This is a genomic window from Mesorhizobium sp. B2-3-2, from assembly GCF_006442295.1.
GTDB lineage: Bacteria > Pseudomonadota > Alphaproteobacteria > Rhizobiales > Rhizobiaceae > Mesorhizobium.
Map to the genome: position 1 here is coordinate 1 of NZ_VFWA01000019.1, position 56157 is coordinate 56157.

The 56157-nt window shown below is 64.3% G+C and carries 55 protein-coding genes, 1 tRNA gene and 2 pseudogenes (1 of these 58 only partly in view); 33 read left to right on the top strand and 25 right to left on the bottom strand.

Annotation, left to right across the window (positions count from 1 at the left end):
* Positions 1-56: 56 nt before the first annotated feature.
* A complete protein-coding gene (gene cobF / locus FJ964_RS27400) occupies positions 57-821 on the bottom strand; it encodes a precorrin-6A synthase (deacetylating) (RefSeq protein WP_140553534.1) in 765 nt (254 codons plus the stop codon).
* 124 nt (positions 822-945) lie between these two features.
* Here cobF and FJ964_RS27405 point away from each other — a divergent pair, with 124 nt between their 5' ends.
* The 6 genes from FJ964_RS27405 (at position 946) to FJ964_RS27430 (ending at position 6578) form a co-directional block, all read left to right on the top strand.
* Positions 946-1956 carry a DUF4424 domain-containing protein gene (locus FJ964_RS27405; RefSeq protein WP_140553535.1) on the top strand — a complete coding sequence of 337 codons (1011 nt, stop codon included), beginning with the start codon at positions 946-948 and terminating at the stop codon, positions 1954-1956.
* Entirely contained in the window at positions 1956-2474 is a 519-nt protein-coding gene (locus FJ964_RS27410) for a dihydrofolate reductase (protein ID WP_140553537.1), read from the top strand. Before FJ964_RS27405 ends, FJ964_RS27410 begins: the two co-directional genes overlap by 1 nt.
* A 166-nt stretch (positions 2475-2640) precedes the next feature.
* Positions 2641-3762 carry an FtsH protease activity modulator HflK gene (hflK, locus tag FJ964_RS27415; RefSeq protein WP_140495337.1) on the top strand — a complete coding sequence of 374 codons (1122 nt, stop codon included), beginning with the start codon at positions 2641-2643 and terminating at the stop codon, positions 3760-3762.
* Complete coding sequence (locus FJ964_RS27420; RefSeq protein WP_140553538.1) at positions 3762-4727, top strand: protease modulator HflC; 966 nt, start codon at positions 3762-3764, stop codon at positions 4725-4727. Before hflK ends, FJ964_RS27420 begins: the two co-directional genes overlap by 1 nt.
* A gap of 6 nt (positions 4728-4733) precedes the next feature.
* On the top strand, positions 4734-4919 hold the full coding sequence (locus FJ964_RS27425; protein WP_140553540.1) for a DUF2065 domain-containing protein: 186 nt from the start codon (positions 4734-4736) through the stop codon (positions 4917-4919).
* A gap of 144 nt (positions 4920-5063) precedes the next feature.
* Positions 5064-6578, top strand: coding sequence for a DegQ family serine endoprotease (locus FJ964_RS27430; RefSeq protein ID WP_140553542.1), 1515 nt, complete (start codon positions 5064-5066; stop codon positions 6576-6578).
* A 39-nt stretch (positions 6579-6617) separates the two neighbouring features.
* On the opposite strand, the gene FJ964_RS27435 is transcribed toward FJ964_RS27430, so the two are convergent.
* Both FJ964_RS27435 and serB read right to left on the bottom strand, forming a co-directional pair.
* The gene (locus tag FJ964_RS27435; RefSeq protein WP_140553543.1) at positions 6618-7190 is read right to left on the bottom strand and encodes a GNAT family N-acetyltransferase; all 573 of its coding nucleotides are present in this window, start codon (positions 7188-7190) and stop codon (positions 6618-6620) included.
* Complete coding sequence (serB, locus tag FJ964_RS27440; RefSeq protein WP_140553545.1) at positions 7187-8074, bottom strand: phosphoserine phosphatase SerB; 888 nt, start codon at positions 8072-8074, stop codon at positions 7187-7189. Before serB ends, FJ964_RS27435 begins: the two co-directional genes overlap by 4 nt.
* On the opposite strand from serB, the gene miaA reads away from it, so the two are divergent.
* Together miaA and FJ964_RS27450 are read left to right on the top strand one after the other, a co-directional pair.
* Positions 8058-9029, top strand: coding sequence for a tRNA (adenosine(37)-N6)-dimethylallyltransferase MiaA (miaA, locus tag FJ964_RS27445; RefSeq protein WP_224713396.1), 972 nt, complete (start codon positions 8058-8060; stop codon positions 9027-9029). The genes serB and miaA overlap by 17 nt on opposite strands.
* A gap of 106 nt (positions 9030-9135) precedes the next feature.
* Complete coding sequence (locus FJ964_RS27450) at positions 9136-9927, top strand: GGDEF domain-containing protein (protein ID WP_140553549.1); 792 nt, start codon at positions 9136-9138, stop codon at positions 9925-9927.
* Positions 9928-10149: 222 nt separating this feature from the next.
* On the opposite strand, the gene FJ964_RS27455 is transcribed toward FJ964_RS27450, so the two are convergent.
* Complete coding sequence (locus FJ964_RS27455; protein ID WP_140553686.1) at positions 10150-11982, bottom strand: ATP-binding protein; 1833 nt, start codon at positions 11980-11982, stop codon at positions 10150-10152.
* A 154-nt stretch (positions 11983-12136) separates the two neighbouring features.
* Here FJ964_RS27455 and FJ964_RS27460 point away from each other — a divergent pair, with 154 nt between their 5' ends.
* The 3 genes from FJ964_RS27460 to FJ964_RS27470 are packed head-to-tail and all read left to right on the top strand — an operon-like array spanning position 12137 to position 13587.
* The gene (locus FJ964_RS27460; RefSeq protein WP_140553550.1) at positions 12137-12700 is read left to right on the top strand and encodes an XRE family transcriptional regulator; all 564 of its coding nucleotides are present in this window, start codon (positions 12137-12139) and stop codon (positions 12698-12700) included.
* 4 nt (positions 12701-12704) lie between these two features.
* Positions 12705-13016 carry a hypothetical protein gene (locus FJ964_RS27465; RefSeq protein WP_140553552.1) on the top strand — a complete coding sequence of 104 codons (312 nt, stop codon included), beginning with the start codon at positions 12705-12707 and terminating at the stop codon, positions 13014-13016.
* A gap of 49 nt (positions 13017-13065) precedes the next feature.
* Positions 13066-13587: a GNAT family N-acetyltransferase gene (locus tag FJ964_RS27470; RefSeq protein ID WP_140553553.1), complete on the top strand. Its 522-nt coding sequence runs from the start codon at positions 13066-13068 to the stop codon at positions 13585-13587.
* A 175-nt stretch (positions 13588-13762) separates the two neighbouring features.
* Here the strand turns inward: FJ964_RS27470 and FJ964_RS27480 are convergent, their stop codons facing one another.
* Positions 13763-15565, bottom strand: coding sequence for an NAD(P)/FAD-dependent oxidoreductase (locus FJ964_RS27480; protein ID WP_140553555.1), 1803 nt, complete (start codon positions 15563-15565; stop codon positions 13763-13765).
* A gap of 444 nt (positions 15566-16009) precedes the next feature.
* Here FJ964_RS27480 and FJ964_RS27485 point away from each other — a divergent pair, with 444 nt between their 5' ends.
* The 9 genes from FJ964_RS27485 (at position 16010) to FJ964_RS27525 (ending at position 26781) form a co-directional block, all read left to right on the top strand.
* Positions 16010-17791: an acetolactate synthase 3 large subunit gene (locus FJ964_RS27485; RefSeq protein ID WP_140553557.1), complete on the top strand. Its 1782-nt coding sequence runs from the start codon at positions 16010-16012 to the stop codon at positions 17789-17791.
* Positions 17792-17873: 82 nt separating this feature from the next.
* On the top strand, positions 17874-18446 hold the full coding sequence (gene ilvN / locus FJ964_RS27490) for an acetolactate synthase small subunit (RefSeq protein WP_023676680.1): 573 nt from the start codon (positions 17874-17876) through the stop codon (positions 18444-18446).
* Positions 18447-18555: 109 nt separating this feature from the next.
* Positions 18556-19152, top strand: a complete 597-nt coding sequence (locus tag FJ964_RS27495) for a LysE family translocator (protein WP_140553558.1) — start codon at positions 18556-18558, stop codon at positions 19150-19152.
* A gap of 215 nt (positions 19153-19367) precedes the next feature.
* The gene (locus tag FJ964_RS27500) at positions 19368-20654 is read left to right on the top strand and encodes an efflux RND transporter periplasmic adaptor subunit (RefSeq protein WP_140553559.1); all 1287 of its coding nucleotides are present in this window, start codon (positions 19368-19370) and stop codon (positions 20652-20654) included.
* Positions 20651-23812 carry an efflux RND transporter permease subunit gene (locus tag FJ964_RS27505; RefSeq protein WP_140553560.1) on the top strand — a complete coding sequence of 1054 codons (3162 nt, stop codon included), beginning with the start codon at positions 20651-20653 and terminating at the stop codon, positions 23810-23812. Before FJ964_RS27500 ends, FJ964_RS27505 begins: the two co-directional genes overlap by 4 nt.
* Positions 23813-23885: 73 nt before the next feature.
* Entirely contained in the window at positions 23886-24491 is a 606-nt protein-coding gene (gene nthA, locus FJ964_RS27510) for a nitrile hydratase subunit alpha (protein ID WP_140553561.1), read from the top strand.
* 13 nt (positions 24492-24504) lie between these two features.
* Positions 24505-25164 (top strand): nitrile hydratase subunit beta, encoded by a 660-nt coding sequence (gene nthB, locus FJ964_RS27515; protein ID WP_140553562.1) that lies wholly within the window; start codon positions 24505-24507, stop codon positions 25162-25164.
* On the top strand, positions 25151-25513 hold the full coding sequence (locus FJ964_RS27520) for a nitrile hydratase accessory protein (RefSeq protein ID WP_181172637.1): 363 nt from the start codon (positions 25151-25153) through the stop codon (positions 25511-25513). Before nthB ends, FJ964_RS27520 begins: the two co-directional genes overlap by 14 nt.
* A gap of 140 nt (positions 25514-25653) precedes the next feature.
* The gene (locus tag FJ964_RS27525; RefSeq protein WP_140553563.1) at positions 25654-26781 is read left to right on the top strand and encodes an ATP-dependent RecD-like DNA helicase; all 1128 of its coding nucleotides are present in this window, start codon (positions 25654-25656) and stop codon (positions 26779-26781) included.
* Here the strand turns inward: FJ964_RS27525 and FJ964_RS27530 are convergent.
* On the bottom strand, positions 26774-27181 hold the full coding sequence (locus FJ964_RS27530; protein ID WP_140553565.1) for an STAS/SEC14 domain-containing protein: 408 nt from the start codon (positions 27179-27181) through the stop codon (positions 26774-26776). The two genes, FJ964_RS27525 and FJ964_RS27530, sit on opposite strands and share 8 nt — an antisense overlap.
* A gap of 112 nt (positions 27182-27293) precedes the next feature.
* On the opposite strand from FJ964_RS27530, the gene FJ964_RS27535 reads away from it, so the two are divergent.
* The 3 genes from FJ964_RS27535 to FJ964_RS27545 all read left to right on the top strand — a co-directional run bounded on the left by FJ964_RS27535 (position 27294) and on the right by FJ964_RS27545 (position 31138).
* Positions 27294-28034 carry a pyridoxine 5'-phosphate synthase gene (locus FJ964_RS27535; RefSeq protein ID WP_140553567.1) on the top strand — a complete coding sequence of 247 codons (741 nt, stop codon included), beginning with the start codon at positions 27294-27296 and terminating at the stop codon, positions 28032-28034.
* 103 nt (positions 28035-28137) lie between these two features.
* Positions 28138-30057: a potassium transporter Kup gene (locus tag FJ964_RS27540; protein ID WP_140495382.1), complete on the top strand. Its 1920-nt coding sequence runs from the start codon at positions 28138-28140 to the stop codon at positions 30055-30057.
* Between the two features lie 40 nt (positions 30058-30097).
* The gene (locus tag FJ964_RS27545) at positions 30098-31138 is read left to right on the top strand and encodes an aldehyde reductase (protein ID WP_140553569.1); all 1041 of its coding nucleotides are present in this window, start codon (positions 30098-30100) and stop codon (positions 31136-31138) included.
* Positions 31139-31182: 44 nt separating this feature from the next.
* On the opposite strand, the gene FJ964_RS27550 is transcribed toward FJ964_RS27545, so the two are convergent.
* Positions 31183-32076: an SDR family oxidoreductase gene (locus FJ964_RS27550; RefSeq protein ID WP_140553571.1), complete on the bottom strand. Its 894-nt coding sequence runs from the start codon at positions 32074-32076 to the stop codon at positions 31183-31185.
* Between the two features lie 135 nt (positions 32077-32211).
* Here FJ964_RS27550 and FJ964_RS27555 point away from each other — a divergent pair, with 135 nt between their 5' ends.
* Positions 32212-32622 carry a helix-turn-helix domain-containing protein gene (locus tag FJ964_RS27555; RefSeq protein WP_140553573.1) on the top strand — a complete coding sequence of 137 codons (411 nt, stop codon included), beginning with the start codon at positions 32212-32214 and terminating at the stop codon, positions 32620-32622.
* Positions 32623-32754: 132 nt separating this feature from the next.
* On the opposite strand, the gene FJ964_RS27560 is transcribed toward FJ964_RS27555, so the two are convergent.
* Positions 32755-33492, bottom strand: coding sequence for a glutathione S-transferase family protein (locus FJ964_RS27560; RefSeq protein ID WP_140553575.1), 738 nt, complete (start codon positions 33490-33492; stop codon positions 32755-32757).
* Between the two features lie 100 nt (positions 33493-33592).
* Between FJ964_RS27560 and FJ964_RS27565 the strand changes: the two genes are divergently transcribed.
* The 3 genes from FJ964_RS27565 to ilvC all read left to right on the top strand — a co-directional run bounded on the left by FJ964_RS27565 (position 33593) and on the right by ilvC (position 35896).
* Positions 33593-34051, top strand: a complete 459-nt coding sequence (locus FJ964_RS27565; RefSeq protein WP_140553577.1) for a MarR family winged helix-turn-helix transcriptional regulator — start codon at positions 33593-33595, stop codon at positions 34049-34051.
* 146 nt (positions 34052-34197) lie between these two features.
* Entirely contained in the window at positions 34198-34851 is a 654-nt protein-coding gene (locus FJ964_RS27570; RefSeq protein WP_140553579.1) for a TetR/AcrR family transcriptional regulator, read from the top strand.
* Positions 34852-34876: 25 nt separating this feature from the next.
* Entirely contained in the window at positions 34877-35896 is a 1020-nt protein-coding gene (gene ilvC / locus FJ964_RS27575; RefSeq protein ID WP_010910140.1) for a ketol-acid reductoisomerase, read from the top strand.
* Between the two features lie 101 nt (positions 35897-35997).
* On the opposite strand, the gene FJ964_RS27580 is transcribed toward ilvC, so the two are convergent.
* Positions 35998-36570, bottom strand: a complete 573-nt coding sequence (locus tag FJ964_RS27580) for a BA14K family protein (RefSeq protein ID WP_140553581.1) — start codon at positions 36568-36570, stop codon at positions 35998-36000.
* A gap of 187 nt (positions 36571-36757) precedes the next feature.
* Here FJ964_RS27580 and FJ964_RS27585 point away from each other — a divergent pair, with 187 nt between their 5' ends.
* The 3 genes and pseudogenes from FJ964_RS27585 to FJ964_RS27595 all read left to right on the top strand — a co-directional run.
* A complete protein-coding gene (locus FJ964_RS27585; RefSeq protein WP_140553582.1) occupies positions 36758-37870 on the top strand; it encodes an endonuclease/exonuclease/phosphatase family protein in 1113 nt (370 codons plus the stop codon).
* A 3-nt stretch (positions 37871-37873) separates the two neighbouring features.
* Positions 37874-38590, top strand: coding sequence for a hypothetical protein (locus FJ964_RS27590; RefSeq protein WP_140553584.1), 717 nt, complete (start codon positions 37874-37876; stop codon positions 38588-38590).
* A 175-nt stretch (positions 38591-38765) separates the two neighbouring features.
* Positions 38766-39005 (top strand): annotated as a pseudogene (locus tag FJ964_RS27595) (PIN domain-containing protein); the annotation flags it as partial.
* 80 nt (positions 39006-39085) lie between these two features.
* On the opposite strand, the gene FJ964_RS27600 reads toward FJ964_RS27595, so the two are convergent.
* Genes FJ964_RS27600 through FJ964_RS27610 form a run of 3 tightly spaced genes read right to left on the bottom strand, consistent with a single transcriptional unit; the run spans position 39086 to position 42310 of the window.
* Positions 39086-40303, bottom strand: a complete 1218-nt coding sequence (locus FJ964_RS27600) for an ABC transporter permease (RefSeq protein WP_140553587.1) — start codon at positions 40301-40303, stop codon at positions 39086-39088.
* 2 nt (positions 40304-40305) lie between these two features.
* Positions 40306-41013: an ABC transporter ATP-binding protein gene (locus tag FJ964_RS27605; RefSeq protein ID WP_140553589.1), complete on the bottom strand. Its 708-nt coding sequence runs from the start codon at positions 41011-41013 to the stop codon at positions 40306-40308.
* A 4-nt stretch (positions 41014-41017) separates the two neighbouring features.
* A complete protein-coding gene (locus tag FJ964_RS27610; RefSeq protein WP_140553591.1) occupies positions 41018-42310 on the bottom strand; it encodes an efflux RND transporter periplasmic adaptor subunit in 1293 nt (430 codons plus the stop codon).
* A gap of 130 nt (positions 42311-42440) precedes the next feature.
* Here FJ964_RS27610 and FJ964_RS27615 point away from each other — a divergent pair, with 130 nt between their 5' ends.
* Both FJ964_RS27615 and FJ964_RS27620 read left to right on the top strand, forming a co-directional pair.
* Positions 42441-43373 carry a PhzF family phenazine biosynthesis protein gene (locus FJ964_RS27615; RefSeq protein ID WP_140553592.1) on the top strand — a complete coding sequence of 311 codons (933 nt, stop codon included), beginning with the start codon at positions 42441-42443 and terminating at the stop codon, positions 43371-43373.
* Positions 43374-43480: 107 nt separating this feature from the next.
* Positions 43481-43556: transfer RNA gene (locus FJ964_RS27620), tRNA-Lys, on the top strand.
* Between the two features lie 137 nt (positions 43557-43693).
* On the opposite strand, the gene FJ964_RS27625 is transcribed toward FJ964_RS27620, so the two are convergent.
* The 8 genes from FJ964_RS27625 to cbiE are packed head-to-tail and all read right to left on the bottom strand — an operon-like array spanning position 43694 to position 50322.
* Positions 43694-43957 (bottom strand): hypothetical protein, encoded by a 264-nt coding sequence (locus FJ964_RS27625; RefSeq protein WP_140553594.1) that lies wholly within the window; start codon positions 43955-43957, stop codon positions 43694-43696.
* 39 nt (positions 43958-43996) lie between these two features.
* On the bottom strand, positions 43997-45007 hold the full coding sequence (gene cobT, locus FJ964_RS27630) for a nicotinate-nucleotide--dimethylbenzimidazole phosphoribosyltransferase (RefSeq protein WP_140553595.1): 1011 nt from the start codon (positions 45005-45007) through the stop codon (positions 43997-43999).
* 24 nt (positions 45008-45031) lie between these two features.
* Positions 45032-45808: an adenosylcobinamide-GDP ribazoletransferase gene (cobS, locus tag FJ964_RS27635; protein ID WP_140553597.1), complete on the bottom strand. Its 777-nt coding sequence runs from the start codon at positions 45806-45808 to the stop codon at positions 45032-45034.
* A gap of 3 nt (positions 45809-45811) precedes the next feature.
* Complete coding sequence (locus FJ964_RS27640; protein WP_140553599.1) at positions 45812-47125, bottom strand: cobyrinate a,c-diamide synthase; 1314 nt, start codon at positions 47123-47125, stop codon at positions 45812-45814.
* Positions 47122-47940: a uroporphyrinogen-III C-methyltransferase gene (gene cobA / locus FJ964_RS27645; RefSeq protein WP_140553601.1), complete on the bottom strand. Its 819-nt coding sequence runs from the start codon at positions 47938-47940 to the stop codon at positions 47122-47124. The genes FJ964_RS27640 and cobA overlap by 4 nt, the downstream gene beginning before the upstream one ends.
* The gene (cobM, locus tag FJ964_RS27650; RefSeq protein ID WP_140553603.1) at positions 47937-48701 is read right to left on the bottom strand and encodes a precorrin-4 C(11)-methyltransferase; all 765 of its coding nucleotides are present in this window, start codon (positions 48699-48701) and stop codon (positions 47937-47939) included. The genes cobA and cobM overlap by 4 nt, the downstream gene beginning before the upstream one ends.
* Entirely contained in the window at positions 48698-49084 is a 387-nt protein-coding gene (locus FJ964_RS27655) for a cobalamin biosynthesis protein (protein ID WP_140553604.1), read from the bottom strand. Before FJ964_RS27655 ends, cobM begins: the two co-directional genes overlap by 4 nt.
* Positions 49081-50322 (bottom strand): precorrin-6y C5,15-methyltransferase (decarboxylating) subunit CbiE, encoded by a 1242-nt coding sequence (gene cbiE, locus FJ964_RS27660; protein WP_140553606.1) that lies wholly within the window; start codon positions 50320-50322, stop codon positions 49081-49083. Before cbiE ends, FJ964_RS27655 begins: the two co-directional genes overlap by 4 nt.
* A 1-nt stretch (position 50323) precedes the next feature.
* Here cbiE and FJ964_RS27665 point away from each other — a divergent pair, with 1 nt between their 5' ends.
* On the top strand, positions 50324-51088 hold the full coding sequence (locus FJ964_RS27665; RefSeq protein WP_140553607.1) for a cobalt-precorrin-6A reductase: 765 nt from the start codon (positions 50324-50326) through the stop codon (positions 51086-51088).
* Here the strand turns inward: FJ964_RS27665 and FJ964_RS27670 are convergent.
* The 5 genes and pseudogenes from FJ964_RS27670 to cobN form a co-directional block, all read right to left on the bottom strand.
* A complete protein-coding gene (locus tag FJ964_RS27670) occupies positions 51052-51816 on the bottom strand; it encodes a precorrin-3B C(17)-methyltransferase (RefSeq protein ID WP_140553609.1) in 765 nt (254 codons plus the stop codon). The genes FJ964_RS27665 and FJ964_RS27670 overlap by 37 nt on opposite strands.
* The gene (locus FJ964_RS27675; RefSeq protein WP_140553611.1) at positions 51813-52583 is read right to left on the bottom strand and encodes a precorrin-2 C(20)-methyltransferase; all 771 of its coding nucleotides are present in this window, start codon (positions 52581-52583) and stop codon (positions 51813-51815) included. The genes FJ964_RS27670 and FJ964_RS27675 overlap by 4 nt, the downstream gene beginning before the upstream one ends.
* Positions 52580-53212: a precorrin-8X methylmutase gene (locus FJ964_RS27680; RefSeq protein WP_140553613.1), complete on the bottom strand. Its 633-nt coding sequence runs from the start codon at positions 53210-53212 to the stop codon at positions 52580-52582. Before FJ964_RS27680 ends, FJ964_RS27675 begins: the two co-directional genes overlap by 4 nt.
* Positions 53136-54690, bottom strand: a pseudogene (gene cobG / locus FJ964_RS27685) (precorrin-3B synthase). The gene FJ964_RS27680 and the pseudogene cobG overlap by 77 nt, the downstream one beginning before the upstream one ends.
* Positions 54687-56157 carry the 3' end of a cobaltochelatase subunit CobN gene (cobN, locus tag FJ964_RS27690; RefSeq protein WP_140553616.1) on the bottom strand. 1952 nt of this gene lie beyond the right edge of the window, so 1471 of the gene's 3423 nt are visible here — the last part of the coding sequence; the start codon falls outside the window, past its right edge — the gene reads right to left on this strand; the stop codon is at positions 54687-54689. The pseudogene cobG and the gene cobN overlap by 4 nt, the downstream one beginning before the upstream one ends.

Here is a 56157-nt window from a genome sequence, read left to right on the forward strand (position 1 = left end):
GTAGGGGAGTAGGGGAGTAGGGGAGTAGGGCAGACCAACTCGGGCGCGTTGGAATTTTACTCCCCTCCCTTCCGCAGCAAATAGGTGTCCATGATCCAGCCCTTCTTCCGGCGGGCTTCCTCGCGGATTCTTTCGATTTCGGCGCCGACATCGCCGAGGCGGCCGGAGACGATGATTTCGTCCGGCGTGCCGAGATAGGCGCCCCATTGGATGAAAAGGTCCCGGTCGGCGAGCGTGTTGAAGGCGCATTTGCCGTCGAGCAGGACGACGGCGCTGCCGGCATTCTGCGGCATGCCTTCATCCGTCAGCCGGCGGCCGGTGGTGATGAGGATCGAATCGCCAATACGGTTCAACGCCGTCGCGTGGCTGGCGGCGAGCGCTTGGATGGCCGTGATGCCGGGAATAACTTCCAGTTCAAAGGCGACGTTGCCCCTGAGGCGCACGCGCTCCAGGATGCGCAGCGCGCTGTCGTAGAGCGAGGGGTCGCCCCAGATCAGGAAGGCGCCGCAGCCGTCCTCGGCGATCTCGTCGCGGATCAGGTCTTCATAGATGGCCGCGATCGCCTCGTGCCAGTCATCGACAGTCGAGCGATAGGAAGGCGCTGGTTCGGCCCGCACGGGCACGTCGAATTCCACGCGGCGGGAATTCGGGTTGGTGACGAAACGGTCGCAGATGTGACGGCGCAGTTCGGCAAGATCGTTCTTCTTCGCACCCTTGTCGGGGATGAACAGCACGTCGGCCCGATTGAGGCCTGATATGGCCTGCACGGTCATATGGTCGGGATTGCCGGCGCCGATGCCGATGACGAGAAGCTTGCGCATGACGCGAACTCCTGCCCGATCGCAACCCTTTAGTCCAGACTGGCGTGGCGCGGCTGCGGAAGGGCTTTGAAACGCCACGTTGAAACCGCTAGGGTCATCGCGACATTCTCGCCGAGGGGCTTTCATGTTGCGATATGTTCTGACCACGGTGCTGGCCTTGTCGGCCGCATCCGCGCTCGCCAATGATTCCATTGCCGAACTCGGCACCGGCGGCCTGGTCCTGTCGCGCAGCGATGCCGTGGCGATGCAGAGCGAGGACCTCTTCATCTCGCCGGACAAGGTGACCGTCGATTACGTCTTCCACAACAACACCGACAAGGACGTCGACGCGATCGTCGCCTTCTCGATGCCCGACATCTCCGGCGATCCCGAGGAGATGCCGGCGATCCCCGAAAACCAGAGCGACAATTTCCTCGGCTTCGAGGTGACGATCGACGGCGCGGCGACAAAACCGGAGCTCGAGCAGAAGGCGTTCGCGCTCGGCATCGACATCAGTGCCGACCTGAAGGCGCAGAACGTGCCGTTCAACCCGTTCGGTGAAGCGGCAAAGGCCGCGCTCGCGAAGCTGCCGCAAACGGTGGCCGACGATTGGGTCACCCGCGGCATCATCATCGAGGACACTGTCGATGACAGCGCTGGCGCGAAACCCAATTATGCACCGTTCTGGCAATTGCGCTCGACCTATTGGTGGCGCTCGACCTTTCCGGCCAACAAGGACGTCCATGTCTCGCACCGCTACAAACCGAGCGTCGGCGGCACCTCGTCGGTCAGCTTCTTCTACGATGGCAAATTCCAGGGGCAGTACGCTACCTACAAGACCCGCTACTGCATGGATGACACGTTCGAGAGCGCGGTGCGCAAGGCTGCCAAGAACGATCCCGACGGCTACCCCAAATATTACGAAAGCCGCATCGCCTATATCCTGACCACCGGCGGCAACTGGGCGGCGGGCAGCATCGGCAAGTTCAAGCTGACCGTCGACAAGGGCAACCCCAAAGCGCTGGTCTCGTTCTGCGGCGACAATGTCAGCAAGGTCGGGCCGACGAGCTTCGAGATGACGGCTGAGGATTTCTATCCCGAGCGCGACATCGACATACTCATCCTCGATCCAACGGACAACGGGAACGGCAACTGATGCACGTGGCAATCTATGTCGCCATCGCCGAGAACGGCGTCATCGGGCGGGACGGAGGGCTGCCCTGGCGGCTTTCCACCGATCTCAAGCGCTTCAAGGCAGATACGATGGGCAAGCCCATCATCATGGGCCGCAAGACCTATGAAGGCATCGGCCGGCCGCTGCCGGGCAGGCTCAACATCGTCGTAACCCGCGACAAGGCCTGGCGCGCTGACGGCGTGGAAGTGGCGCATACGCTTGAGAACGCGATCCAGCTGGCTGATGTGCGTGGACGTTGCATGAGCGGGGTGGATGAGGTCTGCGTCATCGGCGGCGGCGAAATCTATGCGCAAGCGCTGCCGCTGGCCGACCGGCTGCACGTCACCCATGTGCTGGCCGCTGTCGACGGCGATGCGCATTTCCCGCCGATCGATCCGAAAGGCTGGCGCGAAGTCAGTTCGCAGGAGACCCCGGCCGGCGAAAAGGACAGCCACGCGACGCGCTATACGGTTTACGAGCGACGCCGCGAGAGCCATTGAAAGAAAAAAGGCGTTTTAAGACGACAAAGGGTCGCGACCGGTCCAAAACCGATGATGCCGGCAGAGCATCGCGTTGAAAGCGCACGGTGGCGTCCCTATAGAAGAACAAGACTGGATTTGCGCCACAGCACCGGCGCTTGAGGGAATTCCAAGCGAAAGGACATTCATGCCCTGGAACGACAAAGGTGGCGGTGGCGGCGGCCCATGGGGCGGCGGCGGCAATAATCAGGGGCCCTGGGGGCAGGGACCGAAGGGGCCAAGCGGCCCGCAAGGCTCGCCTCCCGACCTCGAGGACATCATCCGCCGTGGCCAGGACAGGCTGCGGCGCGCGCTGCCCGGCGGCGGCGGCGCCAGTCCGGCCATATTCGGGCTGATCGGCGCGGCGCTGGTCGTGCTATGGGCGTTCCAGGCAGTCTATACCGTGCAGCCCGACGAGGTCGCGGTCGAGCTGCGCTTCGGCAAGCCGAAGGCCGAACTGTCGCAGCCCGGCCTGCATTTCCACTGGTGGCCGCTCGAAACCGTAGAAACGGCCAAGATTTCCGAGCAGCTCGTCGACATTGGCGGTGGCGCGTCCAGCGGCAACACGTCAGGGCTGATGCTTTCGGGCGACCAGAACATCGTCAACGTGCAGTTCTCGGTCGCCTACCAGGTCTCCGATCCCCGCGCCTATCTGTTCGACGTCTCCGACCCGGACGGCATGCTGCGGCAGGTCGCCGAAAGCGCGATGCGCGAGGCCGTCGGCCGCAGGCCGGCGCAGGACATCTTCCGTGACGACCGCCAGGGCATAGCGGCTTCGGTGCGCGAGATCATCCAGACCACGCTCGACGGCTACAAGGCCGGGCTCCAGGTCAACGCCATCTCGATCGAGGACGCGGCGCCGCCGCGTGAGGTCGCCGACGCCTTCGACGAGGTGCAGCGCGCCGAGCAGGACGAGGACAAGTTCGTCGAGCAGGCCAACCAGTACTCCAACCAGAAGCTCGGCCAGGCTCGCGGCGAGGCCGCACAGGTCCGCGAAGACGCGGCCGCCTACAAGAACCGGGTGGTGCAGGAGGCCGAAGGTGAGGCCCAGCGCTTCATCTCCGTCTATGACGAATATGCCAAGGCGCCCGATGTGACGCGCAAGCGGCTTTACCTGGAAACGATGGAGAAGGTGCTGAAGGACTCCGGTAAGGTGATCGTCGAGCAAGGCAACGGGCAGGGGGTTGTCCCCTATCTGCCGCTGCCGGCATTGCAGCAGAAAGCGCCGGCTCCGGCCCCCCTTGGCGCGACGACGGGAGGTAACCAGTGATGGCCAACCGTCTCCCTGTCATCGTCGTCATCGCGGCGGTCATCCTGTTCCTCATCTATTCGTCGGTCTTCGTGGTCAATGCGCGCCAGCAGGCGCTGGTGCTGAGGTTCGGCGAGATCGTCGACGTCAAGACCGAACCCGGCATCTACTTCAAGGCGCCGTTCTCGTTCTTCGACGCCGACACGGTGCAGCTGATCGAGAACCGGGTGCTGCGCTTCGACCTCGACAACATCCGCGTTCAGGTGTCAGGCGGCAAGTTCTATGAGGTCGATGCCTTCATCGCCTACCGAATCTCGGATCCGCGTGTCTTCCGAGCCGCCGTATCCGGCCAGATCGAGCTCGCCGAAGCGCGGCTGAGGACGCGTCTCGACGCTGCGTTGCGCCGGGTCTACGGTCTGCGCGACTTCGAGGCCGCCCTTTCGGAGGAGCGCGCGGTGATGATGCGCGAAGTGCGCGATCAGCTACGGCCCGACGCCACCTCGCTCGGCCTGCAGATCGAGGATGTCCGCATCCGCCGCACCGACCTCACCGCCGAAGTCTCGCAGCAGACCTTCGATCGCATGAAGGCCGAACGTCTGGCCGAGGCCGAAAGGCTGAGGGCGCGCGGCAACGAGGCGGCGCAGCGCATCAAGGCCCGCGCCGACCGTGAGGTGGTCGAGATCATCGCGGAAGCGCAGAAGGAGTCCGAAATCCTGCGCGGCGAGGGCGAGGCGCAGCGCAGCGCCACCTTCGCCGAGGCCTATCAGCGCGATCCGGCGTTCTTCGACTTCTACCGGTCGATGAACGCCTATGGCACGGCGCTGGACAACACCGGCACGACAATGGTGCTGTCGCCGAATTGGGAGTTCTTCCGTTTCTTCCGCGACCCTGATGGCAAGGAGGCGCCGGCAAGGCCGGCGGCTCCGCAGCCGGCACCTGCCGCCCCGGCGACGGCGCCCGCGGTATCGCCCAGCACCGGCCAGTAGCGGCCGGTGCAGGATTTCTTCGCGGCAATAGGCCTGGTCCTCGTCATCGAGGGCCTGGTCTATGGTGGCTTTCCCGGCTTCGCCAGGAAGCTGGCGGGCGAGGTGCTGTCATTGCCGGAGAATGCATTGCGGATTGCCGGGCTGGTGGCGATCGGAGCCGGCGTCGGCGTCGTCTGGCTGGTTCGAGGATAGGAGCGGCGGTTTGCGCAATAACGCGGGATTTACACTCTGCCGATAGCCACAGCCGCAAACGTGCCTTATTTCTTGCCATCATGGCGCGACACGGCGTTTTCGTCGAAGCGCTTTTCTCTTTCAGAAATGCCGGGAGGCTTCTCGATGACATCCAACACCCTTTTGCGCGCGGCTCGACGCACTTTCGTCGCCGGCGCGGCAGCGCTTCTTCTGGGCACCGTGGTCGTTCCAGCCTTCGTGACGCCGACAATGGCCGCAGATGGGCCTGCTTCGGTGGCCGACCTGGCGCAAGGCCTGCTCGGCGCGGTGGTCAACATCTCGACCTCGCAGACGGTGAAGGGCACGGAAGGTCCGGGCGCGGTGCCGATGCCGCAGCTCCCCGAAGGCTCGCCATTCCAGGATTTCTTCGACGATTTCTTCAAGAACCGCGGCGGCGACAAGGACAATGGCTCGCAGAAAGTGCAGTCGCTCGGCTCCGGTTTCGTCATCGACGCCGAGCAAGGCATCGTCGTCACCAACAACCATGTCATCGCCGATGCCGACGATATCGAGGTCAATTTCTCCGATGGAGTCACCCTGAAGGCGACGCTGGTCGGCACCGACACCAAGACCGATGTCGCGGTGCTCAAGGTTGATCCGAAGGGCCACAAGCTGACGGCGGTGAAGTTCGGCGATTCCACCAAGATGCGCGTCGGCGACTGGGTGATGGCGATCGGCAATCCGTTCGGCCTCGGCGGCACGGTCACGGTCGGCATCGTCTCGGCGCGTAACCGCGACATCAATTCAGGCCCCTATGATGACTTCATCCAGACCGATGCCGCGATCAACCGCGGCAATTCGGGCGGGCCGCTGTTCAACAGCGCCGGCGAGGTCATCGGCATCAACACGGCGATCATTTCGCCGTCCGGCGGCTCGATCGGCATCGGCTTCTCCATCCCCTCGCAGCTCGCATCGGGCGTTGTCGAGCAACTGCGCCAATATGGCGAAACGCGGCGCGGCTGGCTTGGCGTGCGCATCCAGCCGGTGACCGACGATATTGCCGAGAGCCTCGGCATGGCGACCGCCAAGGGCGCGCTGGTCGCCGGCGTCATCAAGGGTGGACCGGTCGACAACGGCACCATCCAGGCCGGCGACGTCATCATCAAGTTCGACGGCAAGGACATCCACGAAATGCGCGACCTGCCGCGTGTGGTCGCGGAGAGCCCGGTCGGCAAGGCGGTCGACGTGCTGATCGTGCGCAAGGGTGTCGAGCAGACGGTGAAGGTGACACTCGGCCGGCTCGAGGACAGCGAGAAGCTCGCCAGCGGCGAAAACGGCAACACCGACCAGGACAAGGGCGACAAGGCGCCGGCGGTTTCGACGGCCTCGGTGCTCGGCATGACCGTCGGCGAACTGAACGACGATACGCGCAAGAAGTTCAGCATCGCCGCCGATGTTTCGGGCGTCGTCATCACCGATGTTGCCAAGGACTCGGCCGCGGCTGAACGCGGCATCCAGCCGGGCGAGGTGATCACCGAAATCGCGCAGGAATCGGTTGCCACGCCCAAGGATGTGATGGATCGGATCGGCGCGCTGAAGGAGCAGGGACGCAAGAACGCACTGCTGATGCTGGCGTCCAAGACCGGTGAGCTGAGGTTTGTGACGATCCGGATGGATTGAATCCGGCACAGCCTGCAACAATCTGATTGAGGAGGGCGGTTAGCGAGCCGCCCTTTTTCTTGTCTGCCAATCCTTGCTCGTCAGCCTGTAGAACACATGCCGCTTGAGCGCGGGGTGGCTGTCGGGAGTGTCGGGATAGTCGAAATCGGCGGATGGATCGGCTGTCATGCCGAGGCGCTCCATGACGGCGGTCGAGCGGTGGTTGTTCGCGACCGCGAAGGAGACGATCTCGCCAAGGCCGAGTTTTTCGAAGCCGTAGGCCAGCCATGCCTCGGCAGCTTCCGTGACATAGCCCTTGCCCCAGAATTCGGGCGCCAGCCGCCAGCCGATCTCGATGGTGCCGGCGGGTAGAAATGGCAGATGGTCGGTCCCGGTGATCCCGACAAAGCCGATGCATTGACCTGATGCGGCGATCTCGGCGGCGGCAAAGCCATAGCCGTCCCGATCGATGATGGCCCGCAATTCGTCCATCTTGGCGTCTGCTGCGGCACGGTCGCGACGGAAGGGGAAGAACTCCATCACGCGTTCGTCGGAATTGATGCGGTGGAACAGCTCGCGGTCGCGATCCTCCCAGTTGCGCAGGATCAGGCGTTCGGTGCGCATCGGCTTCATTGCACGAATTCTTCCTGCCTATAGCCTTGCAGATAGAGCAATGCGGTCAGGTCGCCATGGTCGATGCGAACCTTTGCCTGCGCGGCCACCATCGGTTTGGCATGCAGCGCGACGCCGGTGCCGGCAAGGCGGATCATGTCGAGATCGTTGGCCCCGTCGCCGACAGCAATGGCATCGGCCGGGGTGAGGCCGAGACGCGCCGTGATCTCGATCAGCGCCTCGGCCTTGGCGGCGCGGCCGAGGATCGGCTCGCCGACCAGCCCGGCAAAGAGGCCATCCTGTTCGAGCAGGCGGTTGGCGCGGTTTTCATGGAAGCCGAGCATGGCGGCGATGCGTGAGGTGAAGACCTCGAAGCCGCCCGAGACCAGTGCGGTCCAGGCGCCGTTGGCCCGCATCGTCTGCACCAGCGCGCGGCCGCCGGAGGCCAATGTCAACCGGTTGGCAACGATCAGATCGACCACGGCCGCATCGAGCCCCTTGAGCAACGCCACGCGCTCGCGCAGGGCCGGCTCGAAGGCGATCTCGCCATTCATCGATCGTGCGGTGATCGCCGCGACGTGCTCCTTGACGCCGATCTCGTCGGCCAACTCGTCGATGCATTCCTGGTCGATCATGGTCGAATCCATATCGGCGATGAGGATCTTCTTGCGGCGCGTTGCCGACTGCTGGACGATCACGTCGATCGGCTCGGCGGCCAGCGCCGCGCGCAGACCGGCGGTCGCCTCGTCGGCTTGCGTGCTCGCCGGCAGTGCGAGATCGCAGGCAATGTCTTCGGCCAGCCAGCGAACAGTGCTTGCGCCCACCGACCGTGAGGCCATATTCGCAAGCGATGGCGACAAGGCACGATCGGCGGGATGGGAAACAAGCGTGGCGACAAGCGGCATCGATAATTCCGGTGCGGATGCGGGCGAAGGCCGCGTGAAGAACGCGATCCTGATAGCCGGGCCGACCGCCAGCGGCAAGTCGGCGCTGGCGCTCGATGTGGCCGAACGTACAGGCGGCGTGATCATCAACACCGATTCCATGCAGGCCTATTCGGTTCTCGACGTGTTGACCGCCCGGCCGGAGGCGGCCGACCTCGCTCGGGCACCGCATTATCTCTATGGGCATGTCCATCCCGGCATCGCCTACTCGACCGGCGCGTGGCTGCGCGACGTGACGAGGCTGATCGAAGACGGCGCGCTCTCGCGGCGACCGATCTTCGTCGGCGGCACCGGCCTTTACTTTCGCGCGCTGGCCGAGGGCATTTCGGAAATGCCCGACATTCCGCGGCAGGTGCGCGACCGTTGGCGCTACGAGTTGAAGGAGCAAGGCGCCGTCAAACTGCATGGCATCCTGCTGCGAGAGGATTCCAGGGCCGCCACCCAGTTGAAGCCGACCGACAGCCAGCGCATCGTGCGGGCGCTCGAAGTGCTCGACGCTTCCGGCCGCTCCATCCTGGACTGGCAGGCCGCGCGGGGCCGGCCGCTCATCGACAGACAGACGGCTCGCTTCTTCGTCATCGAGCCGGACCGCGCCGCTCTGGTCGGACGCATCGAAAGGCGTTTCGACCAGATGCTGGCCAAGGGCGCGCTGGACGAAGTCAGGGAACTCGCATCGCTTCGTCTCGATCCGCAATTGCCGGCAATGAAGGCGATCGGCGTTCGTGAACTGCAAGCGGCAATGGCCGGACAATCTGGTTTTCCCGAGGCGATCGAGCGCGCCAAGATCGCAACCAGGCAATATGCCAAGCGGCAGACGACCTGGTTTCGGCACCAGCTAGGACCGGAATGGCAAAGATTGCACCCTGGTGACGATATCGAAACCACGATCCAAACGCTTGTTGCTAATGCAACCTAGAAAGCTGATCCTTCACGGAAAGGTTCTCGTTGTGGTTGTCGAAATTAACCCTCCGTAAGGCCCGCCATGCCATAAGGTCGACGGGCATTTTTCCATCGGGGAGCAGATGCGTTTCCACAAGGCGGAATCGGCGTTTTTCGTCTTTATCTTCGTGATCCTGGCCGCCGGCCTGGTGACGCTGCATGCCTATGGACTGCTGCAATCCTTTGCCACCGAACTGCACACGGCCGCCGGCCTGGACAAGGTCATCTACCTCAACAAGCTGCTTTTCGCGACGGGCGTGCTGCTCGCGACCGCGCTGTTCTTCGGAATCTTCTTCATCTACCCGCTGATCCGCAAGCAGGCGACGGAGGAAGGCAAGCTGCGCGCCATGACCGTGTCGCTGAGCGCCCGCTCCGAGACGTTCGAACATGCGGCGCTGACAGACAGCCTGACCGGCATGCAGAACCGGCGCTATTTCGACGACGCGCTGAAGGAATATCTCGAAGAGTTCAAACGCATCGAGAAACCCGTCGGGCTGATGATCCTCGACCTCGATCATTTCAAGCAGGTCAACGATACACATGGCCACGACGTCGGCGACGAGGTACTGAAGGCCGTCGCCAGCTGTCTCAAGGACATGACGCGCTACCATGACGTGGTGGCGCGATTGGGCGGTGAGGAATTCGCCGTGGTCACACCCAACATGGAGGCAGAATTGTTGTCGAAATTCGCCGAGCGCATCCGCAAGGCGATCGCCAACATGTCGGTTCTCTCGGGCAATGTCCGGCTCAAGATCACCACCAGCGTCGGCCTTGCCGTCTGGGACCGCAAAGAGACGGCGGAAGAATTCTATCGCCGCGCCGACCGCCAGCTCTACGAGGCCAAGAGGCAGGGCCGCAACCGCGTCTGCGCCTGAAATCCCGAAGAAGAATTCATGAGGCCGGTTGCCTGACGCGGCTTTCTCGACTTCCGGCGCTCACGGACTGAATGTCCGCTCCGCTCCGGCTTTTCGAAAACCACGCCATCCAATCCGGCCTGATGAATTCCCTTTCGGGATTTAACCAAGCTGGTTCGATGATGTGAAGCCCTTGGAAGCTTGTGTGCGGCTTCCCGGTCGGTCGTCAAAGAGCTTGCAGGCTCAATCGTTCTGGGGGCGCATGCCGAATGTGGCGGGCTTGAGGCCGTAGCGCATGTCGAAATCATCGTCCGATTGCACGCGTGCGGCCGGCGGCTTGCGGTAGTCGGGATCGCCAGCCTGGCGGCCAGAATCGACCACTTCGGCAAAGGCCATCGCCTGCTGCTGCGGCTTTGGAACGTTGCGAAGCCGTTCCACGATCGTCACCAGATCGACATCGTCGCCGGTTTTCGACGACATGGCTTGTTCGCGCTTGGCCGTGCCGGGGATCAGTTCAGCCGGCAGCCTCTCGAACTTCAGCCGCATCGTCGTCGCCACGCCTTCGCCGAAGGCGATCGCTTCGCGCTGGCCCATGGACGACAGGAAAGCAAGCGTGGAGGCGGACGAGTCGGCGATGGCCGAGCGGATGATCGCCTGGTCCTGCTCATTGGCGAGCCGCATGGCGAAAAAGGTCGAGCACTGCGAGAGGATGGTCGGGTCGAGTTCGCCCGGGCGCTGGGTGACGACGCCGAGATAGCAGCCATATTTGCGGCCTTCCTTGGCAATGCGCGACAGCGCGTGCCTTGTCGGCGCGAAGCCGAGGCGCGCATCGGCCGGCATGTAGCGATGCGCTTCTTCGCACAGCAATAGGAGCTGCAGCTTGCCCTCGCTCCACAGCGCAAGGTCGAACGCCAGGCGCGCCAGCACCGAACAGACGGAATTGACCACTTCGGACGGCATGCCGGCCATTTCGAAACAGGTCACCGGGCGGCCGTTATGCGGCACGCGGAAGATGTTGCCGATCGTCTCGTGGATGGTGTCCTCGATCAGGCGCGAGTTGAACATGAAACGGTAGCGCGGATCGGCTGCCGCCGATTCGATGCGCGTCTTCAGCGATTTGAGCGTCGGGCGCTCGTTCTTGCTTTCGAGCATGCCCATACGCTCGTCAATCTGCTTGAGCAGATCGGCAATGCGGTAGGGCACTGGCGTATCGGCGGTCAGCGCATCACTGCCGCGCCTGAGATAGGCACCGGAATTGGGGTTGCGATAGAGGTTTTTGGCGAGCGGAATGAGGTCGCGCAGCGCATCGATCTCGTCGGGCACGGTCTCGCGGCCGCGAAACAGAACCTCGGCGAATTCCTCGAGCCGGAACATCCAGAACGGAAGGTCGAGCGTCTTGGAATCGACCTTGACGCAATATTCGGGCAGCGACGCGGCGAATTCATTGTGCGGATCGAGGATCAGGATGCGCAGATCCGGCCGCGCCGCGATCGATTTGCGCAGCAGCAGCGAGACGGCGGTGGACTTGCCGACGCCGGTGGTGCCGACAATGGCAAAGTGGCGCGCCAGCGTGTCGTCGATGGCGATGTTGGCGGCGATCGCCTCGTCCTGGGACAGCGAGCCGATGGTGATCGAATGACGCCCGGCCAGATCGTAGACGGCCTGCAGGTCGCGGCTGCGGATGCGGTGCGCGATGGCGCCGATATGGGGATAGGTGGTGATGCCGCGATCGAAGATCGGCTTGGAGCCGGGCTCGGCGCCGTCGCGCACTTCGCCGATCAGCTCAATGCTGACCTCGATGGCGTTCTGGCCTTCGCTGTTCCAGGCGCGATCCGACTTGCCGATCGCATAGACCAGGCCGACGGTGCGCGTCGTGCCGAGATTGACCGAGATCATCTTGCCGACCGTCCACAGGCCGGTCACCGCGCCGTCGACGTCGTCCGCAAAGGCGCTGATGGTGGCCCGCGCGCCGTCGCATTGCACGACATTGCCCAGGATGCGCCTGTCGTTCTGTTCGGCGTTGCGGCGCTCCTGCGATGTCGGTTCTCCGACGGAGGCTTCGCGTTCGACATACATGGACAGGCCAATCCCCATTTTCCCTCACGTCGAAGCCTACGGGAACGGGGTTAAGGTCGAGTGTGGCCGGATGGTGTAGGGAGGATTAAGAAGCCGGCGAAAATTGTCGCGACAAGGCTCTTTTCCAGCGATCGGTTTTCGTTATAATAGACGAATGGACGATATATCGAACGACATCTCCTCGACAATCGGCAGACGGATACACGCCGAGAGGACGATACGGGACTGGTCCCTGGCCGAGGTCGCCGAGCGCTCCGGCGTCTCCAAAGCCATGCTGAGCACGATCGAGCGCGGCATGACCAGCCCGACGGCAGCGCTCCTGGTGCGGATCGCCGCCGCCTTCGGCATGACGCTGTCGACTCTTATCGCACGCGCGGAATTGCAGGGTGGGGGCTTGCTGCGGGCTGACGCGCAGCCCGTCTGGCGCGATCCCGACACCGGCTATGTCAGGCGGCATCTTTCGCCGGCCGGCGACATGCCGCTCGAACTGATCAGGGTTCATCTGCCGGCGGGCGCCAAGGTCAGCCTGCCCGCGGCGTCCTACGCTTTCATCAAACAGCAGATATGGCTGATCTCCGGACGGCTCGAATTCACCGAGGGCGATCTGGTGCACAGGCTCGAGCCCGGCGACTGTCTGGCGCTCGGCGCGCCGTCGGACTGCACCTTCCATGCACTCGAGGCGGGCGCCGACTACCTCGTCGCGCTGGTCAGGGGCTGACATCATGGCCGCGACACGTCCGAAGCGCTCCCACAATGGGGGACCGCCGCTCGACGACTACAAGGGGCCGCCATGGGGCAAGGGCGATCCTTATGTTTTCCTGGCCTGGCAGGCCGCGCATGCCAAGGCGTGGAAAGCACCGAGCCGCGACGTCATGCTGATGCGCGTGGACAAGGCGGAACGGCTGGGACTCACCTATGAGGAATACACGCTCGAACTCCTCGAGCGTGGACGCCACCTTCAGGAAGAGGACACCGAACGCATCGCCGCGATCAAGGCGGCACGCAAGCGAAGGCGATTCAGCGCTTTCGATTGACGCCAGTTCGACCATATCGATCCTTCCATCTTAGCCAGGCAGAACGAGCATGCATTCCATCGAGATCAGAATGTTGACGCAGGACGCGCGAACACAGGCGTTGCTCGGCGATCTTCTGGTCGAAACGGTTGCCGCGGGGGGGTCGGTGAGCTTCATGCATCCGCTGGCGCCGGAAACCGCCCGCAGGTTCTGGGACACGTCGCTGACGGCGGTCGCAAGAGGCGAGCGGGTGGTGCTTGGCGCGTGGGAGGCAGACACGCTGGTCGGCACGGTCACGCTGCTGCTCGACTGTCCGCCCAACCAGCCGCACCGGGCCGAGATCGCCAAGCTGATGACGCGCCTCGATCGTCGAGGCAAAGGCGTGGCGACCCGCCTGATGCAAGCGGCCGAGGCCCTTGCGGTGGAGAGGGGCCGCACACTTCTGGTTCTGGATACGGCGACCGAAGAGGGGGCGTCCGGGCTCTATGAGAGGCTGGGCTTCACGCTGACCGGGGAAATACCGGACTATGCATTGAAGCCCCATGGCGGGCTGACCGGCACGCTCATCTACTGGAAGCGCATCGGCCGATGACCGTCATGCCGGAGACGGCTCGCCGAGACGCGACAGCAGCCATTGGCGGAAATCCTGCTCGGCACCAGTCAGTCGCGCGATCGGTGCCTTGGTCAGAAAATGCCCCGATGTGCTCGGGAAAGGGAGGTGCGGTCCAAACCGCGCCTCCCTCGGCTTGTTTGCGGCACAATCGGGCTTATGCCTTGTGGTGAACCTGCTGCAGCCCATAGACGGGCGTCGCAATGCCTTCGTGCCTCGCCTTCAACTGCAGCGACAGGAACTGCGAATAATGGCGTGATTGGTGCAGGTTGCCGCCATGGAACCAGAGCGCCTCCTGCTGCGTCGGCTTCCACATGTTGCGCTGCTCACCTTCCCATGGGCCGGGGTCCTTGGTGGTGTTCGAGCCGAGCCCCCAGCATTTGCCGACCTTGTCGGCAACCTCCTTTGAGATCAACTCGGCCGCCCAGCCATTCATCGAGCCGTAGCCGGTGGCGTAGACGATGACGTCCGCCGGCAGTTCGGTGCCATCGCTGAGCAGGATGGAATGTTCTTTGATCTCGGCCACGTCGACGCCGCTCTTGAGTTTGATGGCGCCATCGATGATCAGCTGCGAAGCGCCGATATCGATGTAGTAGCCGGAGCCACGCCTGAGATATTTCATGAACAGGCCGGAGCCGTCGTCGCCCCAGTCGAGCATGAAGCCGGCCTTTTCCAGGCCCTTGTAGAATGCCGCGTCGCGCTCCTTCATCTTCTCATAGAGCGGAATCTGGAACTCGTGCAGGATCTTGTAGGGCAGGGAGGCAAAGATAAGGTCGGCCTTGGCGGTGGTCATACCGTTCTGCACCGCCTGCTCCGAGTAGAGGGCGCCAAGCCCAATATCCATCAGCGTGTCGGATCTGACGATGTGGGTGGTCGAGCGCTGCACCATGGTGACGTCGACGCCGGCTTCCCACAGTGCCGCGCAAATGTCGTGCGCGGAATTGTTCGAGCCGATGACGACGACCTTCTTGCCGGCGTATTGGTCGGGGCCGGGGTGCTTGGAGGAGTGGTGCTGATCGCCCTTGAAATTCTCCATGCCCTTGAACTTCGGCAGGTTGGGACGGCCGGACATGCCGGTCGCCAGCACCAGCTGCTTCGGCTTCAGCGTGATGTCCTTGCCGTCGCGGCGGACGACAACCGTCCATTCCTTCTTCTCCTCGTCATAGGAAGCGCTCTTGGCCTCGGTGGAGGACCAGTAATTCAGTTCCATCACCTTGGTGTACATTTCCAGCCAGTCGCCGATCTTGTCCTTGGGCGAGAACACCGGCCAGGTCCGGGGAAAATCGATGTAGGGCAAATGATCGTACCAGACCGGATCGTGCAGGCAGAGCGACTTGTAGCGCTTGCGCCAGCTGTCGCCGGCACGTTCATTCTTCTCGATGATGATCGTCGGCACGCCGAGTTGCCGGAGCCGCGCGCCAAGCGCGATGCCGCCCTGGCCGCCGCCGATGATGACCGTATAGGGCTGCGTCTTGAAGCCAAGCTCGGCCGCTTCCTTTTCGCGCTCTTCCTTCCAGGTCGGGCGGTTCTTGCCGGAGCCGTGCTTGGCGCCCATCGGCCGGGCGAAGCCGGCCGGCTCTTCATGCCCTTTCAGCTCGACCATTGTGGTCAGCAGCGTCCAGATCTTGCCGTCCTTCAACCTGATATGGCCGAAGCCGCGCGCCACGTCGGTCTCGAAGGTGATCCAGCCGTCGATCACCCCGTTCGCCTCGGTCGAGTCCTCGCCCCTGGCGATCGCGAAATGCGAGGGCTTCGTCTTCGACAGCTGGCTTTCCAGCATGTCACGCACCTGATCGCGGCCTTCCATGGTCTTGATGTTCCAGGTGAAGGTGACGAGGTCGCGCCAATAACAATCTTCCTGGAAGCATTCGACCGCCTTGTCGATGTCGCCGGCGGCGAGGGCCGCGCCAAATCGTTCTAGAAGGTCGGAAAGCTTCCTGTTCGGGGCCTTGTCGAGCATCAGTTTCCTCCGCGTTTTTGTTGATCGGCCTCGTTGCGAGCTGCCTTTGCCGAGCTTGGGGTCCGGCCTCGGGCAGTATCGCGGCAAACCATGGGCCGCGTCACGTCGCCAAATAGTTCGCTTTGTTTTCAGTGGCTTGACCAGCGGCCCGGCGTCGAGCCGGGTCTAAATGACGGCGTGCGCGTGCTTCGTGCCATGCACCGGGCAAGCCGCCATGAAAGCGGAATCGACCCCATTGACGAACGGCCGCTTTCACCCTTATGGTTCGCCACCATGAAAAAGGCACTCATTCTCGTAGGAAGGCGCGTGGGCAAGGCGGTGTAACCGCCGGGCGAAAACCTCCCATGCGCACACACAGGCTCCCTCGGGGGCCTTTTTTATTGCCTGAAACACGACTAAACGACCAGCAAATCGCCAGATGGCGGACAGTACGGGACCAAACCGATGAGCAACGGACAGAGCGAGCGGCGCGAAATGACTGGCGCCGAAATGGTGGTGCAGGCGCTGAAGGACAATGGCGTCAAGCATGTCTTCGGTTATCCGGGCGGCGCGGTTCTCCCGATTTATGACGAGATCTTCCAGCAGGACGACGTCGAGCACATCCTGGTGAGGCACGAGCAGGGCGCAGGCCACGCGGCCGAGGGCTATGCGCGCTCGACCGGCAAGGCAGGCGTCATGCTGGTGACATCGGGTCCGGGCGCGACCAACGCCGTGACGCCTTTGCAGGACGCGCTGATGGATTCGATCCCGCTGGTGTGCCTGACCGGCCAGGTGCCGACCTCGCTGATCGGTTCGGACGCTTTCCAGGAGTGCGACACGGTCGGCATCACGCGCCCCTGCACCAAGCACAATTGGCTGGTGAAGGACGTCAACGAACTTGCCGCAACCATCCATGAGGCCTTCCATGTCGCCACCACCGGCCGTCCCGGTCCTGTCGTGGTCGACATCCCGAAGGACGTGCAGTTCGCCAAGGGTTTTTATGTTTCTCCGCAAACCGCGCCACGCACCAGCTATCAGCCGAAGGTGCAGGGTGATCTGGAGAAGATCAAGGCCGCGGTCGAGCTGTTGGCCGGTGCCAGGAAGCCGATCATCTATAGCGGCGGCGGCGTCATCAACTCCGGTCCGGAAGCGAGCCATCTGCTGCGCGAGCTGGTCGACCTCACCGGCTTCCCGATCACCTCGACGCTGATGGGGCTCGGCGCCTATCCGGCATCGGGCAAGAACTGGCTCGGCATGCTCGGCATGCACGGCACCTACGAAGCCAACATGGCCATGCATGACTGCGACGTGATGATCTGCATCGGTGCGCGCTTCGACGACCGCATCACCGGCCGGCTCAACGCGTTCTCGCCGAACTCGAAGAAGATCCATATCGACATCGATCCGTCCTCGATCAACAAGAACGTCCACACCGACGTGCCCATTATCGGCGATGTCGGCCGGGTTCTGGAGGATCTCGTGCGGCTATGGCGGGCAACCGCCAAGGCCGACAAGAAGGCGCTCTATCCCTGGTGGGAGCAGATCGCCAAATGGCGCGCGCGCGACTCGCTCGCCTATAAGATGAACAACGACGTGATCATGCCGCAATATGCCATCCAGCGGCTCTACGCCCTGACCAAGGACATGGACACCTACATCACGACGGAGGTCGGCCAGCACCAGATGTGGGCGGCCCAGCACTACCATTTCGAGAAGCCGAACCGCTGGATGACGTCCGGGGGGCTCGGCACGATGGGTTACGGCCTGCCGGCGGCACTCGGCGTGCAGATCGCTCATCCGAACGCGCTGGTCGTCGATATCGCCGGCGACGCTTCGGTGCAGATGACGATGCAAGAGATGAGTGCCGCGGTGCAGTTCGACGCGCCGATCAAAATCTTCATTCTCAACAACCAGTATATGGGCATGGTGCGGCAATGGCAGCAACTGCTGCACGGCAACCGGCTGTCGCATTCCTACACCGAGGCGATGCCCGATTTCGTCAAGCTGGCCGAAGCCTATGGCGGCCACGGCATCCGCTGCGACAAGCCGGACGAACTGGACGATGCCATCAAGGAGATGATCTCGGTCAGGAAACCGGTGCTGTTCGACTGCCGCGTGGCGACGCTCGCCAACTGCTTCCCGATGATCCCGTCGGGCAAGGCGCACAATGAGATGCTCTTGCCGGACGAGGCCACGGACGAGGCGGTGGCCAACGCCATCGACGCCAAGGGCAGGGAACTGGTGTAGCAGCGGACAGAGGCAGGGCTGTCGCGAGAAGCCGTGCGTAAACAGAGATTAGACCCTAGAGTTTGAAGTCGAGATTCACATCATGAACGCACAGCTACAACCGACCGGCTCCGCCTATTTCATCGCCAAGGAAACGGAAAAGCCCGAGAACCACACGCTTTCCGTGCTGGTCGACAACGAGCCGGGCGTGCTTGCCCGGGTCATCGGCCTGTTTTCCGGGCGCGGCTACAACATCGAGAGCCTGACGGTCTCGGAAACCGAGCATGAGAAACATCTGTCGCGCATCACCATCGTAACGCGCGGCACGCCGCATGTGCTGGAGCAGATCAAGCACCAGCTCGAGCGCATCGTGCCGGTCCACCGCGTCGTCGACCTCACCGTGCGCTCGCAGGAATTCGGCCAGGAACGGCCGCTGGAGCGGGAACTGGCGCTGGTCAAGGTCGCCGGCACCGGCGAGGCCCGCGTCGAGGCGCTGCGCCTGGCTGACGCCTTCCGCGCCAGCGTCATCGACGCCAACACCGAGCATTTCATCTTCGAGATCACCGGCAAGGGCTCCAAGCTCGACCAGTTCATCGCCATCATGAAGCCGCTCGGCCTGGTCGAGATCTGCCGCACCGGCGTGGCGGCGATGAACCGTGGCCCGCAGGGGATGTAGCACCGGTCAGTTTCTCCACAGCGTGACGAGGGCTCGGCCACCGGCCGAGGGTGGCCTTTGTGCGGTCGTTGGAAAGAGACAATAATACTGGCTTATCCGGGAGGATATCATGTCGCTCGACGCATTCCTCGCCTTGCTTGTCTACGCCTTCGTGACCTCGATCACGCCTGGGCCTAACAATCTGATGCTACTCGCCTCAGGTGTGAATTTCGGCCTGGTGAGGAGCGTGCCGCATATGTTCGGCATCAGCATCGGCTTTCTTGTCTTGCTGCTGGCGGTCGGCCTGGGTCTTGGCGCCGTGCTGACCGCGTTCCCGGCGCTCCACACCGCGCTCAAGATCGCCGGCGCTGCCTACCTCCTTTATCTTGCCTGGAAGATCGCCATGTCGCGCTCGCTCAGCGGCAAAGGCGAAACGAAGGCGCGTCCGATGCGTTTCATCGAGGCGGCGGCGTTCCAGTGGGTCAATGCCAAGGCTTGGGTGATGGCAATCACCGCCATGGCCGTCTACTCCAACCCCGAGCATCCGTTCCTGTCGGTGGCCCTGATCTCGATTGCCTTCACCATCGTCAACCTGCCGAGCGTCTCGGTATGGGCAGGGTTCGGTACCGCGCTGCGCGGCTTCCTGTCCGATCCAGTGCGGCTGAAATGGTTCAACATCGCCATGGGCGTGTTGCTGGCCGCGACGCTTTGGCCGATGCTGCGGTGAGCTGTCGAGGTTCGCGATCGGGCTTTTGCACGCGATCATAGTGGGCTGCCCATCCATTGTGCAGTGCACATTAAATCTTCGTAATGCCGTGTTTTGGCCCTTTTCCGCCAAAGCCCTGTCCTATCTATTCAGCGAAATCGCGGCAGGCAGCCGTGATTTGAGCTAGAATACGACCACCTGGCTATGGCGTGTCGGACGGAGAGGGTCTTTTGTCGATGCGTGGAAAAGTCATTCTTTCATTGCTTGCGGTCGCCTGCGCAGGCGCGGCCTGGCTCTATCTGTCTCCCGACACGCTGAGCAGGGCCCGGCAGATCATCGGTGCAAAGCAGGTCGCGTCGGACAAGCCGGCGCCGGATAGGCAGGATCCGCAGGCAGGGGCCAAGCAGGCGGCTGGCGGCACTGGCGCCCGTTCGGCCTCGATCATCTCGGCCACGGCAACGACGGCCGATTTCCCGGTCCGGCGCTATGCCATCGGCTTCGTCTCCTCTCCCGCCGTGGTCAGCATCAACGCGCGGGTGTCCAGCCAGATCGTGTCGATCGACGTCAAGGACGGGCAGATGGTGAAAACCGGCGACCTCCTGTTTTCGCTGGATGACCGTGCCTTGAAGGCGCAACTCGCCAAGGATCAGGCGACGCTCGCCAAGGATCAGGCGCTGCTTGCCAGTTCGAATTCCGATCTTCAGCGCGCCAAGGATCTTGTCGCCAAGCAGGCCGGTACGCAGCAGACCTACGACCAGGCCGTTGCCACGCAGAAGGCGGCGGCAGCGACTGTCGATGCCGACAAGGCGACAATCGATGCAGACAATGTCCAGCTTGGCTTTGCCACGATTACCGCGCCGATTTCAGGCAGGCTTGGCGCGGTCAACGTTGCCGTGGGCGATCTCGTGACCACCAGCAATGGCAGCGGCAGCACCTCGACCCCGCTCGTCACCATCACCCAGATGGATCCGCTGCAGGTGAACTTCAACCTGCCCGAAAGCAACCTTGCGCTGCTGCACAAGGCACTGGCAAAGCCACAGCAAGGGGCAGTGACATTGACCCAGGACGGCGACCCGACACCGATCGGCAAGGGCACGCTCGATTTCGTGGATTCCAGCGTCGATACCGCTTCCGGCACCATCGCAACGCGAGCCAGCATACCCAACGCCGATCTGTCGCTGTGGCCGGGCCAATATGTGAATGTCGTGCTCGACGCCGGCATCATGCCGCAGATGACGTCCGTCCCCACGGTCGCGGTGCAGCCCAGCCAGAAGGGGCCGTTCGTCTATGTGGTCAAGCCTGACAACACAGTCGAAATGCGGCCGGTGCAAGTGGCGCTGACCGAAGGTCAGAACAGCGCCATCAGCGATGGCCTGAAAAGCGGCGAGAAGGTTGTCATCGAAGGCCAGACGCGACTGAAGAACGGGGCTGCCGTGCACGAAGGCAAGGCATCGGCCGGATCCGGCGGCCAGGCAGCACCCAAGCTTGCGCAAGCCGACAAGGCCGGCGAGGCCGCCCAATGATCTCCGAGTTCTGCATTCGCAGGCCTGTCGCCACCCTCCTGATGTCGTTCGCCCTCGTTCTGGGCGGGCTGTTCGCCTACAAGTTCCTCCCGGTGGCCGCGCTGCCCAGTGCCGAATTCCCTGTCGTCAACGTCTCGGCTCAGCTGCCCGGAGCCTCGCCGGAAACGATGGCGACGTCGGTGGCGACGCCGCTGATCAAGCAATTCGCCACCATTGCCGGCATCGACTCGATCTCGACCACCAACTCGCTCGGCCAGACCTCGATCGCCATCCAGTTCGTGCTCAACCGCGACATCGATGCCGCGGCCGCGGACGTGCAGGCTGCTATCGCGCGCACGCAAAGATCGCTGCCGCCCCAGATGACCTCGCCGCCGAGCTACCGCAAGGTCAATCCGGCCGACGCGCCGATCCTTTTGATGTCGCTGGTCAGCGATACGGTTCCGCTGACCGATCTCGATGCTTTCGCCGAAAACGTCATCTCGCCGTCGCTGTCGACCATCGACGGCGTGGCGCAGGTCTCCATCTTCGGCCAGCAGAAATATGCAGTCCGCATCCAGATCGATCCGACCGCGCTTGCCGCGCGCGGCATTTCGATCGACCAGCTGCAGGCGGCGATCGCATCCGCCAACTCCAATACCCCGCTGGGCGTTCTGAAGAACAACAAACAGCAGCTGACGATCACGGCCAATACGCAGCTGACCGACGCCGCCGGATTCTCCAACCTCATCATCGCCACCAAGAACGGTCATCCGGTGCGGCTGGGCGAGGTGACACGCGTCGTCGATTCGGTGCAGACCACGACGACTGCGAGCTGGTATGACGGCACGCGCGCGATCATCATGGCGGTGCAGCGCCAGCCCGACGCCAACACTGTCGACGTCGTCGACAAGGTCAAGGCGATGCTGCCGTCCTTCCAGGACCAGATGCCGGCCGCCGCCCAGATCAAGCTGCTCAACGACCGTTCGACCTCGATCCGCCAGGCCGTGGACGACGTGCAGTTCACGCTGCTGTTGACCATCGCGCTGGTGGTCATGGTGATCTTCGTGTTCCTGCGCCGCGTGACGGCGACAATCATCCCGGCCGTGGCGGTGCCGATATCGTTGATCGCCACGCTCGGCGCGATGTTCCTGTTCGGCTTTTCCATCGACAACATCTCGCTGATGGGCCTGACACTCGCGGTCGGCCTCGTCGTCGACGACGCCATCGTGATGCTGGAAAACATCTTCCGCCATATGGAGGAGGATGGGTTGTCGGCGTTCGATGCGTCGCTGAAGGGCGCGCGCGAAATCGGCTTCACCATCATATCGATTTCCATCTCGTTGGTGGCCGTGTTCATTCCGGTGCTTCTGATGGGCGGCGTGATCGGGCGCATCTTCAACGAGTTCGCCGTCGTGGTGACGGTCGCCATCCTGGCGTCGATGTTCGTGTCGCTGACGCTGACGCCAATGCTGTGCTCGCGGCTGCTGTCGGTGACTAAGGCCGACCGGGAGGCGCATGGCGATGGCCATAGGCGCGATTTCATCACCCGCGGCTACGACCGGGTCTTGAGCTTCTGCCTGCGGCACACCTTCCTGGTGTTCCTGGTCTTCATAGGCACCGCGGCGGCGTCGGTGTGGCTGATCGAGGTCTCGCCGAAGGGCTTTTTCCCGCAGGAGGATATCGGCCAGATATCGGTGACGACCATCGCGCGCCAGGACATCTCGTTCGACGCCATGGCAAAGCTGCAAGGACAGGTGGCCAGCGTCTTCTCGCATTCGCCCTATGTCGATCATGTGGCTTGGTCGGCGGGCAGCGGCAACAATGCGCTCAACCAGGGGCAGCTTTTCGTCCAGCTCAAGGGCAAGGACCAGCGGCCCAATATCGAGAAGGTGCTTGCGGATCTGCGCAAGCAACTGGCCGGCGTGGCGGGCATCGAGACCTACATGCAGCCGGTGCAGAATTTGCGGCTGGGTTCGCGCTCGTCGGCCAGCGCCTACCAGCTCGTGGTTCAGGGCCTCGACACCGGCCAGACCGATATCTGGGCGCAGAAACTGAATGACGCGATGGCGGCCGATCATGCGACCTTCACCGACGTCACCAGCGACCTGCAGAACAATGCGCTGCAGGCGACGCTGGTGGTGGATCGCGACAAGGCGGCCCAGCTCGGCATCGACACCGACACGCTGCGCTCGGCGCTGTATGGCGGGTTCGGCACCGACCAGGTTTCGACAATCTTCGGCTCCGCCGACAGCTACGAAGTCATCACCGAGCTCGATCCCAAGATCGAGTGGTCGCCGGAGCGGATGCTGGCCATCCAGATGAGGACGGCGAGCGGCTCCCTGGTTCCGCTTGGCGCCTTCGCCCGGGTCGATCGCACGGCCGGCGCCTTGACGGTCAACCAGCTCGGCCAGCTTCCGGCCGTGACGATCTCCTACAATCTGCCGCAAGGCGTGGCGCTCGGCGACAGCGTGAGCCGCATCAACGCGCTCAAAGAGCAGATCGGCATGCCGGAGACGATCTCGACCAGCTTCGCCGGCACGGCCAAGACCTTCCAGGACTCGCTCGCCAACCAGGGCCTGCTGATCGGCGGCGCGATCCTGACCATCTATATCGTGCTCGGCATTCTCTATGAGAGTTTCATCCATCCGCTCACGATCCTCACAGGTTTGCCATCGGCTGTGCTGGGGGCGGTTGTCGCCTTGCGCCTCGCCGGCATGGACCTGTCCGTCATCGCGGTGATCGGCATCCTGATGCTGATCGGCATCGTCAAGAAGAACGGCATCATGATGGTCGACGTCGCGCTCGAATTGCGACGAGAAGGCATGTCGGCCACCGAGTCCATCCACAAGGCCTGCCTGATGCGGTTCCGGCCGATCATGATGACGACGCTGGCCGCCTTGATGGGCACGTTCCCGATCGCGCTCGGCACGGGCGCCAGCGCGGAGCTGCGCCAGCCGTTGGGCGTCGCCGTCGTCGGCGGCCTGCTCGCCTCGCAGGCTCTGACCCTGTTCGTCACACCGGTGATCTATGTCTACATGGAGCATTTCTCGGGTTGGCTGCTGGGGCTATTTCCGAAGCGAAAGGCCGAGTTGCACCTGGTCGAAGGGGGGGATCAGCCTTCGCTGTTCGACGGCGATGACGAGAGGCAGGGCGAGCCGCAGAAGGCGGCTGCGGAGTAGGATCCGCATCGCGCCCGCTGGCCCAAGCCGTCATGCTTGCGGCCGACGGATAGGAGAGCCATAATTTGTCGCCATGTCCCACGATCATGACCACGACAACGAGCTCGATCCGTTTGCCGCCCGCGTGCGCGCGCTGGAAACCATTCTCACCCGCAAGGGATTGATCGATCCGGCCGCGATCGATGTCATCGTCGATACCTACGAGACCAAGATCGGTCCGCGCAACGGCGCGAGGGTGGTGGCCAAGGCCTGGAGCGATCCCGCTTTTGCCGAGTGGCTGAAGCGCGATGCGACGGCAGCGATCGGATCGCTGGGTTACACCGGCCGCCAGGGCGAGCACATGCAGGCGGTGTTCAACACCGAAGAGACGCACAATCTCGTCGTCTGCACGCTGTGCTCCTGCTATCCGTGGTCGGTGCTCGGCCTGCCGCCGGTCTGGTACAAGGCGCCGCCCTATCGCTCGCGCGCGGTCATCGATCCGCGCGGCGTGCTTGAGGAATTCGGGCTGACGCTGCCGGCCTCAACAAAGATACGCGTCTGGGATTCGACCGCGGAGTTGCGCTATCTCGTCGTCCCGATGCGGCCGCAAGGAACCGAAGGCTGGAGCGAGGAGCGGCTGGCCGAACTGGTAAGCCGTGATGCCATGATCGGCACCGCGCTGGCCAAAGTACCGGAATAAGGGGGGAGCCGGCATGAACGGGCCGCAGGACCTCGGCGGACAAATGGGATTCGGGCCGGTGGCGCCGGAACGGGACGAGCCGTATTTCCATGCCGACTGGGAGCGGCGGGCGCTCGGCGTGACGCTCACCGCCGGCGCAATGGGTGCCTGGAATATCGATGAGAGCCGGCATGCGCGGGAATCGCTGCATCCGGCCGACTATTATGCCTCCAGCTACTACCAGATCTGGATCAAGGCGCTGGAAACCCTGCTCAAGCGCCATGGTTTCGTCAGCGAGCGTGACCTCAAGGCAGGCGAGGCGATCGATCCGGCGCCGACGCCCAAAAGAGTGCTGAAGGCCGATGACGTTCCGACCGTGCTGGCCAAGGGCGCTCCGTGCAACCGGCCTGTGGGGACGACCCCACGCTTCAAGGCCGGCGACCGCATACGAACCAGGAATTTCAACCCGACCGGCCACACCAGGCTGCCGCGCTATGCGCGCGGCAAGCGTGGGAGGATTGAAGCGGTGCGCGAAGGCTTTGTGTTCCCCGACACCAACGCGCATGGGCAAGGCGAAAACCCGCAATGGGTCTATACGGTGGTCTTCGACGGGGCCGAGATCTGGGGCGACGGGGCCGATCCGACGCTGACCGTGTCCATCGATGCCTGGGAGAGCTATCTTGAACCGGCCTGAGGCGAACGGGCCTGCCGGTTTGCCCGCCGGCCTCGATGCGCCCATCTTCGCCGAGCCCTGGCAGGCCGAAGCCTTCGCGATGACGGTGGCGCTGCACGACAAGGGCCTGTTTTCGTGGAGCGAGTGGGCGCAGGCGCTGTCAGCCGAAGTGAAGAAACCCGGCGTCGCGGCTGACGGCCATGACTATTACGAACATTGGTTGGCGGCGCTGGAAGGGCTACTGGCGTCGAAAGGATTGGCCGCCAAGCCCGATGTCGATGCAATGGCACGGGCCTGGGAGCGCGCAGCGCATGCCACCCCGCACGGCAAGCCGATCCTGCTGGAGAACGATCCGCACGCCGTCATCTGATCGTGCGGACATGGCGCCCGTTCCCTTTACGTTCCCGTGCTCGCCTGATAGGCTGAAGCGCAGGGAGTTCGCCACCAGGCTGCGTCGATGGCGGTGGCGGCTATCTTGTCTTTCCCTCGCGAATCCGGTCACACGATCAGATGGAATTTTCACCCCAACAGGACGAGGCGCTGCAAGCGGTCGCGCGCTGGCTCAAGGCCGGCAAGCCGCAATTGTTCCGGCTGTTCGGCTACGCCGGCACCGGCAAGACGACGCTGGCGCGCTATTTCGCCGAACATGTCGACGGGCAGGTGCAGTTCGCCGCCTTCACCGGCAAGGCCGCGCAGGTGCTGCGCTCCAAGGGCGCGGTCAATGCCCGCACCATCCATTCGCTGATCTACAGGCCCAAGGGCGAGGAATCGGTCGAAGACGAGGTGACCGGCAAGACGTCGATGTCGCCGACCTTTTCGCTCAACCGGCAGAGCCCGATCTCGCGTGCGAAACTGGTCATCATCGACGAATGCTCGATGGTCGACGAGCAGCTTGGCCGTGACCTGATGAGCTTCGGCACGCCGATCCTGGTGCTGGGCGATCCCGGCCAGTTGCCGCCGATCTCGGGCGGCGGCTTCTTCACCGACCACGAGCCGGATTTCCTGCTTACCGAAATCCACCGGCAGGCGCGCGACAATCCGATCCTGCGGCTGGCGCTCGACGTGCGCGAGGGGCGCGAATTCATGCGCGGCGACTACGGCACGGCGCAGGTGATCGGCAAGGAAGACGTCAACCAGGAGCTGGTGCTGAGGGCGGACCAGGTGCTGGTCGGCACCAACCGCACGCGCCGCCGCTACAACCAGCGCCTGCGCGAGCTCAAGGGGTTCAATGCCGACTATCCGCAGGCCGGCGACAAGCTGGTGTGCCTGCGCAACGACCCGGCCAAGGGCCTGCTCAACGGCTCGCTGTGGAAGGTGATGACCTCGTCGCGCGAGACAGTAAAACCTGGGATCAACCTCCTGGTGTCGCCGGAAGAGGATGATCCGGACCGCGGTGTCGCCAAGATCAAGCTGCTCAAGGCGGCTTTCGAGGATCCCGACGCCGATATCCCGTGGCAGCAGAAGAAGCGGTTCGACGATTTCGACTATGGCTATGCGCTGACCGTGCACAAGGCGCAGGGCTCGCAATGGAACGAGATCGTGCTGTTCGACGAGAGCTGGGCGTTCAAGGAGACGCGCCAGCGCTGGCTTTACACCGCGATCACCCGGGCGGCCGAACGGTTGACGATCGTCAGGTAGCGGAGCTCAGTTGCCTGGCGCCGAGCCATTGCCAGGCATCGGCCTCGTCCTCGTCTTTGAAGTGCCTGAGTTCGACTGGCGGCGGGGTAGGGAGGAAGTCTCGCGCTTGCGCCGTCCAGTCCGGCTCGCCGATCGCGGCACAACGACCGATATGCTCCACGGCCTGCACCGCGCCCTGTCTCAGCGTCTCGTCCGATATGTCGTTCCAGTCGACGCCGTCATGGTCGATCACGCGCACCAGCACATCGATTCGCGGGTGAAGCGCGTAGGCCGCTTCGAGCAGGCCGAACAGGTTTTCCGCGTCGGCCGCCGAGACATGGCCGACGATATCGATGGCGAAGAGATCCTCACGGTCCGTATCGATGCGCCGGATTGCCGGCACGGCTTCGAGGAAATTCAAGGGACCCTATCCTTTCACAAACGTCATCCGATCTTCTGGAACACCGGAAACCCCCTATCTGTTCCCGTCAAAGGCGGTATAGATGCGCCGAAATCGAGCAGGATCCGAAGCCATGCCCGCAAAGCTTTCCGTCAATCTCAACGCCATCGCCATGCTGCGCAACCGGCGCGACCTGCCGTGGCCTGATGTGATCAGGCTTGGCCGCATCGCGCTTGCGGCGGGAGCGCATGGGCTGACGGTGCATCCTCGCCCGGACGAGCGCCATACCCGCCGTTCAGACCTGCCTGAGATCAGGGCCTTGATCGACGATGAGTTCCCGCGGGCCGAATTCAACATCGAGGGCCATCCGACCGAGGATTTCCTGGCGCTTGTGGAAAAGCACCAGCCGGAACAGGTGACCCTGGTGCCTGACGATCCCTCCCAGGCAACCTCGGACCATGGCTGGAACTTCATTGCCGATGCAGCGTTCCTGACACCGATCGTGAGACGCCTGAAGAAGGGCGGTTTCCGGGTCTCGTTGTTCTCCGATGCGGATCCCGCCGGCATAAACGCCGCGCGCGATACCGGCGCCGACCGTATCGAGCTTTACACGGGACCTTATGGCAGTTGTCATGCCGATTCCGCCAAGGCGGTCAAGGAGCTGGAAAGACTGGGAAAAACCGCCGATGCGGCCGTTGCCGCGGGCCTTGAGGTCAATGCCGGGCACGATCTGACGGTGAGCAACCTGCCGGCCTTGGCGCGACGCGTTCCGGCATTGGCCGAAGTGTCGATCGGACATGGGTTGACAGCCGACGCGTTGGAGTATGGCATGGCCGGCACGGTGGGCCGATTTCTCAGGGCTTGCGGGTGGTAATGGTGGCAGCCTCGCGTGCAAAGCATGGCAGCCATAACGCGACGGTACTTGATATTGCATCGCAGCAAGCGTAGAGCACCGCCCGCTTATCGGAGTGTCGTTCATGGCCCTTGCCAACACTGGTAGTGAGGCAGAAACCGTCGAACAATCGAGCCATCCTGAGATCGAGCAGCACAGCACCAAGGTGTTGATGCTCGGCGCGCTCGGCGTTGTTTACGGCGATATCGGCACCAGCCCGATCTACGCGTTCCGCGAGGCGCTGGTGGCGTCGTCGGGCGGCGAAGTGGCCGACCGTGGCGACATTCTTGGCGTTCTCTCGCTGATCATCTGGTCACTGACGATCATCGTCACAATCAAATACATCATGTTCGTGCTGCGCGCCAACAACCGCGGCGAAGGCGGCGTGCTATCGTTGATGGCATTGGCGCGCGGCAGTTTCCCGAAGCGCTCGGCGATCATTCTGGGCATCGGTATCGTCGGCGCCTCGCTGTTTTTCGGCGATGCCGTCATAACCCCGGCAATTTCGGTGCTCTCGGCAGTCGAGGGCATGAATGTCGTCACACCGACGTTCCAGCCCTATGTCGTGCCGCTGACACTGGTCATCCTGGCGGTTCTGTTTTCGGTGCAGCGCTTCGGCACCGGCGGCGTGGCGCTGATCTTCGGCCCGATCACCGCGGTCTGGTTCCTGGCTATCGGCCTGTCCGGTCTCAACCATATCATCGCCGATCCGGAAATCCTGTGGGCGATCAGCCCGCACTATATCGTCGCCTTCCTGATCAATTCGCCCGATGTCGCCTTCGTCACCATCGGCGCCATCTTCCTTGCGGTCACCGGCGCCGAGGCGCTCTATGCCGATCTGGGCCATTTCGGCCGCAAGCCGATCGTGCTCGCCTGGCTGGCGATCGTGTTCCCTTGCCTGTTGCTCAACTATGCCGGCCAGGGCGCCTTCGTGCTGGCCAAGAACGGCGTGGTCGGACATCCCTTCTTCGAAATGAACGAAGGCTGGACGCTGATCCCGATGGTGGTGCTGGCGACCGCCGCGACGGTCATCGCCAGCCAGGCGGTGATTTCAGGCGCATTCTCGCTGACCAGGCAGGCGGTGCAGCTCAACATGCTGCCACGGCTGGAAATCCTGCACACGTCGGAAAAACAGTCAGGCCAGATCTACATGCCGCGCGTCAACCTGTTGCTGGCGCTGGTGGTGATGATGCTGGTGGTGGGCTTCGGCGAATCCAGCAGGCTGGCTTCGGCATACGGCATCTCGGTGACCGGCAACATGCTGGTGACCACGGTGCTGCTGTTTGTCGTCATGACCCGCATCTGGAAATGGCGGCTGTGGGTGGCGGTCGCGATGACAGCGTTGTTCGGTTTCATCGATGTCGGTTTCTTCGCTTCCAACATCGTCAAGGTGTTCGAAGGCGGCTGGGCCTCGCTGGCGGTGGCCTTCACCATCGTTCTGGCGATGTGGACTTGGGTGCGCGGCAGCCGTTATCTCTTCGACAAGACCCGCCGCAACGAGATCCCGCTCGATTTCCTGGCCGGCAATCTGTTGAAGAAGAAGCCGCAACTGGTATCCGGCACCGCGGTGTTCCTGACCAGCGATCCGCTCAGCGCGCCGACCGCGCTGATGCACAGCCTGAAGCACTACAAGGTCCTGCACGAGCAGAATGTAATCCTCTCGGTGGTGACCGCGCCGCAGCCGGTGGTGCCTGACAGCGATCGGGTCAAGATGGAGACGGTCAACGAGCTGTTCATGCGGGTGACGCTGACCTTCGGCTATATGGAGCAGCCCAACATCCCGCGCGCGCTGGCGATCTGCCGCAAGCAAGGCTGGAAGTTCGACATCATGACGACGTCCTTCTTCCTGTCCCGGCGCTCGCTGAAAGCCTCGCCCAATTCCGGCATGCCGGTGTGGCAAGACCGGCTGTTCATCGGGCTGGCGCGCACGGCGGCCGACGCCACTGAATATTTCCAGATACCGACCGGCCGTGTGGTAGAGATCGGCACGCAGGTGGCGATCTGACAGTCTCGATCGCCTTGGGCTGAGGCTTCGGGGGGCGGGCATGAGCGGCGAATTGGTGCTTGTCACCGGCGGATCTGGCTTTCTCGGCGCTCACTGTATCCTTGAACTGCTGAAGGCGGGCTACCGCGTGCGCACGACCGTGCGCTCGGCCAGGCGGCAAGCCGATGTCCTGGCCATGCTCAAGGCAGGTGGCGTCGAGCCGGATGGCCGGCTCTCCTTTGCAATCGCCGATCTCATGAGCGATGCCGGCTGGCCGCCAGCCGCTGCCGGCTGCGACTATGTCCTGCATGTCGCCTCGCCGTTCCCGCCCGGCGTGCCCAAGCATGAGGACGAGCTGATCATTCCGGCCCGTGAAGGCGCGTTGCGGGTGCTGCGGGCGGCACGAGATGCCGGCGTCAGACGCGTCGTGCTGACGTCCTCCTTCGCGGCTATCGGCTACGGCAAGCTGCCGCCCGACGGCCGTGCGTTCACCGAGGAGAGCTGGACCGATCCGATGGGAAAGGTCAGCGCCTATGTGAAGTCGAAGACGCTCGCCGAGCGCGCGGCCTGGGATTTTATCGCCGCCGAGGGGGATGGGTTGGAGCTTGCTGCCGTCAACCCCGTCGGCATCTTCGGGCCTGTGCTTGGCTCCGACCATTCGACCTCCACCGAATTTGTCCAACGCATGATGAATGGCGCCATGCCGGGGCTGCCGCGCCTGTCCTTCGGCGTCGTCGATGCACGCGACGTGGCGGACCTGCATGTCCGCGCCATGACCGATCCAGCTGCCAACGGCGAGCGCTTCCTGGCGGTCGCCGGCGATTTCATGACCGTGCGGGAAATCGCGCAAACCTTGAGAAAGCGGCTCGGCAATGCGGCAGCGCGCGTTTCGACCAGAGAGCTTCCCGATTGGCTGGTGCGCATGGTGGGACTGTTCAATCCGGAAGTCGCACAGCTCGTGCCTGAGCTGGGCAAGGTCAAGAATGCCACCAATGCCAAGGCGGTGCGCATGCTCGGTTGGAAACCGCGTTCGCGCGAAGACGCGCTGGCGGCGACCGGAGAGAGCCTTATCCGGCACGGCCTGATCAAAACATCGAAGTAGGGGGGCGGCGGTAAGTCGAGAACAGACTTCCCGCCGCGTGGATTTCAACCGGCCAGGGCAGCCTTGTTCGCCTCGAGGAATTGCCTCAACGTCCTTGGCGTCCTGCCGGAAAGCATCTCGACCGCGTCTGTCACCATGGCGATGCGGCCGGCGCGCGTGTTGACGTCGAAGGAAACGATGACGCCGGCGAAATCCTCGGGAACACCTAATGCCTTTACGCCTTCGGTCAGGGCATCATCCGAAACCTGCACGACATCGAGCGGTTTGCCAGTGACTTCGCTGACGAGGGCAGCGATCTCGGCCGTCGTATACGCTTGCGGGCCAGTCAGCGTGTAAGTTTTGCTGTCGGTCGAGCCGGAAGCGAGGCCGGCGGCGATCGCTGCGGCCATGTCATCGCGTGCGCCGTGGGCGATGCGGCCTTCGCCGGCGGACGTGTACCAGTGCCCCGAGGCGATCGCGTGCGGCAGCGCCATGAACAGGTTCTCCTGGTACCAGCCGTTGCGGAAGATCGTGTAGGGGATGCCGCTCGCCTTGATCGCCTGCTCGGTGCCGTAGTGATCGTTGGCGAATAGCACCGGCGAAACCGGTTCGGGGTTGGGCATCGAGGTATAGAGCAGATGGCCGACGCCGGCCTTCTTCGCGGCAACGACCGCGTTCTCATGCTGCCTCAGGCGCTTGCCGTGAAGCAGGTCGAGCTCGCCAGTCGAGATGATCAGCACCCTGTCGGCGCCCTTGAATGCAGCCTCCAGCGATGCGGTATCGTCGAAGTCGGCGGCCCTGATGGTGGCGCCGCGCGCCGCCAGGTCGGCAAGGTTTTCCGGATTGCGGGTGGTGGCGATGATTCGTTGTGGCGGAACCTTGAGTGAGTCCAGCAAATGCTGAATGACGCCGCGGCCGAGTTGGCCGGAAGCGCCGGTGACGAGAAGGGTAGCGGTCATGGAGAATCCCAACATTGCGCCGGAAGCGCGGTTCGAGTGGTGGTCTCAAAAAGAGACCAGCGCTAAAATAGGAATTGACCCGTAGTCGTAAAGAAGGCAGTTTTTCGGGAGGTAGGCACAGCCAGGGAACCAGCCGTGGACAGCAAGATCGTCAATCTCAGAACGAAGTTGGAGGTCTACAAGGCCATCTCAGGCGGAGGCAATTTTTCCAATTGCCCGGTCCGCGACGTCATCCAGGGGGTGAGCGGCAAATGGAGTTCGCTGCTGATGATGGCGCTGGCCGAAAGGCCCTACCGCTTCGGAGAATTGCGCAGGCTGGTGCCGGACATCTCACAACGCATGCTGACGCAAACGCTGTATGATTTGCAGCGCGACGGTTATGTGCATCGCGAAGTGTTCGCGACCAAGCCGCCAAGCGTCGAATACAGCCTGACCGATCTCGGACGTTCGATGTTCGGTGCCTTGCACCAACTGATCCTATGGGCCGAGCTCAATCATGACGCGGTGCGCGACGCGCGCCTCGGTTTCGATGCCGCCAAGGCTTGAGCCTGACAAGGTCGAGAGGCGCGACTAGATTTCACCTGGCGGGGCTGATCCCGCAGTCCACGGGCTTGGCGGTGCCGGCCCCGGCGCCGCAGCTCCTAGCCTCGATGGTGGCCGGCACGGTGGTCGATCCGTTCAGGCGAACTGGGCTGGTAGAAGCGCGCTGGCCGGATCGTTCTTGCGAATGACCGTCGAAAGATACGATCCCTTCGCCCGCAGGAAGGCATGCAGGCGCTGTGGATAGTCTTGCGCCACGGCATGCTTGATCGACGGGCGTTCACTCAATGCCTGGCGCCAGGCCTGGACGAGCGGTTTGCCGTCCAGAATGCCGAAATCGCCGATCCGGTCGAAGGTATCGATGTAGCGGAAGACAGGGCCGTAGACTGCGTCGACGAGCGAAAAGCGCCCGCCTTCGAACCATGGTCCAGTCCGGCCGGCTTCGCCCGCCAATTCGGTCTCCACACGATCGAACATTTCCGACAGCGTCCGAGACTCGGCGAGGAATCCTGCCTCGGTCGACGCCGAATAGAACCGGCCGACGGCGTTGAGGATGGCCGAGCCGTACTCGATCCAGGCGCGATGCCGGGCACGGGCATAGGGATCGGCGGGGTGGAGGGGATTGGCCTCGGTTTCTTCGAGGAATTCGAGGATGACGGCGGATTCGAAGATCACCGTTTCATCGTTCCCCAGCCGCACGCACAGCAGCGGCACCTTGCCAAGCGGTGAGATCGCCTTGAACCAGTCAGGCTTGTTGGCGAGGTCGATGTCGACGCGCTCGAACGGCACGCCTTTCTCGGCCAGCGAGATCGCCGCACGCTGGACGTAGGGGCAGAGGGCATGGCTGACGAGAATAAGGGTGTTGGCATGCTTCATCGGATTTGCCTCTCGATATCGATGCATTCGCATCTATCTAGATGCATATGCATTGATCGTCAATGTTGATGCAATTGCATCTATCTCTTATGATGCCGCCATGATCGAGACAGCCATGCCATCGCCGGAGGCCATCAAGACATGGGCACGCCTGATGCGGGTATCGCGCCAGCTGGTGGAACGTGCCGAAGATGCGCTGAAGGAGGGCGGCCTGCCGCCGCTTGCCTGGTATGACGTGCTGCACGAACTCGCCGAGGCGGGCGAGGGCGGCTTGCGGCCGTTCCAACTGATCGAACGAACCCTGTTCGCGCAGTACAACATTTCGCGTTTGCTGGCCCGCCTGGAGACCGACGGGCTTGTCGAGAAGCTGCCGGTGGCCGATGACGGCCGCGGCCAAACCGTCCGCATCACGGCCAAGGGACGGGAGACGCGCCGCCGTATGTGGGCCGTCTACGGCAGGTCGATCGCGGAACTGGTTGGCGACAGGCTCTCGCCGCAAGAACTGAACACGGTATCGGCCTTGCTCGATCGGTTGCGCGATCCGCCAGCCGGCGACTGACATACGTTTGCGCGGCTGCGGGGACACCGGAAGGCATTTCGTCATTTTCCCCTTGCGCCGATCTTCGGATTGCGCAATATGCCGAACCGTAACGTACGGTACGGACTGGGGCGATCCGCGGCTCTACCATCAAACGGGAACAGAACGTGTTGCAGGCAAACGACGATCTCGACGACAGCGAAGTGCTGACGGAGCGTCAGAAGGCGGTTCTGGATGCCGCACTCCGCCTGCTGGTCGAGGAGGGCGACAATCTGACCATGACCGCAGTGGCGCGCCGGGCGAGCTGCTCCAAGGAAACGCTCTACAAATGGTTCGGCGACCGCGACGGGCTGCTCACCGCGACGGTGCAATGGCAGGCCTCGAAGGTGCGGGTGACGGCGGTCGACGGCAAGGGACTCGATCTTGCCTCATTGGCCGCGAGCCTGGAGCGATTTGCTTCCGACTGGCTGAGGGTCATTTCCAGCGACACTTCGATCGCGCTCAACCGGGTGGCGGTCGGCCATGCCGGTTCGGGCAAGGACAATCTTGGCGCGGTGGTGCTGGAGAACGGGCGCTTTGCCCTCGCCAAGCGCCTGAAGCCGGTGCTGGAGGCCGGCCGCCGGGCCGGGTTGCTCGATTTTTCGGATGCCGAGACGGCGTTCCGCACCTTTTTCGGGCTGGTCGCCCGCGACGTGCAGATCCGTCTCTTGCTCGGCGACCGGCTGGAATTGACTGAGGCGGCGATCGGCGGCGATGCCGTCCGCGCGACGCAGCAGTTTCTCGCTCTTTTCGGAGCAAAAACCGGGCCGCAAGGCCTCTGATCTTCAAACGGGAAGGAAGACAAAAATGCGCGTCTATTACGATCGTGATGCCGATCTCAATCTGATCAAGGGCAAGAAGGTCGCCATCATCGGCTATGGCAGCCAGGGCCGGGCGCATGCGCTCAACCTCAAGGATTCCGGCGCCAAGGAGATCGCCATCGGCCTCAAGGCCGGATCGGCGACCGCCAAGAAGGTCGAGGCCGACGGGCTCAAGGTGATGAGCGTGGCCGACGCCGCCAAATGGGCCGACCTGATGATGATGGCGACGCCCGACGAATTGCAGGCCGACATCTATAAAAACGAGATCGCACCGAACATCCGTGACGGTGCCGCGATCGCCTTCGCGCACGGCCTCAACGTGCATTTCGGCCTGATCGAACCGAAGTCGACGGTCGACGTCGTCATGATCGCGCCGAAGGGCCCTGGCCACACCGTGCGCGGCGAATACCAGAAGGGCGGCGGCGTGCCGTGCCTGGTCGCGGTCAACCAGGACGCCTCGGGCAACGCGCTCGACCTCGCTCTCTCCTACGCCTGCGGCGTCGGCGGCGGCCGTTCGGGCATCATAGAGACCAATTTCCGCGAGGAATGCGAGACCGATCTGTTCGGCGAGCAGGTCGTGCTGTGCGGCGGCCTGGTGGAGTTGATCCGGGCCGGCTTCGAGACCCTGGTGGAAGCCGGCTATGCGCCCGAAATGGCCTATTTCGAGTGCCTGCACGAGGTCAAGCTGATCGTCGACCTGATCTATGAAGGCGGCATCGCCAACATGAACTACTCGATCTCGAACACCGCCGAGTGGGGCGAATACGTCTCGGGGCCGCGCATCATCACCGCCGAGACCAAGGCCGAGATGAAGCGCGTGCTGAAGGACATCCAGACCGGAAAATTCACCTCGGAGTGGATGCAGGAATACCGTGCCGGCCTGTCGCGCTTCAAGGGCATCCGCCGCATGAACGACAGCCATCAGATCGAGGAGGTCGGCGCCAAGCTGCGCGCGATGATGCCGTGGATCTCGAAGAACAAGCTGGTCGACAAGGCCAAGAACTGAGCGATCCACGTCCCTTGTTTTGCACGTCCTGAGCGATCCACGCTCGAAAAGAAACGGCGCCGCGCGGCGCCGTTTCTTGTTGCAAGATTATGCGGCCTGGCTCAGCGATAGGGCGAGTAGCACTGCTGGCGCGGGCCGTTATAGGGCTGGAACGTGTTGTCCCAGGCGCGATACGAGCGGTAGCGGTTGTAGCACCACCGGACATGGGCGCTCGACAGCCGGCCGGCGCGATAGTAGCGGCGCGGCCGCGCATCATAGTAGTTGTAGTTGTTGTACAGGCTGCTGAGGCCAAGCCCCAAGCCAAGGCCCAGGATCGCCGCGCCCGCGCCGTCGTCATAGTAACGGCCGCGATAATGGTGGCGGCGCCAACGCCAATCGTCGCCGCCATTCCAGTGGCGACCGTTCCAGTGGCGGCCGTTCCAATTGCCGCGATTCCAGTTGCCGCGGTTCCAGCCGCCCGACCGGCGCCATCTCCAGTCGTTGTTGAAACTACTCCGGTTGTTGCCGCCGGCCCAGCTGTCGCGAACAGGCGTCACAGTCGGCGCCGCTGTGCTGGCGGGAATCGACAGGTCCGGCTGCAGGATCGGTCCGGCAGCGGAAGGTGCCGTGATGCCGGAGAAGATACCGAGCGCTATCAGCCCGGATTTTACAGTGGAAGAAAAGAGCGCGTTCATTGCACTTCTCCAAGAAAACAGGCCCCACGCCGACCCTGGATGGGCGCACTGTGGGTCTTTGCGTCTGAACGGCGGATGAACGGAAAGGTTCCGTCAACCACGGCGCGAAGCCCGCCAGGATCAATCGCTTCCAGCTGGTGGTTGCCCGGCCTTGTTTTCTGCCGCGCTTGCGGGCAAAGGTCATGATATGTCGCTGCGCCTTGCAACCTTCAATGTCGAGAACCTGATGAACAGGTTCGATTTCTCCGGATACCGCAACCAGCTCAACGAGGATCGGACGCTGGCCCTCTTCGATATCCAGAGCGAGGCCGAGTACAAGATGCTGGAGCAGGCCCGGGCCATCGCGCAATCGGACGACACGCGGCAGCTGACGGCGCTGGCCATCGCGGCCACGCGCGCGGACATCATCTGCATGCAGGAAGTCGACAATATCGAGGCCCTGAAGGCGTTCGAATATGGCTATCTTTTCAAGATGGTGGGTCAGGGCTACCGCCAGAAATACACCGCCGCCGGCAATGATTCGCGCGGCATCGACGTCGCCGTGATGATGCGCAGCGAGACCGCGCAGGGCCAGCCCATCGAATTCGTGCGCATGACCAGCCACGCTTATGTGACCTATGAGCAGTTCGGGCTGCACACGCCGGAGCTGGCGGCGCTCGGCAACCAGCCCAATGAACGCATCTTCCGGCGCGACTGCCTGGAAGTGGACCTTACCGTGGGCGGCTCGCCGCTGACCATCTATCTCGTGCACTTCAAGTCGATGGGCTCGCCCCGCAACGGGCTCGACGGGCGTGAAGCGACGATGCCGATCCGCATCGCCGAGGCGCAGGCGGTGCGCCGGATCATCGAGGAGCGCTTCGGGGCGGATCATGCAGCCGACAAGCGCTGGGCGATCTGCGGCGACATGAACGATTACCGCCAGCGCGTGAAGATCGCCGGCGACGAATTCGACGGCTATCGTTTCGAGGTGGTCGACGAGAACCTGTCCTGCATCAACGTGCTGACGGCTGGCGGTTTTTGCGAAAACGTGGTCGAGAGGCGGCCGGAAATGAACCGCTGGACTTTCTACCACACGCGTGGGCCGCAAGAGCGGCATTTGTGCCAGCTCGATTATATCCTGCTCTCCAAGGGACTGGCGGCGAAGAACGCCACCGCCGTCCCGGACATCATCCGCAACGGCCAGCCCTGGCGCACGATCTTCCCCGCCGGCCAGGAAGTTGAGCGTTTCCCGCGCGCCGGCTGGGACCGGCCGAAGGCATCGGACCATTGTCCGGTGGCCATCACGCTGGACATGGCCTGAGCCGTGAGCTTCGACCTGCCGCGCAATGTCATTTTGCCGGTCGACGCCGTCGATGTCCGGCTCGATCCCGGCCCGCATCCTTTCGCGCTGGACAATGCCGAGGCGATCGCCGCGAACTGGCAGCACGAGATCGCGGCCAATCCCGCGTTGTTCGATGGTCCCGTGGTGCTGCTTTCGCGACTTGCCTGGCGCGACAATCGCCTCGTCGGCCGGTGCCACGCGGTCAACTACTCCACCTTCATGCTTTGGCGGAAGCGGCGCGAGAATTCCGGCGCCGAGCACGCCTATGCCCATGCCATGCTAGTGGCCGGCGACAATGCGCTGGTGGCTATCCGCATGGCCGCCCACACCGTCACTGCCGGCCGTGTCTATTTCGCCGCCGGCTCATTCGAACCGGCCGATTTTCGCGACGGCCTCGTCGATGTCGATTTCAACATGATCCGCGAGGTGCGGGAAGAAACCGGCCTCGACATTTCCGGCGCCGCACGCGGCCTGCACTACCATGCGCTGTCGACCGCAAGCGGCACGGTGATCTTCCGCCGCTACCGGGTTCCCGAGCCCGCCGAGGAGATCGCGCAGCGCATCTCGGCCTTCGTCGCAACCGAGGCCGAACCGGAGATCGTGGGTCCGGTCATCATCCGCCATGCCACCGACCTGCCGCACGGGCTGATGCCGCATATGAAGCCGCTGATCGAATGGCATTTTGCGAACCGGGACTAAAATCTTGGTACCCTTCCGTGCTGATCGTCTGGCCAGCCATGCGACGGTCTGAGTGGCTTTCCGCTACCGCGAACATCGAATGTCTCCCTCCTGTCAGGGGCGCGGACTGTTGTGCGTTGATGGCAAATTCTCCATATTGCTATCAATGACATCATTGTGACCTTGGATGATATCAATAGAGCAGGATGCGTTGCCGCTGTTTGCAGGCCGCATTCTGCCTTTCGACCTCGAGGCGTCGCGCGCCTATGCCAAGCTCATGGTGCAAGCGAGAGCCGCAGGCAAGGCGATCAGCAATGCGGACGGCTACATCGCGGCCACGGCCGCAGCAAACGGCCTCACGGTCGCCACACGCGACATCAGCCCATTCGCGGCCGCCGGATTGAATACCATCAATCCGTGGGAAATAGCGTCGTAGCCGCGCCTCCCAGCCGTAAGCAAGCAAAAGCCCAAGCATGTCAGGGCGACTATGGACGCCGCAAGCTTTCCAATCGCGCCCTATTCATGGCGCAGCGCGTCGATCGGATCGAGCCTGGCGCCGCGCAGCGCCGGGAAGAAGCCGAAGACCATGCCGATCAGCGCGGAAAAGCCGACGGCGAGCAGGATGACCGCCGGACTCGGCGCGAAGGGAATGGTCAGCGTCACCGAGGCGAGGCCGGCCAGCGAGAGCCCGATCAGGATGCCGATGATGCCGCCAAGCAGCGACAGCACCGTCGCCTCGACAAGGAACTGGATGAGGATGTGCTTTTCATGCGCGCCGATGGCGAGCCTGATGCCGATCTCGCGGGTGCGCTCGGTGACCGACACCAGCATGATGTTCATGATGCCGATGCCGCCGACCAGCAGGCTGACGCCGGCGACCGCGCCCAGCATGCCGGTCATGGTGGTGGTGGCGCTGGCCATGGCGTCGGCGATCTGGGTCATGTCGCGGATCGCGAAATCGCTTTCGCGGTCGGGCGTGAGGCGTCTGGCGTCGCGCAAAATATCCTCGACGCGCGGCTGCAGCTCGCTGGTCGGGGTGCGGTCGTCGGCGGCGACGTAGATGTTGTCGATGTTGCGGTTGCCGGCAATGCGCCGCTGATAGGCATGCAGCGGCATCAAGACGACATTGTCCTGGTCCTGGCCGAAGCCGGTATAGCCCTTCGGCTCGAGCAGGCCGATGATCTTGCAGGAGGTGCGGTTGACGCGGATGATTTCGCCCTCGGGGTCGCCAGCGCCGAAGAACTGCTGGCGCACCGTCTCGCCGATCAGGCACACGCCGGTGCCCGCGCGGGTCTCGGACTCGCTGAACCGACGGCCTGAGACCAGTTTCCAGTCGCGGGCGTCGAGATAGGCGCTGTCGGTGCCGGTGACGCCGGAGGTCAGGCTCTCGGTACCGAAGATGACACGGACCTGCTTCTGCGAGGCCGGCGAAATCGCGCGAGCGCCAGTCAGGTGCGTGACCAGCGCGGCAAGGTCCTTTTCGGCGAGCGGGCGGACCACCTGGTCAAGCCCGCCCGGGCCTCCAGGCCCGGCGGGGCGGCCGGAGCGCACAACCAGAAGATTGCTGCCGAGTTTGGCGATGTCGCCCTTGACCTTGGCGGTGGTGCCCGCGCCGATGGTGAGCATGGCGATGACCGCGGCGACGCCGATGACGATGCCGAGCAAGGTCAGGAACGAGCGCAGAATGTTGCGGCGGATCGAGCGCATGGAGAGGCGGACGGTTTCCCAGAGCATGGTCAGGCCACCTCGACAGTCATCGTGTCGGAGGCGACATGGCCGTCGAGGAAGCGCACCGTGCGCTCGGCATATTCAGCGACGTCGGCCTCGTGGGTGACCATGGTGATGGTCAGGCCAAGCTCCCGGTTCAGTCGTGTCAGCAGCTCCATGATCTCGTGCGTGCGGGCAGTGTCGAGATTGCCGGTCGGTTCGTCGGCGACGAGCAGCGTCGGCCTGGTGACGATGGCGCGCGCGATCGCAACGCGCTGCTGCTGGCCGCCGGAAAGCTCGGCCGGAGTGTGATGCTCGCGACCGACAAGGCCGACTTGCGCCAGCGCCTGCATGGCAAGATCGCGGCGCTCGCGGCCGGCCACGCCGCGATAGATCAGCGGCAGTTCGACATTTTCCGCCGCCGTGGTGCGCGCCAGCAGATTATAGCCCTGGAAGACGAAGCCGACATAGAGGTTGCGCAACATGGCGCGGCGGTTGCGGTCGAGCCGGCCGGCATCGACGCCCATGAAGGAATAGGTGCCGGCGGTCGGCGTGTCGAGGCAGCCGATGATGTTCATCGCCGTCGATTTGCCGGAGCCGGACGGGCCCATGATGGCGACGAACTCGCCGCGCCGGATCGCAAGATCGACGCCGGCAAGCGCGTGTACCTTGGCTTCGCCCTGGCCATAGCTCTTCCAGACCTTGTCGAAGGTGATGAGAGGCGCGCCCACCGCCACGGCGTCAGCTCCGCTGCTGGGAGGCGGTGATGACCTGCGCCCCCTCTGACAGACCCGAGGTGATCTCGGTCAGTTCGCCGTCGGTCGAGCCGATCCTGACGTTGACCGGATGCGGACGCCCTTTCTCCAGCACGTAGAGCGTGCGTGAGCCGTCGGCGGGCGGTGTTGCCGCCTGGCGCTGGCGATTGCCGCCGGGACGTCCCATGCGGCCGGTGAACAGGTCGCTCAGGCTCCAGCCGCGGGCGGCCTGCTGCGCAGGACGATAGCGGAAGGCGGAGGAGGGGACGGTCAGCACGTCCTTGGCCTGCCGGGTGACGACTGAAACCGTGGCGGTCATGCCTGGCCGCAGCAGCAGCTCGTTGTTGTCGACCTCGAGCCGTGCATTGTAGGTGACGACGCCATCGGTGGTGACCGAGGCGTAGGAGATGTCGCGGATCTCGGCGTCGAACGGCCGCTCCGGGAAGGCGTCGACGGTGAAGCGGGCATGCTGGCCCGGCTTCACCGCGCCGATATCGGCTTCGTCGACTGCCGCCACCAGTTCCATGTTCCGGAGATCGGCGGCGATGATGAACAGCACCGGTGCCTGCAAGGAGGAGGCGACCGTCTGGCCGGGGTCGACAGAGCGCGTCAGCACGATGCCGTCGATCGGCGCATAGATGGTGCTGTTGGCAAGGTCGGTCTGCTGCGATTTCAGGTCGGCGTTGGCGATGGCGAGATTGGCCTCGGCGCTATCGAGCGCTGCCTTGGAACGGTCGCGGGTCGCGGTCGCGGCTTCGAGCGACTGGTCGGTGGCCATGCCGCGCTTGGTGAGGGCGGCGGCGCGCACGAGCGCGCTTTCATTCTCGGCCAGCGTCACGGTGGCATCCGCGACATTGGCGGCGGCCGCCTTGGCGGATGCCTCGGCGCGTTCGATCTGCACCTGCAGCTTGGCGGTGTCGAGCGCGGCCAGCACATCGCCCTTCTTGACCTGCTGGTTCTCGTTGACGGAGACTGAACGGATGATGCCGGAGAGCTGGCTGGAAATGTCGACCTGGGTGAGGGGCTGCAAGGTGCCGGTCGCCGAAACCTCGACAGTGAGGTCGGCCCTGGCGGCGGGCGCCGTCGTATAGTCGATCTTGACCGGCGAGCCGGCATACCACTGGTAGCCGGCAAAAGCCGCGACAAGGACGATCAGCGCCAGCAGGCCATAGAGCCAGCCGCGGCGGCGTTTCTTGCGCCGCCCCGTCTGGTCGAGCCCGAGCGCCGTCTCGATGGCGGAATCCGATTCCGTCTTTGGCAGATTGACAATCTGGTCCACGCCGGACCCCCTGAAGCGCAATATGTCCCTATGAGTGCACAGATCAGTGCTAATGGTTCGAATATCAAATTAAATTTCGCTCATGTTGGGATTGAGGCAGAAATTCGGATCAAAGCGGAAGGTTTCCTCCATGAGACGCGATTACTTGCTTTACGATGTGTTTACGACCGATCGGTTGGCCGGCAACCCGCTGGCGGTGGTGTTGGACAGCGGCGGACTGGACACGGCTGCGATGCAGGCCATCGCGCGCGAGTTCAACCTTTCGGAATCCGTGTTCGTGCTGCCGCCGGACAATCCCAAGCACCGCGCCCGCATCCGCATCTTCACGCCCGACTATGAAATGCCTTTCGCCGGCCACCCGACCGTGGGTTCGGCGATCGCGCTGGCGGAACTCGCCGATATCGCGCTCGCTGAAATGGCCGACAATGACGGCGCTGCAAGCATTTTCGTGCTGGAGGAAAACATCGGCCCGGTGCGCTGCGCCGTCAGCAAGCACGATGGCGCGACATTCGCCGAATTCGACCTCGCGAAGCTGCCGGAGCCGCTGAAGCTCGAAGCCGACCCGGTGGCGATCGGCGCCGCTCTTGGCCTGGCGCCGCACGAGATCGGTTTCGAGAATCACCGCGTGGCGTTCTGGTCAGCCGGCGTGCCCTACGTGACCATTCCGGTGGCCAATCTTGAAGCGGCCGGCCGGATCCGGCTCGACAACCAGACCTGGTCGGAGCTGGCGCCGCGCAAGAGCGAATGGGCCTTCGCCAGTCCCTATGTGTATTGCCGGGAGACGGTGAACCACGAGAGCGCCTTCCATGTGCGCATGATCGTGCCCGGCACTCCTTCCTACGAGGACCCGGCGACCGGTTCGGCGGCGGCAGCCTTTGCCGGCGCCGTCATGCATTTCGACGCTCCGACGGATGGCGTTTCGCAGCTCTGGATCGAACAGGGGCTGGAGATGGGGCGGCCCTCGCGCATCCGCCTGGAACTGGCCGTGCAAGGCGGAAAACTGGCATCGGCGCGCATCGGCGGCAACGCGGTCAAGGTAGCGGAAGGCAAGCTGTTCGTCTGATCATCCGCGTCACTTCGGCGATTTGTCGGGAAATGATTCCGGCAGGGCTGGACAGGACCGGCATCGGCGGCTATATGCCCGCCAACGCCGGTTTTTGCCGGCCGAGTGGGTGCGTAGCTCAGTTGGTAGAGCAGCTGACTCTTAATCAGCGGGTCCACAGTTCAATCCTGTGCGCACCCACCAAATTCTTCAAAGACTTGGTGGAAAGACCCTGAATAGGCCGGTTCAATTGCCGCGCTCGTTCATCAGTGTTTGGCTGCTTTCGCCGCCCGGCCGCCTTTGGCCAGAAGAGTTGTAGGACTTTGCAGCTTGGTCAAAGACTACGATTGGCCGCGCCGAAAAACGCGGCTCAGAAACCTGCCGAACCGAAAAGCCATGCCGTTGCCCGCGCTCCGACCGTCGCCGGCATCAATGGCGGCCTTTCCGCCTGAGAAATCGCTGATGAGCCACCAGAAGAAAACCAGAAAAACAACGAGAATTGCGGTGTCGATCGGGCCGTAAGTTGAATATCCACTGTGCCGAAGCACACCAGCAAGCAGCACGGCGATAGTCATAGCAGCGGCAGCCGGGTGAAGCTTTTTCATCCACCAGATTTATTCGAAAATCGCTACAACCGGAAGATGTTACTTCTCCGACACGCCCGCCTCGGCAAAGCTTGCCATGCGGGCATGGCACTCCAGCGCCGACCGAACGATGTTGACGGCGAGGCAAGCGCCGGAACCTTCGCCGAGCCGCATGCCGAGGTCGAGCAGCGGCGGCAGGCCGAGGGCTTCGAGCAGGCCGCGATGACCTGACTCGGCGGAGACATGGGCCGCGATTGTGTGGGCCAGGCCGCCCGGATGCAGCTTTGCCAAAGGTGCCGCGGCGGCGGTGCAGACGAAACCGTCGAGCAGCACCGGTATGCCCAGATGACGGGCGGCAAGCGTTGCGCCGAAGATGGCGGCGAGTTCGCGGCCGCCAAGTGCCGCGGCAACCCCCAGCGGGTCGGCAAGAATGGCGGCATGGCGCTTCAGGCCCGATTCGATGGCAACCACCTTGCGCTTGAGGCCGGCATCGTCGACGCCGGTGCCGCGTCCGGTCCATTTTTCCGCACCGCCGCCGAACAGCGCCGCCGAGATCGCGGCAGCCGGCGTGGTGTTGCCGATGCCCATCTCGCCGAAGCAGACGAGATCGAGATCATCGGTCACCGCATCGTAGCCGGCCGAGACGGCGGCAAGAAACACCTTGTCGTCCATCGCAGGTGTTTGCGTGAAATCGCCGGTCGGATGGTCGAGATCGAGCGGAATGACGTCGAGTTCGGCGCCGGCGATGCGGGCGAGCTGGTTGATGGCCGCACCGCCGCCGGCGAAATTCGCCACCATCTGCACCGTGACTTCCGAAGGGTAGGCCGACACGCCCTGCGCGGTAACGCCGTGATTGCCGGCGAAGACGAACACCTTCACGCGGTCGAGTTTCGGCATGTCGCGGCGCTGCCAGCGCGCCAGCCACGCGGATATGGTCTCGAGCCGGCCGAGGCTGCCTTGCGGCTTGGTCAGCGTGTCCTGGCGGCGGCCGACCGCGCTCGCGGCGGCGTCATCGCCATCAGGCAGGTCGAGGCAAGCGGCGCGCAATTCATGCAGTGATTTGAAGGGCATGGAAAGAAGTTCTCCGAAACAGAGTCAGGAAAGGGCGACAGTGGCGACGAGCAGCACCGCGATTTCGCTCACCTGCTGCAAGGCGCCGATCGTGTCGCCGGTCTGGCCGCTGATCTGGTTGAGGCAAAGCGCGTGGAAGGCGGCAAACAGCAGTCCAAGCAGGATAAGCGCCGCGATGGCGCCGCCGATCCCGAGCAGGAGGAGTGGGAGGGCGCCGAGCACGGCGCCGGCGATGGCGATTCCCCGCGAGACGGTGCCGGCGCCGGCCGAGAGGCCATCGTCGCGCGCCGGGGGCAAGAGATGCATGAAAGCGCCGAATACGCCGCGCGACGCCGCATGGGCGGCCAGGAGCGCGAAGAGGGCTTGTGTGGGATCGACGAATTCCGAGAGCGCGCTCCAGCGGATGAGCAGCGACAGCGCCAGTGCCATGGCGCCATAGGCGCCGATTCGGCTGTCGCGCATGATCTCCAGCTTGCGGCCGCGCGTCTTGCCGCCGCCAAAACCGTCGGCGACATCGGACAGGCCGTCCTCGTGCAGGCAGCCGGTGGTGACCACGGTTGCAACCAGGGCAAGGGCTGCCGCCGGTCCCATGGCAAGGCCAAACCGTTCCGCCGTGGCAAAGACGATGGCGCCGATCAGGCCGACGACGAGGCCGGCGACCGGGGCGGCCCAGATCGCGGTGGCAAGGCTGCGGCCGCGAAAGTCAATGACGGGCAAGGGCAGCCTGGTGAAGAACACCAGGCAGAGGGCAATATCGCTGGGGATTTGCCGGGGCGAAAGGGTGACCTTCGGGAACTTCATGCCTCAGCCCCTTGCGATGGCATGGAAGAAGGTGCCGCTGACTTGGCCGCGCCGGTAGCCCGAGGCGCCGATCGGATTGCCTTGCCCGTCGGCGAGGTCGGCCAGGGGCTCGTCATTGCCGGCAGCAAGCATCTGCGCATAGTGGAATTCGTGCCCGCGGATCAACGCGCCCCGCGGGCCGAGCGGACAGTCGGCGTGCAGTCGCGCTTCGCGATAGCCGAGGTTCATCTTGCGCCTGGCGAAGCTGGTTGAATGGCCGAGCAGGCCGAGCATTTTGTGCGTTTCGCCAGATGCATCTTCCAGGGCCTCGCCAAGCACCATGAAGCCACCGCACTCACCATGGATTGGCTTCGTCCCGGCGAACCTTGCCATTCCTCTCCGAAAATTCGCAGCGGCGGCGAGACGGCCGGCGTGAAGCTCGGGATAACCGCCGGGCAGCCAGCAGACGTCGCAGCTGCCCTCAGGCGCCTCGTCCGCGAGCGGCGAAAACGGAACGATCTTCGCGCCGGCCTTGCGCCAGTAGGCCGCGACGTGCGGATAGAGGAAGGTGAAGGCGGCATCCTCGGCAAGTGCGATGCGCTGGCCGGGCGGCGGCAGCGCATCATCGAAGCCGCCTTTCGCAGGAGCGAGGGGGGTCGCCAGCCGCATTATCGCGTCGAGGTCGAGCGACTTTTCGGCCATGTCGGCCAACCGGTCTAGATGCGCCATCAAATCATCATATTCACCGGCCTGGACGAGGCCGAGATGGCGTTCCGGCAAATTCAGCGTGGGATCGCGCAGGATGGCGCCGACCACGGGCAGGCCGATCGCCTCGATGGCGTCGCCGGAGAGCCGGCGGTGGCGCTCGCTGCCCAGCCGGTTGAGCACGACGCCCGCCATGCGAACCTCCGGATCATAGGTGGCGAACCCCTTGGCGACCGCGGCAGCCGTGGTCGACTGGCCGGAAACGTCCAGCACCAGCAGCACCGGCAGGCCGTAGAGCCGCGCCAGATCGGCCGCCGAACCACTGCGCCCAAGCGCGGCCGGAATGCCGTCGAACAGGCCCATGGCGCTTTCGAGAATGACGAAATCGGCGTCGTCGGCGGCATTCACGGCCAGTGCGTTGAGCAGCGACGGCGACATCGCCCAGCTGTCGAGATTGACGCCGGACAGGCCGGTTGCGGCGGTGTGGAAGCCGGGATCGATGTAATCGGGACCGGATTTCGCGCCGCGCACTTTCAGGCCGCGCCGGGTCAGTGCGCGTAAAATGCCGATGGTGACGCTGGTCTTGCCCGAGCCGGAGCGCGGCGCACCGATGATGATCGCGCGGGCGCTCACGACGCACCCGCCAGCGCCGCGCGCATGGCGACGATGCCGCCGACCACGATCAGCGCCGGCGCGGACAGGCCGGCGGCGGCGGCTTCCTCGGCGATGGTGGCCAGCGTGGCGACGACGATGCGTTCCTGCGGCGTCGTCGCGGCGACGATCACCGCCGCCGGCGTCGATGGCGCCAACCCGCCGTCGAGCAATGCGGCCGATATTACAGGCAGATTGGCCATGCCCATGTAGATCACAACAGGCTGGCCGGTGCGCGCGATCGCGGCCCAGTCGAGATCGTCATCGGTACCGGCGGCATGGCCGGTCGCCAGGATCACCGCCTTGTTGATGCCGCGCATGGTGGCGGGAATGCCGGTGGCGGCCAGCGCGCTGAGGCCCGAGGTGAGGCCGGGCAGGACGCGGAACGGGATGTTTTCCCGCGCCAGGGCCAGCGCCTCTTCGCCGCCACGGCCGAAAATATAGGGATCGCCGCCCTTCAACCTGACGACGCGGCGGCCCTGGCGCGCCAGCCGGACCAGCAGGGCGGTTATGTCGTCCTGTTTCATCGAGGGTTTTCCGCCGCGCTTGCCGGCAAAGAAAAGCTCGGCGTTTTCGGCAACCGCGACGATGTCCGAGGAGACCAGCGCATCGTAGACCAGCGCATCCGCCTCACTCAGCGCCGCCAACACTTCCAGCGTCAGGCAGCCGGGGTCGCCGGGGCCGGCGCCGACGAGCCAGACATGGCCGGGCTCAAGCGTCCGCGGCTTGAAGTTCAGCCGGGCAAGCGCCTGTTGGAGCGGGGCGTTTCCGCCGTTGTTTTTGGTGCTGCCGCTCACAATCCGTCCCGTCCGCGAAAACGCCTTTGGTAGTGGGCGTCGTACAATGAACTCTCGCCAAAACCTTCCGCCCCCAGCGAGCGGCCGACGAAGATGATGGCCGTGCGCTCCATCGGATCGACGGCCAGTTGTGCCTCGATGGTTTCCAGCGTGCCGGTCAGCACGCGCTCGTCTGGCCAGGAGGCACGGAAGACGACCGCCACCGGGCAATCGCCGCCATAGAGCGGCGTCAGCTCGGCGACGACGCGATCGACGGCGTGGATGGCTAGATGAATGGCAAGCGTGGCGCCGGTGCGGCCGAAGCCGGCCAGCGTTTCGCCAGGCGGCATTTTTGAAGCGCGGCCGGAGACGCGGGTCAGCACCAGGCTCTGCGCAACTTCAGGGATGGTCAGTTCGCGCCGCAGAGCAGCCGCCGCGGCAGCGAAAGAGGGGACCCCCGGCGTCAGCGTGTAGGGAATGTCGTGCTTCTCCAGCCGGCGGATCTGTTCGGCGACGGCGCTCCACACCGACAGGTCGCCGGAATGCAGGCGCGCGACATCATGGCCGGCTTTGTGGGCGGCCAGATACTCGGCCTCGATCTCGTCGAGCGACATCGGCGCGGTGTCGATCAGCTTCGTTCCCGGGGCGCAGTGCTGCAGCAATTCCGGCGCCACGATCGAACCGGCATGCAGGCAGACCGGGCAGCTTGCCAACAGCCGCGCGCCGCGTAGGGTAATAAGGTCGGCGGCGCCCGGGCCGGCCCCGATGAAATGCACGGTCATGCCGCGTCTCCGCTGATGGCGATGGCGCAGGTAACCGGTCCGAGCACGGTGCGGGGTCCCAGCAGCCTGGCGCCTTCGCCGGCGACGGCCAGCGCCGATGCTTCCGAAACCGATGGCGTGCCGGCCAGATCCTGCGAGAGGCTGGAGTTGCTGAGCGTCTTCGTCGACGCTGCTTTAAGCACTGCTTCATCGACGACAATGACGGGAAGGTTGAGTGTGCGACCTGCGGCAGCGATCGCCTGTTCGTCTTTCTTGAACGTGGCGGTGGCGAGCGACGAGAGCGCCGTCATCGCCAGTCCATGTGATTCGAGCGCGGTTTCTATCGCGGCAAGCACGTCCTCGACGCTCACGCCCTTTCGGCTGCCGATGCCCGCGACCATCATGGCTTTATCCAACTCCATTGGGTGACCGGCATCGCCGGCCGCCAGGCCTGCATCGAACCGACAGGCGCGGCGCGGGATATGGCGATGCGGGTGAGATCGCCCCCGAGCTCGGTATGACGGGCAAGAAGCAGCGTCTCCATTTCCAGCGTCACGGCATTGGCCACGAGCCGGCCGCCCGAGCGCAGCGCCTTGATGGCGGCGGCCAGCACGCCGGCATCGCTGCCGCCGCCGCCGATGAAAATGGCGTCGGGTGTCTCGAGCCTTGCAAGCGCCTTGGGTGCGCTGCCTTCCACCACGATGAGGCCGGGAACGCCGCAGGCAGCAGCGTTGTGGCCGATGCGGGCGGCGCGGATCGGGTCGGCTTCGATGGCAACAGCGCGCATCGAGGGATGGGCGAGCATCCATTCGATGCCGATGGAACCGGAGCCGGCGCCAATATCCCACAGCAATTCGCCGCGCCTCGGCGCCAGCGCCGAGAGCGTGACGGCGCGGATGTCATGCTTGGTGATCTGGCCGTCATGGTCGAACAGGTGGTCGGCGAGGCCTGATGTCAGCGGCAGGATACGCGCATCCAGACCGGCTTCAATTTCGATGGCCAGCACATTGAGCGGATTGATGTTTTCGAGGTCGAACGCATCGGCTCGGGCCGAGCGCAGGTTCTCCTTTGACCCGCCAAGCGCCTCCAGGACCGTCAGCCACGAGGCGCCGAAATCAAGCTCGGTGAGCAGACGGGCGATCGCCACTGGTGCATCGGCATCGGATGTCAGGGCCAGGATGCGTGCGTTGGGTTGCAGCAATGGACGGATCAGGTCGATGGGGCGGCCATGCAGCGAGACCGTTTCGATGTCCTGCAGCGCCCAGCCAAGGCGAGCGGCCGCCAGCGAAATGGCCGACGGCGCGGGAATGACATGCATCTCCCGCGGCTGGACCTTGCGGGCGAGGGTGACGCCGACGCCGTGGAAAAAGGGATCGCCGGAAGCAAGGACGCAGACGGGCTTGCCGGCGAATGCCAGTACGTCGTGCATCTCGGTATCGAAAGGAACCGGCCAGGGACGCGGCTCGCCCTTGGCGAATGATGAGACGAGCGCCAGATGCCGCTTGCCGCCGAAGATGATTTCAGCATCGGCGATCCGCCGCTTGGCCTCGTCGCCGAGACCCGCTACACCGTCCTCGCCGATGCCGACGATCGTGAGCCATTTCTGGTTGAGCTTGGCGCCGCGCCGACCCTTAGCAGGCATGATGACCCACCGCATTCTGATCCTCGGCGGAACCACCGAAGCCCGGCAACTGGCTGGAAACCTGGCCGCCACCGGTCACTCGGTGATGCTGTCGCTGGCGGGCCGCACCGAAAGCCCGGTGGCGCAGGGGGTCCCGGTGCGCAGTGGAGGGTTTGGCGGTGCTGAAGGGTTGGCCGCATATCTCAGGGAGACGGGCACGGACCTGCTGATCGACGCCACGCATCCCTACGCGGCACGAATCTCCGCCAATGCGGCGCAAGCCGCGCGCATGGCTGGGGTGCCGATCGTCGCTCTGCGCCGTCCCGGCTGGGAGCCTGTCGAGGGTGATCGCTGGACGCAGGTCGACACGACAGGGGATGCGGTGCAAGCACTTGGATCGGCGCCGCGCCGTGTTTTCCTGGCACTCGGCCGGCAGGAGGTCGCGGCTTTCGAGGCCGCGCCCCAGCACCACTATCTCATCCGCAGCGTCGATCCGGTCGAGCCGAAGCTGGCAGTGCCCAATGCCACCTACCTGTTGGCGCGCGGGCCGTTTCGCGAGGAGGAGGAGCGCGCGTTGCTCGAACGGCACGGCATCGGCATCGTCGTATCCAAGAACAGCGGCGGCGCGGCGACCTATGGCAAGATCGCCGCGGCGCGGGGGCTCGGCCTCGACGTGGTCATGGTGCGCAGGCCTGCGCTGCCGGAGATTCCTTCGGCTGCGACCGTCGACCAGCTTGCCAACATGGTCGATCATCTTGTCGAGCCTGCCGCGGAGCGCGGCGTGTAAACCAGCGAAGACTTCTCGCCGCGCCTGATGATCCGGGTTTCCGGAGACCCAATGATGACGCAGGTCGCCATATCAGCCTTGTCGGCATCGGCATCCGCCAGCAGGAACACCTCGATGCGCTCGTCAGGCCGGCCTGCGGCACGGCCGAAGATGACGGGCGTGGTGCCCGGCAGAATGGCCTTCAGACATTCGAAGGCGCGGCCAAGCTGCCAGGGGCGCGCCTTGCTGATCGGATTGTAGAGCGCGATGACGAAGCCGGCGCCGGCGGCCGCCAGCAGGCGCAGTTCGATCAGGTCCCATGGCTTCAGATTGTCGGACAGCGAGATGGCGCAGAAATCATGGCCGAGCGGTGCCCCGATGCGGGCAGCGACAGCGAGCATGGCGGTGACGCCCGGCACAACGGCGAGGTCGATGGCGCGCCATTCGGAGGGGCCGGCTTCGATTGCCTCGCAGACGGCCGCCGCCATGGCGAAGACGCCTGGATCGCCCCCGGAGACGACGGCGACATGGTGACCTTCGGCCGCCTTCGCCAACGCCTCGTTGGAGCGGGCAAGCTCTTCGCGATTGTCGGAGGCGATGCGGGTCTGGTCCGGGCGCAATTCCAGCCGGTCGAGATAGGGCTTGTAGCCGTAGAAGAAGCTTGCCTCGGCGACGGCATGGCTCGCCTGCGGCGTCACCTGATCGGCGTTGCCGGGTCCGAGCCCGATGACGGTGAGGCGGCCGCTCATGCGCCACCCGCCGGCGCGACCGGGCGTCCGGACCAGCCGGCGACGAGCACGATGGCGAAATAGGGCGCCTTGTCGTCCGGCTTGTCGGCGAGCCGCATCGAGACGCTGCCCGGCATGGTGCCGCGCTCGACATAGACGGCGCGGGTCAGCTTGCCGGTGGCCTCCAGCGCCCGTCGGATTTTGGGCAGGTTGCGGCCGACCTTCATGATGACGGCGGCATCGGTGTCGGCGAGGCGCCGGGTCAGTTCGAACTCGCTCATCGTGCCCGGCAGCACGGTCAGCACGTCGTCGCCCTGGACGATCGGCAGGCCGGTCGCCGACCAGCAGCCCGACATGGCGGTAACGCCGGGAATGACCTCGGTCGGAAAACGATGGGCGAGGCGCACATGCAGATGCATGTAGGAGCCGTAGAAGAGCGGATCGCCTTCCGACAGCACGGCGACCATCCTACCGGCATCCAGATGACCGGCAACGGTCTCGGCGGACTCCTCGTAGAAGGCCGATATCTGCGCGCGGTAGTCGTCGTGATCCTTGTCGATCTCCGTAGTCACGGGATAGAGCAGCGGCAGTTCCAGCATGTCGGGCCGGAAGCGCGTTTCGACGATGGCGCGCGCATTGCTGTTGTTGCCGCGCTTGGCGAAATACGCCACCACATCGGCCTCGGCCAGGGCACGCGCGGCCTTCAGCGTCAACAGTTCGGGGTCACCGGGACCGGTACCGACGCCGACCAGGCGGCCCCTTGAGCCGGTTTTGGGGAGCGCGTTCACAGTCCGGGCCTCGCCAGGGAATTGAGGGCTGCCGCGGTCATGGCGCTGCCGCCAAGCCTGCCGCGCACGATCGCATAGGGTACGCCGTAGGAATTCTGCGCCAGTGCGTCCTTCGATTCGGCGGCACCGACGAAGCCCACCGGCATGCCGATGATGGCGGCCGGTTTCGGCGCACCGTCGCGCAGCTTTTCCAGGAGATAGAAGAGTGCGGTCGGCGCGTTGCCGATGGCGACGACCGAACCGGCCATGCGCTCGCCCCACAGGTCGATCGCGGCGGCAGAACGGGTGTTGCCGATCGTCCTGGCGATTTCAGGCGTGCGCGGATCGCGCAGCGTGCAGATCACCTCGTTGCCGGCAGGCAAGCGGGCGCGGGTGACGCCGTGCGAGACCATTTCGGCGTCGCAGAAGATCGGCGCGCCGGCGGCAAGCGCGGCCCGTGCGGCGGCAACGAAATCGCTGGAGAAGACAAAATTCTTGGCGGCTTCCACTTGGCCGCAGGCATGGATCATGCGGATGGCGACATCGGCCTCTGCTTCGGAAAAGCGCGCGAGATCAGCCTCGGCGCGGATAATGGCAAAGGAGCGTTCGTAGATCGCCGTGCCGTCGTGGATGTAGTCGTAGGCGACCATTGTCATTCCTGTCGATAAGCCTCTGCGATGCCGGCCGGCCCGAGCCTTGCCAGGCAGGCGGCGGCGGTCTCGCCCTGATAGCGTGCGCTGCGGATTGCCGCCGCGACGCGGCCGATGCCGCGCGCGGCGTCATAGCCCGGCCTGTAGCCGGCAGGAAGGGCCTTTGCCGTCGCGTTCACGACAAGTCCGGCTCCATTTTCGCCGCCGACCACGGTCAGCGCCGCTGGGCCGGGATGCGCGCAACCCTTGGCGCAGCCCGAAACATGCAAGGTGAAGTCGAGACTATCGGCGTTTTCGGTGGCGATCGCCTCGGCGATGTCGCGCGTGGCGATGCGACCCGAGGCGCAAGCCGGAGCGCCGGGACAAGCAGCGATGCGCGTGCGCGGGTCCGTGGGAGAGGTGACGAAGCCGAGGGCGGCGGCGGTGTGTTGGAGGGAGGGATTGGCGGCTGGTGGCTGGCCGAGGAAGAGCAGGGCGCGGCGCGGGGCGAGGCGGATTTCTGACGTGCCGCGGGTGAGGGCGTTTTTTGTGAGGTCGATGATCTTGTCCGCCGGCATGCTGCCGTAGGGGAGGCCGATGCCGAGGGTGAAAGTGTCGCCTGCTAAGGGGAAAAGGCCGATAGGTTTGCGCGAGGCGCCCCCCTCTGTCCTGCCGGACATCTCCCCCTCAAGGGGGGAGATTATGCTGTCACCGATGGTTTCGCCAATCTCCAGCGTTGTTAAGGAGGAGACAGCGTCGAAGCTGCCGATCTCCCCCCTTGAGGGGGAGATGTCCGGCAGGACAGAGGGGGGCGCCACAGAATGCCAGCTTGCGAGCGAGGCCAACTGCCGCGCCGATAAATCCCGTGTGTGTGCCTCGCGGCCCTTCTCGGCGACCATCCTGAGCGCAGCGACGGCTATGTCACGCGCGGCATCTGCATTCGTCGTTGCGAGCGGCCTTGCATTCCGTACGTCGCCGGCAACCGACACACTCCACAGGATTCCCGCATCGGCGCTCACGGCAACAAGCCGCACATCTGCCACCACCGCATCCATCGTCAGTTGCCCGCCGCCGTCGACGACCACCGAAACCTTCGGCCCCAGCCGTTGCGCCAGCCCGGCTTCGTCGGTCGCCACCCGGATCCGCTCCGCCAAAGGGCGAGGATCGACGATCTCCTGCGGATCAATGCCGGCCAGTGGTCCGCTCTCCACTGGTACGCCAGTGCGGACCACAATGCCCAGCGCATCGACTTCCTTCGCCAGCAGGGTGGCACTTTCCGCAGTCAATCCGCGTATTTGCAAGCTGCCGCGCGCTGTCACTTCCATGATGCCGTTGCCGTGCCGCAGGGCGGATTCTGCCAGCCCGATCAGAAGTTTCGGCGACAATCCGCCAGAAGATGGGCCTCCGGCGACCGGGTTGAGCCGTACCAGCAGGCCGTCGCCGGTCTGCATCGGCGCCGAAAGGGCCGGGCAGGCGCCACGGCGCGAGTAGGCGTTCATGCCGCCACTCCTTGGGCTTCGGCAATCAGTGCCGCGAGGTCGTCGTCGATCGAATTGCGCAAGGGATGCCACAGGCCCCGCCGGCGCGCCGACAGGAGGCGTTCGGCGATGACCTTCGCGGCGGCCGGGTTTTCGCGCAGGATGAAGGCGCGGACGTCCGCATCGCCGAGATAGGCATCGTGCACGGCCTCCAGCAGCGTACCCGGTATGGCCTGCGTGGTTTCGGCGAAGCCTACCAGCCGGTCGACCGTTTCGGCGAATTCCGAGGCGCCGCGCGGGCCGTGACGCATCTGGCCCGCTATGAAGCGGGCATTGACGGCGCGGGCGCGCACGACGCGCGTCACGGCCTCGCTGAGCGAACGCGGCTTCGGCCTCCGCGGATCCGTGGTGTCGAGCACTATGACGTCGGCATTCCTGCCAAGCGCCGCAAGAGCGGCCGAAAAGCCGCCGATAAAGGCGACATCGGCGGAGCCTTCGAGAATGTCGCGGCCGGGGTCGTCGCCGGTGTGGACGAGAAGATCGGCTTCGGCGATGCGATTCTCGAAAGCGCCGGGCGCGGCGATCCCTTCACCGCCAGCGCCGCCATAGGCATGCGATGTGGCATCGAGATAGGCGCGGCCGATTTCCTCGCGCGCCACCCAGTCGCCGCTCGACAGGATTTCCTCGACGCCGGCGCCATAGGTGCCGGGCGAGGTGCCGAAGATGCGCGGACTGATCTTGCCCTCGGCGCGGGTCCTTGCGGCGAGCGGATTTTCCCAATCCTCTTCGTCGCGGGCGGCAACGGCGTTGGCAGCGGCATCGATCAGCGCGATCTGGGTCGGGAACATGTCGCGGAACAGGCCCGATATGCGCCAGGTGACGTCGACGCGGGGACGGCCGAGGCTGGCCGGCGGCAACACCTCGATGCCGGTGACGCGGCCGGTGGCAGTGTCCCATTGCGGCCGGCAGCCCATCAGCGAAAGCCCCTGAGCGATCTCCTCGCCGCCGGTGCGCAAAGACGCCGATCCCCAGAGGTCCGTCACCAGCGAGCGCGGCCAGTCGCCATGCGATTGCATATAGGCGCGCACCACTTCCTCGGCGGCGGCCTTGCCGATCTCATAAGCGGTCGGCGTCGGCATGGCGCGCGGGTCCGACGTGAACAGGTTGCGGCCGGTGGGCAGAACGTCGGAGCGGCCGCGCGCGGGCGCGCCGGCCGGGCCCGCCGTGACATGACGGCCGTCGAGCGCGTCGAGAAGGGCGGCCTTTTCAGTCTCGGCGCTTTGCCGGCGTATAAGGTCGGTCTCGTCCTCGGGCGAGCGGCCGTAGACATGCAGTCCGTCCTTGATGGCGAAATCCTTGAGGTCGCAGAGCCAGGCATCGATGCGGCGCAGGGCCTCGTCCGGCGCGTCGGTGCGGGCAACGCCGGCCTCCGCGGCGAGGCCCGTCGTCTGCGCGGTTTCGACGATCAGCCTGGCCAGACGGTCGCGG

Bases quoted from the DNA above. Each gene is read 5' to 3' on its own strand.
- FJ964_RS27565 (WP_140553577.1), top strand. From the start codon at position 33,593: ATGATCGAGACAGCCATGCCATCGCCGGAGGCCATCAAGACATGGGCA.
- cbiE (WP_140553606.1), bottom strand. From the start codon at position 50,322: ATGCCTGCTAAGGGTCGGCGCGGCGCCAAGCTCAACCAGAAATGGCTC.
- FJ964_RS27665 (WP_140553607.1), top strand. From the start codon at position 50,324: ATGACCCACCGCATTCTGATCCTCGGCGGAACCACCGAAGCCCGGCAA.
- FJ964_RS27550 (WP_140553571.1), bottom strand. From the start codon at position 32,076: ATGACCGCTACCCTTCTCGTCACCGGCGCTTCCGGCCAACTCGGCCGC.
- FJ964_RS27560 (WP_140553575.1), bottom strand. From the start codon at position 33,492: ATGAAGCATGCCAACACCCTTATTCTCGTCAGCCATGCCCTCTGCCCC.
- FJ964_RS27615 (WP_140553592.1), top strand. From the start codon at position 42,441: ATGAGACGCGATTACTTGCTTTACGATGTGTTTACGACCGATCGGTTG.
- FJ964_RS27450 (WP_140553549.1), top strand. From the start codon at position 9,136: ATGCGTTTCCACAAGGCGGAATCGGCGTTTTTCGTCTTTATCTTCGTG.
- FJ964_RS27480 (WP_140553555.1), bottom strand. From the start codon at position 15,565: ATGCTCGACAAGGCCCCGAACAGGAAGCTTTCCGACCTTCTAGAACGA.
- FJ964_RS27505 (WP_140553560.1), top strand. From the start codon at position 20,651: ATGATCTCCGAGTTCTGCATTCGCAGGCCTGTCGCCACCCTCCTGATG.
- FJ964_RS27535 (WP_140553567.1), top strand. From the start codon at position 27,294: ATGCCCGCAAAGCTTTCCGTCAATCTCAACGCCATCGCCATGCTGCGC.
- ilvN (WP_023676680.1), top strand. From the start codon at position 17,874: ATGAACGCACAGCTACAACCGACCGGCTCCGCCTATTTCATCGCCAAG.
- FJ964_RS27580 (WP_140553581.1), bottom strand. From the start codon at position 36,570: ATGAACGCGCTCTTTTCTTCCACTGTAAAATCCGGGCTGATAGCGCTC.
- ilvC (WP_010910140.1), top strand. From the start codon at position 34,877: ATGCGCGTCTATTACGATCGTGATGCCGATCTCAATCTGATCAAGGGC.
- FJ964_RS27430 (WP_140553542.1), top strand. From the start codon at position 5,064: ATGACATCCAACACCCTTTTGCGCGCGGCTCGACGCACTTTCGTCGCC.
- cobF (WP_140553534.1), bottom strand. From the start codon at position 821: ATGCGCAAGCTTCTCGTCATCGGCATCGGCGCCGGCAATCCCGACCAT.
- FJ964_RS27465 (WP_140553552.1), top strand. From the start codon at position 12,705: ATGGCCGCGACACGTCCGAAGCGCTCCCACAATGGGGGACCGCCGCTC.
- cobM (WP_140553603.1), bottom strand. From the start codon at position 48,701: ATGACCGTGCATTTCATCGGGGCCGGCCCGGGCGCCGCCGACCTTATT.
- FJ964_RS27485 (WP_140553557.1), top strand. From the start codon at position 16,010: ATGAGCAACGGACAGAGCGAGCGGCGCGAAATGACTGGCGCCGAAATG.
- FJ964_RS27460 (WP_140553550.1), top strand. From the start codon at position 12,137: ATGGACGATATATCGAACGACATCTCCTCGACAATCGGCAGACGGATA.
- FJ964_RS27600 (WP_140553587.1), bottom strand. From the start codon at position 40,303: ATGCTCTGGGAAACCGTCCGCCTCTCCATGCGCTCGATCCGCCGCAAC.
- FJ964_RS27540 (WP_140495382.1), top strand. From the start codon at position 28,138: ATGGCCCTTGCCAACACTGGTAGTGAGGCAGAAACCGTCGAACAATCG.
- serB (WP_140553545.1), bottom strand. From the start codon at position 8,074: ATGCCGCTTGTCGCCACGCTTGTTTCCCATCCCGCCGATCGTGCCTTG.
- nthA (WP_140553561.1), top strand. From the start codon at position 23,886: ATGTCCCACGATCATGACCACGACAACGAGCTCGATCCGTTTGCCGCC.
- FJ964_RS27585 (WP_140553582.1), top strand. From the start codon at position 36,758: ATGTCGCTGCGCCTTGCAACCTTCAATGTCGAGAACCTGATGAACAGG.
- cobS (WP_140553597.1), bottom strand. From the start codon at position 45,808: ATGAAGTTCCCGAAGGTCACCCTTTCGCCCCGGCAAATCCCCAGCGAT.
- FJ964_RS27470 (WP_140553553.1), top strand. From the start codon at position 13,066: ATGCATTCCATCGAGATCAGAATGTTGACGCAGGACGCGCGAACACAG.
- FJ964_RS27435 (WP_140553543.1), bottom strand. From the start codon at position 7,190: ATGAAGCCGATGCGCACCGAACGCCTGATCCTGCGCAACTGGGAGGAT.
- FJ964_RS27495 (WP_140553558.1), top strand. From the start codon at position 18,556: ATGTCGCTCGACGCATTCCTCGCCTTGCTTGTCTACGCCTTCGTGACC.
- FJ964_RS27410 (WP_140553537.1), top strand. From the start codon at position 1,956: ATGCACGTGGCAATCTATGTCGCCATCGCCGAGAACGGCGTCATCGGG.
- FJ964_RS27545 (WP_140553569.1), top strand. From the start codon at position 30,098: ATGAGCGGCGAATTGGTGCTTGTCACCGGCGGATCTGGCTTTCTCGGC.
- nthB (WP_140553562.1), top strand. From the start codon at position 24,505: ATGAACGGGCCGCAGGACCTCGGCGGACAAATGGGATTCGGGCCGGTG.
- FJ964_RS27680 (WP_140553613.1), bottom strand. From the start codon at position 53,212: ATGGTCGCCTACGACTACATCCACGACGGCACGGCGATCTACGAACGC.
- FJ964_RS27525 (WP_140553563.1), top strand. From the start codon at position 25,654: ATGGAATTTTCACCCCAACAGGACGAGGCGCTGCAAGCGGTCGCGCGC.
- FJ964_RS27655 (WP_140553604.1), bottom strand. From the start codon at position 49,084: ATGATGGTCGCGGGCATCGGCAGCCGAAAGGGCGTGAGCGTCGAGGAC.
- FJ964_RS27500 (WP_140553559.1), top strand. From the start codon at position 19,368: ATGCGTGGAAAAGTCATTCTTTCATTGCTTGCGGTCGCCTGCGCAGGC.
- FJ964_RS27625 (WP_140553594.1), bottom strand. From the start codon at position 43,957: ATGAAAAAGCTTCACCCGGCTGCCGCTGCTATGACTATCGCCGTGCTG.
- FJ964_RS27420 (WP_140553538.1), top strand. From the start codon at position 3,762: ATGGCCAACCGTCTCCCTGTCATCGTCGTCATCGCGGCGGTCATCCTG.
- FJ964_RS27670 (WP_140553609.1), bottom strand. From the start codon at position 51,816: ATGAGCGGCCGCCTCACCGTCATCGGGCTCGGACCCGGCAACGCCGAT.
- hflK (WP_140495337.1), top strand. From the start codon at position 2,641: ATGCCCTGGAACGACAAAGGTGGCGGTGGCGGCGGCCCATGGGGCGGC.
- FJ964_RS27455 (WP_140553686.1), bottom strand. From the start codon at position 11,982: ATGTATGTCGAACGCGAAGCCTCCGTCGGAGAACCGACATCGCAGGAG.
- cobT (WP_140553595.1), bottom strand. From the start codon at position 45,007: ATGCCCTTCAAATCACTGCATGAATTGCGCGCCGCTTGCCTCGACCTG.
- FJ964_RS27405 (WP_140553535.1), top strand. From the start codon at position 946: ATGTTGCGATATGTTCTGACCACGGTGCTGGCCTTGTCGGCCGCATCC.